Origin of the sequence: Salinibacter sp. (genome assembly GCF_042218895.1) — a bacterium.
Classification (GTDB): domain Bacteria; phylum Bacteroidota; class Rhodothermia; order Rhodothermales; family Salinibacteraceae; genus Salinibacter.
The window spans coordinates 1-44,921 of the sequence record NZ_JBDGQQ010000038.1 but is presented as its reverse complement, the minus strand read 5'-3'; the positions used below and the strand labels follow the sequence as shown (position 1 = coordinate 44,921).

Annotated in this window: 44 protein-coding genes; 20 read left to right on the top strand and 24 right to left on the bottom strand. The window is 64.2% G+C overall.

The window, feature by feature from the left end:
- The 10 genes from ABEL04_RS04285 to ABEL04_RS04240 all read right to left on the bottom strand — a co-directional run.
- Positions 1–872: S8 family serine peptidase (locus ABEL04_RS04285; protein WP_375801148.1), on the bottom strand; the 872-nt coding region annotated here is incomplete at its 3' end.
- A 158-nt stretch (positions 873–1,030) separates the two neighbouring features.
- On the bottom strand, positions 1,031–1,540 hold the full coding sequence (locus ABEL04_RS04280; protein ID WP_375801147.1) for an NUDIX domain-containing protein: 510 nt from the start codon (positions 1,538–1,540) through the stop codon (positions 1,031–1,033).
- A gap of 155 nt (positions 1,541–1,695) precedes the next feature.
- Positions 1,696–2,307 (bottom strand): class I SAM-dependent methyltransferase, encoded by a 612-nt coding sequence (locus tag ABEL04_RS04275; RefSeq protein ID WP_375801146.1) that lies wholly within the window; start codon positions 2,305–2,307, stop codon positions 1,696–1,698.
- Between the two features lie 43 nt (positions 2,308–2,350).
- On the bottom strand, positions 2,351–3,178 hold the full coding sequence (locus tag ABEL04_RS04270) for a sulfite exporter TauE/SafE family protein (protein ID WP_375801145.1): 828 nt from the start codon (positions 3,176–3,178) through the stop codon (positions 2,351–2,353).
- Positions 3,179–3,223: 45 nt separating this feature from the next.
- Positions 3,224–4,801, bottom strand: coding sequence for a S41 family peptidase (locus ABEL04_RS04265; protein WP_375801144.1), 1,578 nt, complete (start codon positions 4,799–4,801; stop codon positions 3,224–3,226).
- A 151-nt stretch (positions 4,802–4,952) separates the two neighbouring features.
- A complete protein-coding gene (gene tatC, locus ABEL04_RS04260; protein WP_375801143.1) occupies positions 4,953–5,813 on the bottom strand; it encodes a twin-arginine translocase subunit TatC in 861 nt (286 codons plus the stop codon).
- Between the two features lie 91 nt (positions 5,814–5,904).
- On the bottom strand, positions 5,905–6,513 hold the full coding sequence (locus ABEL04_RS04255) for an orotate phosphoribosyltransferase (RefSeq protein ID WP_375801142.1): 609 nt from the start codon (positions 6,511–6,513) through the stop codon (positions 5,905–5,907).
- A gap of 96 nt (positions 6,514–6,609) precedes the next feature.
- Positions 6,610–7,908, bottom strand: coding sequence for a serine hydroxymethyltransferase (glyA, locus tag ABEL04_RS04250; RefSeq protein ID WP_375801141.1), 1,299 nt, complete (start codon positions 7,906–7,908; stop codon positions 6,610–6,612).
- A 151-nt stretch (positions 7,909–8,059) separates the two neighbouring features.
- Positions 8,060–8,386 (bottom strand): DUF4359 domain-containing protein, encoded by a 327-nt coding sequence (locus ABEL04_RS04245; RefSeq protein ID WP_375801140.1) that lies wholly within the window; start codon positions 8,384–8,386, stop codon positions 8,060–8,062.
- 140 nt (positions 8,387–8,526) lie between these two features.
- Positions 8,527–9,207: a DUF4159 domain-containing protein gene (locus ABEL04_RS04240; protein WP_375801139.1), complete on the bottom strand. Its 681-nt coding sequence runs from the start codon at positions 9,205–9,207 to the stop codon at positions 8,527–8,529.
- 148 nt (positions 9,208–9,355) lie between these two features.
- On the opposite strand from ABEL04_RS04240, the gene ABEL04_RS04235 reads away from it, so the two are divergent.
- The 8 genes from ABEL04_RS04235 to ABEL04_RS04200 all read left to right on the top strand — a co-directional run bounded on the left by ABEL04_RS04235 (position 9,356) and on the right by ABEL04_RS04200 (position 15,176).
- On the top strand, positions 9,356–9,544 hold the full coding sequence (locus tag ABEL04_RS04235) for a hypothetical protein (protein ID WP_375801138.1): 189 nt from the start codon (positions 9,356–9,358) through the stop codon (positions 9,542–9,544).
- Between the two features lie 34 nt (positions 9,545–9,578).
- The gene (locus ABEL04_RS04230; protein ID WP_375801137.1) at positions 9,579–9,764 is read left to right on the top strand and encodes a zinc ribbon domain-containing protein; all 186 of its coding nucleotides are present in this window, start codon (positions 9,579–9,581) and stop codon (positions 9,762–9,764) included.
- Positions 9,765–9,916: 152 nt separating this feature from the next.
- Complete coding sequence (locus ABEL04_RS04225; protein WP_375801136.1) at positions 9,917–11,101, top strand: JmjC domain-containing protein; 1,185 nt, start codon at positions 9,917–9,919, stop codon at positions 11,099–11,101.
- A 30-nt stretch (positions 11,102–11,131) separates the two neighbouring features.
- Entirely contained in the window at positions 11,132–11,692 is a 561-nt protein-coding gene (locus ABEL04_RS04220) for a DinB family protein (RefSeq protein ID WP_375801135.1), read from the top strand.
- Positions 11,693–11,855: 163 nt separating this feature from the next.
- Positions 11,856–12,419, top strand: coding sequence for a TIGR00730 family Rossman fold protein (locus ABEL04_RS04215; protein WP_375801134.1), 564 nt, complete (start codon positions 11,856–11,858; stop codon positions 12,417–12,419).
- The gene (locus ABEL04_RS04210; RefSeq protein ID WP_375801133.1) at positions 12,419–13,114 is read left to right on the top strand and encodes an alpha/beta hydrolase; all 696 of its coding nucleotides are present in this window, start codon (positions 12,419–12,421) and stop codon (positions 13,112–13,114) included. The genes ABEL04_RS04215 and ABEL04_RS04210 overlap by 1 nt, the downstream gene beginning before the upstream one ends.
- A 144-nt stretch (positions 13,115–13,258) precedes the next feature.
- The gene (locus ABEL04_RS04205; RefSeq protein ID WP_375801132.1) at positions 13,259–14,641 is read left to right on the top strand and encodes an arylsulfotransferase family protein; all 1,383 of its coding nucleotides are present in this window, start codon (positions 13,259–13,261) and stop codon (positions 14,639–14,641) included.
- 151 nt (positions 14,642–14,792) lie between these two features.
- Complete coding sequence (locus tag ABEL04_RS04200; RefSeq protein WP_375801131.1) at positions 14,793–15,176, top strand: hypothetical protein; 384 nt, start codon at positions 14,793–14,795, stop codon at positions 15,174–15,176.
- Positions 15,177–15,258: 82 nt separating this feature from the next.
- Here ABEL04_RS04200 and ABEL04_RS04195 read toward each other — a convergent pair whose 3' ends face one another.
- The 4 genes from ABEL04_RS04195 to ABEL04_RS04180 all read right to left on the bottom strand — a co-directional run bounded on the left by ABEL04_RS04195 (position 15,259) and on the right by ABEL04_RS04180 (position 18,612).
- Positions 15,259–16,155, bottom strand: a complete 897-nt coding sequence (locus ABEL04_RS04195; protein ID WP_375801149.1) for an alpha/beta fold hydrolase — start codon at positions 16,153–16,155, stop codon at positions 15,259–15,261.
- Positions 16,156–16,219: 64 nt separating this feature from the next.
- Complete coding sequence (locus ABEL04_RS04190; protein WP_375801130.1) at positions 16,220–16,684, bottom strand: DUF4385 family protein; 465 nt, start codon at positions 16,682–16,684, stop codon at positions 16,220–16,222.
- 29 nt (positions 16,685–16,713) lie between these two features.
- Complete coding sequence (locus ABEL04_RS04185) at positions 16,714–17,718, bottom strand: hypothetical protein (RefSeq protein WP_375801129.1); 1,005 nt, start codon at positions 17,716–17,718, stop codon at positions 16,714–16,716.
- Between the two features lie 150 nt (positions 17,719–17,868).
- Positions 17,869–18,612 (bottom strand): DUF3047 domain-containing protein, encoded by a 744-nt coding sequence (locus ABEL04_RS04180; RefSeq protein WP_375801128.1) that lies wholly within the window; start codon positions 18,610–18,612, stop codon positions 17,869–17,871.
- A 362-nt stretch (positions 18,613–18,974) separates the two neighbouring features.
- Between ABEL04_RS04180 and ABEL04_RS04175 the strand changes: the two genes are divergently transcribed.
- The 3 genes from ABEL04_RS04175 to ABEL04_RS04165 all read left to right on the top strand — a co-directional run bounded on the left by ABEL04_RS04175 (position 18,975) and on the right by ABEL04_RS04165 (position 22,278).
- A complete protein-coding gene (locus ABEL04_RS04175; protein ID WP_375801127.1) occupies positions 18,975–20,120 on the top strand; it encodes a glycosyltransferase family 4 protein in 1,146 nt (381 codons plus the stop codon).
- 168 nt (positions 20,121–20,288) lie between these two features.
- A complete protein-coding gene (locus tag ABEL04_RS04170) occupies positions 20,289–21,272 on the top strand; it encodes a sulfotransferase (RefSeq protein ID WP_375801126.1) in 984 nt (327 codons plus the stop codon).
- A 13-nt stretch (positions 21,273–21,285) separates the two neighbouring features.
- Entirely contained in the window at positions 21,286–22,278 is a 993-nt protein-coding gene (locus tag ABEL04_RS04165; RefSeq protein ID WP_375801125.1) for a hypothetical protein, read from the top strand.
- Between the two features lie 382 nt (positions 22,279–22,660).
- Here the strand turns inward: ABEL04_RS04165 and ABEL04_RS04160 are convergent, their stop codons facing one another.
- Together ABEL04_RS04160 and ABEL04_RS04155 are read right to left on the bottom strand one after the other, a co-directional pair.
- Positions 22,661–23,299: a phospholipid-binding protein MlaC gene (locus ABEL04_RS04160; protein WP_375801124.1), complete on the bottom strand. Its 639-nt coding sequence runs from the start codon at positions 23,297–23,299 to the stop codon at positions 22,661–22,663.
- A gap of 60 nt (positions 23,300–23,359) precedes the next feature.
- A complete protein-coding gene (locus tag ABEL04_RS04155; RefSeq protein ID WP_375801123.1) occupies positions 23,360–24,838 on the bottom strand; it encodes a TolC family protein in 1,479 nt (492 codons plus the stop codon).
- A gap of 211 nt (positions 24,839–25,049) precedes the next feature.
- Here ABEL04_RS04155 and ABEL04_RS04150 point away from each other — a divergent pair, with 211 nt between their 5' ends.
- Entirely contained in the window at positions 25,050–25,343 is a 294-nt protein-coding gene (locus ABEL04_RS04150; RefSeq protein WP_375801122.1) for a DUF721 domain-containing protein, read from the top strand.
- Between the two features lie 137 nt (positions 25,344–25,480).
- Here ABEL04_RS04150 and fabF read toward each other — a convergent pair whose 3' ends face one another.
- Both fabF and ABEL04_RS04140 read right to left on the bottom strand, forming a co-directional pair.
- Positions 25,481–26,740, bottom strand: a complete 1,260-nt coding sequence (fabF, locus tag ABEL04_RS04145; protein WP_375801121.1) for a beta-ketoacyl-ACP synthase II — start codon at positions 26,738–26,740, stop codon at positions 25,481–25,483.
- Between the two features lie 148 nt (positions 26,741–26,888).
- The gene (locus ABEL04_RS04140; RefSeq protein WP_375801120.1) at positions 26,889–27,125 is read right to left on the bottom strand and encodes an acyl carrier protein; all 237 of its coding nucleotides are present in this window, start codon (positions 27,123–27,125) and stop codon (positions 26,889–26,891) included.
- A gap of 434 nt (positions 27,126–27,559) precedes the next feature.
- On the opposite strand from ABEL04_RS04140, the gene metK reads away from it, so the two are divergent.
- Both metK and ABEL04_RS04130 read left to right on the top strand, forming a co-directional pair.
- Positions 27,560–28,720, top strand: a complete 1,161-nt coding sequence (gene metK, locus ABEL04_RS04135; protein ID WP_375801119.1) for a methionine adenosyltransferase — start codon at positions 27,560–27,562, stop codon at positions 28,718–28,720.
- A gap of 967 nt (positions 28,721–29,687) precedes the next feature.
- The gene (locus tag ABEL04_RS04130; RefSeq protein ID WP_375801118.1) at positions 29,688–30,257 is read left to right on the top strand and encodes an RNA polymerase sigma factor; all 570 of its coding nucleotides are present in this window, start codon (positions 29,688–29,690) and stop codon (positions 30,255–30,257) included.
- Positions 30,258–30,578: 321 nt separating this feature from the next.
- Here the strand turns inward: ABEL04_RS04130 and ABEL04_RS04125 are convergent, their stop codons facing one another.
- Positions 30,579–31,538 carry an isoaspartyl peptidase/L-asparaginase family protein gene (locus tag ABEL04_RS04125; protein WP_375801117.1) on the bottom strand — a complete coding sequence of 320 codons (960 nt, stop codon included), beginning with the start codon at positions 31,536–31,538 and terminating at the stop codon, positions 30,579–30,581.
- Between the two features lie 440 nt (positions 31,539–31,978).
- Here ABEL04_RS04125 and ABEL04_RS04120 point away from each other — a divergent pair, with 440 nt between their 5' ends.
- Together ABEL04_RS04120 and ABEL04_RS04115 are read left to right on the top strand one after the other, a co-directional pair.
- On the top strand, positions 31,979–32,641 hold the full coding sequence (locus tag ABEL04_RS04120) for an RNA polymerase sigma factor (RefSeq protein ID WP_375801116.1): 663 nt from the start codon (positions 31,979–31,981) through the stop codon (positions 32,639–32,641).
- A gap of 130 nt (positions 32,642–32,771) precedes the next feature.
- Positions 32,772–33,104, top strand: a complete 333-nt coding sequence (locus ABEL04_RS04115; protein ID WP_375801115.1) for a gamma-butyrobetaine hydroxylase-like domain-containing protein — start codon at positions 32,772–32,774, stop codon at positions 33,102–33,104.
- A 130-nt stretch (positions 33,105–33,234) separates the two neighbouring features.
- On the opposite strand, the gene ABEL04_RS04110 is transcribed toward ABEL04_RS04115, so the two are convergent.
- Complete coding sequence (locus tag ABEL04_RS04110) at positions 33,235–35,547, bottom strand: DUF2339 domain-containing protein (protein ID WP_375801114.1); 2,313 nt, start codon at positions 35,545–35,547, stop codon at positions 33,235–33,237.
- A 425-nt stretch (positions 35,548–35,972) separates the two neighbouring features.
- On the opposite strand from ABEL04_RS04110, the gene ABEL04_RS04105 reads away from it, so the two are divergent.
- Together ABEL04_RS04105 and ABEL04_RS04100 are read left to right on the top strand one after the other, a co-directional pair.
- A complete protein-coding gene (locus tag ABEL04_RS04105; protein WP_375801113.1) occupies positions 35,973–37,448 on the top strand; it encodes an AGE family epimerase/isomerase in 1,476 nt (491 codons plus the stop codon).
- Positions 37,445–38,041, top strand: a complete 597-nt coding sequence (locus tag ABEL04_RS04100; RefSeq protein WP_375801112.1) for a hypothetical protein — start codon at positions 37,445–37,447, stop codon at positions 38,039–38,041. The genes ABEL04_RS04105 and ABEL04_RS04100 overlap by 4 nt, the downstream gene beginning before the upstream one ends.
- Before the next feature lie 114 nt (positions 38,042–38,155).
- Here the strand turns inward: ABEL04_RS04100 and ABEL04_RS04095 are convergent, their stop codons facing one another.
- Positions 38,156–40,579 carry a TonB-dependent receptor gene (locus ABEL04_RS04095; protein WP_375801111.1) on the bottom strand — a complete coding sequence of 808 codons (2,424 nt, stop codon included), beginning with the start codon at positions 40,577–40,579 and terminating at the stop codon, positions 38,156–38,158.
- A 214-nt stretch (positions 40,580–40,793) separates the two neighbouring features.
- Positions 40,794–41,177, bottom strand: coding sequence for a hypothetical protein (locus ABEL04_RS04090; RefSeq protein WP_375801110.1), 384 nt, complete (start codon positions 41,175–41,177; stop codon positions 40,794–40,796).
- 154 nt (positions 41,178–41,331) lie between these two features.
- Here ABEL04_RS04090 and ABEL04_RS04085 point away from each other — a divergent pair, with 154 nt between their 5' ends.
- Positions 41,332–41,793, top strand: coding sequence for an NUDIX pyrophosphatase (locus ABEL04_RS04085; protein WP_375801109.1), 462 nt, complete (start codon positions 41,332–41,334; stop codon positions 41,791–41,793).
- A 43-nt stretch (positions 41,794–41,836) separates the two neighbouring features.
- Positions 41,837–43,957, top strand: coding sequence for a M28 family peptidase (locus ABEL04_RS04080; protein ID WP_375801108.1), 2,121 nt, complete (start codon positions 41,837–41,839; stop codon positions 43,955–43,957).
- Between the two features lie 13 nt (positions 43,958–43,970).
- Here the strand turns inward: ABEL04_RS04080 and ABEL04_RS04075 are convergent, their stop codons facing one another.
- A complete protein-coding gene (locus ABEL04_RS04075) occupies positions 43,971–44,141 on the bottom strand; it encodes a hypothetical protein (protein WP_375801107.1) in 171 nt (56 codons plus the stop codon).
- A gap of 330 nt (positions 44,142–44,471) precedes the next feature.
- Positions 44,472–44,921: lysostaphin resistance A-like protein (locus ABEL04_RS04070; RefSeq protein ID WP_375801106.1), on the bottom strand; the 450-nt coding region annotated here is incomplete at its 5' end.

Sequence of the window (44,921 nt, the reverse complement as noted above, 5' to 3'; positions counted from 1 at the left end):
AGATGCTCGACCGGTTGGCTCGATGGAGCGTCATTTCGATCGTTGCCGGCAGCCTTGACGATGACGTGGCGGGGAGCATTGTAAGCAATCTGGTCCCAGGCCCGCGCGAAGGCGCCGTAGAATCCGAAGCGATAGTCCTCCGTTTCGCTGACGGACGGATCCCCGAACCATCGCCACATCCGCTCTTCCCGATCGTATCTCCATCCCTTGATGTACCCCCACGAGTGGTTTGACACCCGAAGTCCCTCAGCCGAGGCCGACGCCAGCTCACTCCCGACGTTTCCAGTATCGTACGAATGAACCGTCCCCTGGAAGGCCATGCCTTTGGCGACACTGTTGACCCCGGTCGCGGACATCGTGCCCGCCACGTGGGTGGCATGATTGGTCGGTTCCCCCTCGTCTCGGATGTCAACCCGTCCTCCAAACTCCTGGTGGGAGGCCCGAACCACCCCTCCGACCTCCCAAATCCCGAGAGTCTCGGTCTGCCCCGTGAGAGAGAGCTCCAAACTCCCCCCGGGCCACACGTCGTCTACCGAGGAGGTTTCTGCCCCACCGAGGTTGGTAGTGCTAACGTAGACCGGCTGCCCATCTTCGACGTCCCGAAGCACGGCGATGCGTCCCTCTCCCAGTTCTATGCGAAGAGGGGTTCCCGTGCGCTCCGCGAAGGCCTGCACCTTCGCGCTCCGGCGCTCCTCTTCGACCGCCATTTCCTGTGCCAGCTCCTGGAGGCGCGCCTGTCGGTCCTCGTCCTGCGCCTGTGCGTCAGCCGACCCCAAAACAAACATGCAGCCCAGGAGCACGGCGCCCCACCAACGCCAGCTACGCACTGTCCAGTCGTCTTCAATTTCGGTCCGGAAACGCTTAGGAGGCATGCTTCAAGCGGGGGACAAGTGGAGAAGTCAGTACAGCTTATATGGTGCTCGTCGACGTCTGTCAGGTTCCTGGAGGGTTCCCGGACAGGCGCACCCATTGCATACGGTGGAAGGCACTGCGTGTGCAGAGGGAACGCAGGCGAGTGTGTTCCCAACATCTAGCCGACGGAAGACCCTGGATTCTCTCTGGGCGTGTGACCACCTGCCTCCTTCTCTTTTCCGGAAGGATCCGGCGCCACTGTGGAGGCCCACCATGGGGCGTTCCGGTCGGGCCTCCCAGCCAGGAGCGTGCGCAGCGGGGTCGGCTGTAGGGACGCGGCATCGAGCTTCTCAACCGGGACCCATCGGAACGCCAGGTACTGCTCGCGGGCTGTGGGTGCTACGCCCGCCGACAAAGATGGCACCGTGGTCAGAAAGCAATGGTTTACCTCGTATTGCGGCTCGCCGGCTCGCGTCCACTGATGTTCAACGGCCCCGAGGTAGCGCCCCACGGTGGCCCGCACCCCAAGTTCCTCGTGTAGCTCGCGGCGGAGACATGCCTCCAGGCCCTCCCCGGACTCATGGTGCCCTCCCGGCAAAAACGTGTGCGGCTGCCCTTCCGACTGAACGACGAGCAGGTGTCCCTCGTCTCGGATGACGGCGCGGGCGAGCAGGTGGGTGGTCGGCATTCGGTCGGGGCGGCTGGCTGGGGGCAGACGTGCGATCAAGAACTCACGATGAGCCAATACTTCTGCCCCCAAATTGATCGTTCCCATCTCCTCGTTCTTCGTCCATCTCTTTCACATCTTCCCCCTCCTTCGTCCGGCGCTCCCCGCTTCTCTGCCTACGCTACCGCCATGCCCGAAATATGTGGCGATACCGGCGGAACCCCGGCGCGAAATCGTTCGAACTCTACCGACGAGAAGCCTGAAGTTTGCAAAATCGCGCCCGTTCTGCGGTGGGGGTGACAGCCGTCGGCCAGCGTCTTCCACACAGGCCGAATACCGTGCTGGAACCAGCAGAGCGGGGTGTGCTCGTCGGCCGCCACGTGCTCGACAAAGCGGAGCTGCCCGCCGGGCCGCAGGATGCGTCGCGCCTCGGCCAGCGTGTCCGTCACGTCGGGCACAGAGCAGAGCACGAGCGTGCTAATCACCGTGTCGACGCTGTCGTCCGGAAGGCCGGTGTCCTGCGCGGGGTCGGTGCGGAGGGATGCGTCGATCGCACGACCGTCGAGCCGGTCACGGATATAGCCGTGCATGTGTGGGTTCGGCTCCAGGCCGATCCAGCGGAGGGAATCGGGCAGGTATCGAAGGTTGACGCCCGTGCCCGGGCCGATTTCGACGACTGTGCCCGCTAGGTCCGAGAAGAGCTGCCGCTTGCGGTCGCCGTAGATTCGGTGCTGCGCGTCGTCCCCCCAGGCAAGGGTGCGCGCAAAAAGGCGCTGGGAAAGAGACATTGATCCAGGTCGAACAGGTCGGAAGGGAGAGACGAGCACTCAATCATCCGATGGCCCCCCACACCAGCCGCCCGGCTACGACGACGGCGAGGAGCGCGAAGCCCCACCGTAGCCACCGGGTGCTGAACCGGTGGGTCAGAGCTGCGCCCCCCTGAGCCCCGAGCACCGCCGGCCCGGCCAGCAGGAGTCCGGTGCCCACGTCCACGTAGCCGAGCGCAAACGCCGGTCGGCCCGCCACGCCGCTCCCAAGCAGGGCGTACGCGACGGCACTGAGGGTCGAGATCAGGACGATGGTGGCGCTGGACGTGCCGACGGCACGCCGCATGGGGAGGCGCAGTCCCCAATGGTAGGCCGGCACGAGGACCACGCCGCCGCCCACCCCAACGGCGGCTGCTACGGTGCCTGCCGCCGTGCCGGTGCCCAGCCACGCTCCCCACGGCGATGTCGACGGGTCCATCCTCGGAGTGGCGTCCCTGGTTCTCGGGCCTCCCATGCGGCCTACCACGACGAGCAGGGCCGCCGCGAAGAGCAGCTGGAAAAGGGTCGCGTCGTACCAGGGCTGCGTGACCACGAAGCCGGAGACGAGCCCCACCGCCGCTGAACTCGCTGCGCCCACGTACAAGGCCGTGCGCGAGGCGACTCCCCCGCGCCGGTAATGATGGAGCGCACTCGTGCCCGCCGCCAGGCCGGTGCAGAAGAGCCCCGTACCCACGGTTAGCGGCGTGCGCACCCCAGCCGGCACGTCCCATATTCCGTACACGGCAAACAGCATCGGCGTAAACACTACTCCGCCCCCCACGCCCACGAGGCCTGCGATTATGCCCGCCCCGAACCCCGCAATGCCCAGCAGAACGGCTTGAACCAGCGTCATCTGGCATTCTCGGATCCGTCGGCAGAGGCTTTCTCCATTCGTGCGCTAGTTTTCCTCCGAAGGCGACAGGAGATCGCGGTAGCGGTCGGTCTGTCCGAGCAGTACCGTAGCGGCCTCAACCTGCTTGTCTCCAGGGAGGAGGGCGGCCAACCGGCGATCAGCACTGACGTAGCGGGACAAAATCTCACGCTTCAGGTGTCGTTTCAGCGCCGATGCATGACGGCGAAATGCTTTTTTCTTGGTCTCCTGCAGCGCCCGATCCAGCGCGGCCGCCTCATCCTGCACGTCGTCGTACCCTGCTTTCCTGAGTCGTGCCCGCAGCGAATCGAGGGACTGTTCCGCCTGGATCGGGTATTGGGCCCCTTCCTGGTCGAGCCAGGTCCGAAAGGCCTCAAGTTCCGGGTCGGTCACCGAAAAGTTTGCGGTGAGTGTATCGTGGGTCGCGGCGTAGTGGTTGGCGTAGCGGAAGAAGGCGGCCCGCCGCGTTAGCGCCGACTCCAGGGGACTGGGGGACGGAGGCGAGACGCGCACGTCTGGCCGGATGCCGTCCCCGTCGCGCACCGTGCGGCCATGGACTGTCTCGTGGGGCTGGCCCCTCGACTCTGACACACTGGTATCGCGGGCCGCTGTATTCAGAGCCTGAATGGTGCGACCGCTCGGGGTGTAGTACTGTGCCGTCGTGAGCTTGAGGGAGGTATTGTGGGGCAGAGACTTCACCTTCTGCACGAGTCCCTTTCCGTAGGTCGTTGTGCCCAAGATCACTCCTCGGTCGCGGTCCTGAATCGCGCCCGCCACAATTTCGCTCGCCGAGGCGCTCTTGCCATTAACGAGGACGACGAGGGGCACGTCGGGCAGCAGTGGCGTCCGGCCGGTCGTGTACGTGTTTCCGGTCTTGTCCTGACGTCCACGGGTCGAGACGACCACCGAGTTTTGGGGCACGAACAGCGCCGTCACCCCCACTGCCGCCCGGAGCAATCCGCCCGGATTGCCGCGCAGGTCGAGGATGACGCCCTGAAGGGTCCCTTTCGCTTTCAACTCTTTGAGGGCCGACGCCATCGCCTTCGGTGCGTCCCGCGTGAAGCGTTCCAGCTTAACATACCCGATCTCGTTCGCCTCGCCGACCCGTCCGCGGTACGCGACGTCGGGAAGATCGACCTGCTCGCGGGTGAGGGTGAACGTGAGGGGGGCCGGCGTTCCTTCCCGCTCCACCACGATGCGGACCGTAGTCCCGGGCTCGCCGCGGAGGAGCGTTTCCACGTCATCGACCGATAGATCGGCCGTTGACTGACTGGCCACCTCGGTGATGACATCCCCGGTTCGCACTCCCTGTTTGTAGCCGCTGGCCCCCGCCACGGGAGCAACCACCGTGATTTTGCCGCCGCGGCGTCCCACCTCAAGGCCAACGCCTCCGTACCGTCCCTTGGTGATAATGTCGATCCGCGTGCTTTCCGACTCGTCGATAAACGTCGTGTAGGGGTCGAGCTCATCCAGCATCGCCTCGATCCCCACCTGCATCAGGTGACTCGGGTTCACCCGCTCCACGTACCCGGTCACGACCTTTTCGTAGACCGCGCCGAAGATGCGAAAGCCTTTCCGCAGTTCAAAGAGATCGTCGTCTGGCATCCAGAACCCCACAAGCACACCGATCCCCAGTGACGCCGCGAGTGCGATTCCCAGAAGTGACGTCCTTGCACGCGTGGTGTGCATAGGCTCTCGCTAAACGTAAGTGCATTCGTTCAACACGACTTCGGGGGGCTCCAGCAACGCGGAGGCGCTACTCGTCCAGCATGCCGAGCTCCTCTCGCCGACGCCGCGAGACCCACCGTGAGATGTAAATCGAGAGTTCGTATAGCCCGAGCAGCGGCAGGGCTACGATGATCTGCGAGATCGGATCCGGGGGGGTCAGAAAGGCTGCCACGGCAAGCACTGCGAGGAGCGCGTACTTGCGGTAGGTCCGCATCGCCTCGGGGGTCAAGATGCCTACCTTCGTCAAAAAGTAGACGACCACCGGTAGCTCGAAGAGCAATCCTGTCCCCAGCGTCCAGAACGACACCATCCTAAAGTAGGTCATGATGTCGAACATGTTGTTGATCTGCTGCGACAGCGTGTACTGCGCAAAGAACTGGAACGCCAGGGGGGTGAGGATGAGGTATCCGAACGCCGCTCCAAGCAGGAAGAAGAAGGTGGCAAACACCGCCGAGAATCGCATCCCCTTCTTCTCTCCCGGATAGAGGGCAGGCTCGATGAACCGCCACGCGTAGTACACCATGATCGGTGAACCGACAATGATGCCGACGACGATGATGGTGCCGAGGTCGGCAAAGAACTGGCCGGTGATGGTCCGGTTGAGCAGATCTACTTCGACGGGGGACATCCCCAGGAGCTCGTACATGAAGAAATCCGTGCGCGTCGGCCCCAGGAGGATGCGGTCGATGATCCAGTTGCTGAAGAACGCACACAGAATCGTCGTAAAAAGTACCCCGGCCCCGCCTTTGATCATCGTCCATCGCAGCTCCTCGAGGTGGTCGAGGAACGGCATGACGCCCCGCTCGTCGGGATGCATGTCCTCGCTCGGGGCCCCGTCGCCCTGCACCTCGGGAGGCGTTTCGGTCTGTGAGGGTGAGACCTCGGACATGCGACTACGACTGCGTTGCGACGGGAAAGGATCGACCCGCTCCATTCGGCATGGGCTCTAGTTTCCGGAGCCCACACTTCGATGTGTCTTCCTACGCGCTGTCCGAACCGCTGGTCCGTCCGTCGCGGAGGTTGAGGTCGAGCAGCGAATCAACCCACAGTCCTTCGGCCTCAATCCGGTCCTGCCCGCTGCTCCACGTGAAGTTAAACAGGGTGAGGAGCCCCTCTACCGTGAAGCCGGCGCGGCGTAGGAGAGTGAGGGCCTGCGAGGCGCTCCGGCCGCTGTTGATGATGTCGTCGAGCATCACGACGGGTTCTTCGGGCTCGACCGGCCCCTCAACGAGGCGACGGCGCCCGTGCTCCTTGCGCTCATCGCGGACGAGGCCTCCTTTGAACGTGTCTCCGTCCTCCGCCGACAGGACACTGCACACGAGTGGATGGGCCCCAAAGCCATACCCTACAACCTGCTGGGCCCCCCGTTGTCGTAGACGCTCGCTGAGCACTTCGCCCACCTCCCCGAACAGCTCACCGTCCAGCATGGGCACGCGCGTGTCCAGGAGCCACCCGATAGGTTGCCCCCGCGGATCGGTGATCAGCTCATCCTCGCGGCGCACGAGCGCACGCTCGTAGAGGCGGCGTCCGAGCTCCACGAGTTCGGCCCGGGTGGAGGAACTGAGCGTGCTTCGGTCCACGGACGGCATGGATCTGTGCAGGGTCGTAGGTGACGGGAGTGGAGCGAATCGGGCCTCATGTGAGACGATAAGCGTGAACCACCGGGCGCGCAGGCGCGTTCCGCCCTACGCCACAACGAAGTCGTAAAGCGGGAACTCCTCACACAGGGCCCTGACCTCTCGTTCGACGGCGTCCTGCACGCGTTCATTGTCCGGATCCTGAAGCACCCGGTCGATGAGCTCGGCCACGCGGGCAAACTCCTCCGTGCCGAAGCCGCGGGTGGTCATGGCCGGCGTCCCAAGGCGCAGTCCGCTCGTCACAAACGGGCTCTTGTCGTCGAAGGGCACCATGTTCTTATTGGCAGTGATGCCCGCTTCTTCGAGGGCGTGCTCGGCCTCTTTTCCGGTCAGCCCCTTGTTGCGAAGGTCGATCAGGACGAGGTGGTTGTCCGTGCCGTCGGACACGAGGTCGTACCCCCGCTCCCTGAGCGTCGCTCCCATCGCCCGGGCGTTGTCGACAATCTGCTCGGCGTACTCGGTAAACGAGGGCTGCAGCGCCTCCTTGAATGCCACGGCCTTCGCAGCGATCACGTGCATGAGTGGGCCGCCCTGCGTGCCCGGAAAGACGGCCGAGTCCAGGAGCTCGCTCATCATCTTGGTGCGCCCGCTCTTGCGTGCCGTCTTGCCGAAGGGGTTCTCGTAGTCCTCCCCAACCAGAATCATGCCCCCACGGGGCCCCCGGAGCGTCTTGTGGGTCGTGGTGGTGACGACGTGGGTGTGGGGCATCGGGTCGTTGAGCACGCCCCCGGCGATAAGGCCGGCCGTGTGGGCCATGTCCATCCAGAGGAGGGCGTCCACCTCGTCGGCAATGTCGCGGAACGCCGCGTAGTCGAAGTCGCGCGGATAGGCGCTGGCCCCGATTGAAATCATCTCTGGATCGACCTCCTTGGCCCGGTCGCGCACCCTGTTCATGTCGATGCGCCCGGTGTCCTCCTCGACACCATAGTACTCGGCGTTGTAGAGGATGCCGGAAAAGTTGACGGGCGATCCATGAGTGAGGTGCCCGCCGTGGGACAGATCAAGTCCCAGGAACGTGTCGCCCGGCTCCAAGAGGGTCAGGTAGACGGCTGCATTGGCCTGAGCCCCCGCGTGGGGCTGGACGTTCACCCAGTCGCAGTCGTAGAGTTCTTTGGCCCGGTCGCGGGCCAACTCCTCAGCCCGGTCCACGAACTCGCAACCGCCATAGTAGCGTTTGCCCGGTAGGCCCTCGGCGTACTTGTTGGTGAGGGCCGTGCCCATTGCCTCCAGGACCGCCCGGGAGGCGAAGTTCTCAGACGCGATGAGCTCCAGGCCTTCGTTCTGGCGCTGGACCTCCTTCTGGATAACGTCGTGGATCTCGGGGTCTTGCGTGCGGAGCTTGCTCATCGGGATGTACAAATTGGTTCGGCACTCCGGCCGGGGCAGCTTCCCGTCCGCCCGAAGCACAAACTGGACTTAGGATGGTAGAACATAACGCAAATGTCCGCGGCGGGATTCGACCCAGGCCTGCCCCCACGACGGCCTGCTCCGGAGCCAACTACTCTTTGATCCGAAACTCGTCGACCACGAAGAACTGCCCGGCGACCCCCAGAACTCGTCCATTCGGGGTCCCGTCTTGATCCAGATCGACGGCGTAGGTGCTGCCCACGAGATAAGAGCGTCGCTCCGTGAACTGCGAGATGTTGTCGGCGAGCAATTCGCTTCCGGCTCCGCCGATCAGGCCGGACAATGCCCCGCGGCCCAGTTCACGCTCGATGCGGTCTGCCGCGTGGATTCGCACGAACGTTCGGAAGGCCTCCATGCCAGGGTTGGTGACGGCCAGAAGTCCAATCACGACCACTCCGAGAATCAGGGCCTTCTTCATGACCGGCAGGTGGCTCGGTGAACTTTTGAGTAGGCCCTTCCAGGGCTTGCAGAACGGTTCTCGGCGGAGTCCGTCTCCGTCCGCCGAACGGGCGACCCGAGCCTCCAGGCTCACACGCAAACCGTGTGACCGGCACGGGGCTAGTGCGTCATCGCGTAGGTGAGAAGATTGGTGCCCATCCGCAGGGCCTTCCGGCGCTTCTCAGGGGGATTGTTGTGCACCGATGCTGGCTCCCATCCGTCGCCGAGGTCGCTCTCGACGGAGAAGAACACCATGAGCCGGCCCGAGTCGTCGAAAATGCCGTACCCCTTCGGCGCTTCCTCGGGGTCGTGCTTGTGGATTGCGGGAAGCCCGTTCGGGAAGTCGTACCGAATGTGGTAGATGGGATGGTCGAACGGGACCTCCACGAGCTTTTTCTCCGGAAAGACCTTCTTCAACTCAGGACGAATGTGCTTGGCGAGCCCGTAGTTGTCGTCGACGTGGAGGAATCCTCCTTGGAGTAGGTACCGACGCAGGCGGTCGGCCTCCGAGGCCGAGAGTGTGATGTTGCCGTGGCCGGTGAGGTACAGGTACGGGTAGGCAAACACCTTGTCGGTCTTCAGCTCGACGACGTCTTCCTTCCGAGGCACTCTGAGGAGCGTGTGCTGCCGCGCGAAGGCGAACAGCTCGGTCAGCGATTTCTCGTCACTGTACCAGTCGCCCCCGCCGTCGTACTTCACACGCGCGATCGGCACCGTCGGCTTCTTCTGCGCCCGGGCATCCGGGGCCCCCAATCCCAGTCCCAAGATCCCGATCAGTGCGGCCACCAGGAGGCGATACATTGTTTGTGTGCGTCGTGAAAGCGTTTTGATTGCAACGTCCAACGTGAACTTGCGCGCTCCGCTCAGGTTCGACGATTCGTGCGAACTCCGTTTGGCGCTCCTCGTTCGTCACCGCCCGTTGTTCTGTCGGACTCCTTCTCCTCGTCCCATGCATAAGGTTGTTAAGGCCTTCCTTCTTTCCGCCGCGGCCACAGGGGTTGCGGCCCTGCTCCTCAGTCAGCTCGACCTCGACGCGGCCCGTCCAGATCCGGATGCCGGATTCCCGGGACCGGATCCGGAGGACATTGACGCGGACGACGTGGAAACACTGCTGAACGAGCTGGCCGCTCAACTCTAACCATCTCCCGTCTGGCCCGCCCCCTCTTGCCCCCATGGCCTCGCATAGAGAGTGCCCCTCCTGTGCCCTCGAATTTGAGGACACGGGCGATGTCGAACAGTGTCCGTACTGCGGCTACGAGTTTCCGCAGCGGAGCTCAGGTGTGAAGTGGGTCGCCTGGCTCCTTGCATTGCTCCTGCTGTGGCCCGCCATCCAGGGCCTGATGTACCTCCTCGGGTAGTCGCTAGGTCGCGTGAGACGCGAGATGTGACCCACGGCTCCTTCTGCGCTACGCATCACTCCTCACGCATTCTCCTCACGCATTACGGGCCCGCTCCGACGCGCTCAACTTCAGCGCCTCTTTCTTTACGCAAGACCGCTTTTCCTCTTTCCATGCAATCCACTGCCTCCCCGACCGAGGTGCTCGGCGATCGCTCGCCCGCCGAGTTTCTCGACACGTACTGGCAGGAGCGCCCGCTCGTCATTCGGGATGCCCTGCCGGGCTTTCGATCACCCGTTTCCCCGGAGGAACTGGCCGGGCTCGCCTGCGAGGACGACGTCGAGAGTCGCCTGATTCTTGAAGAGGGCGGCGCGTACCCGTGGGAGTTGCGGCACGGCCCGTTCGATCAAGAAGAGTTCCTCAATCTACCCGAGACACACTGGACCCTCCTCGTGCAGGAGGTGGATCGTCTCCTTCCGGAGGTAGGGACCCTGTTGGACCATTTCCGGTTCCTGCCGGACTGGCGGCTGGACGACATCATGGTAAGTTATGCTCCCACGCACGGGAGCGTGGGCCCCCACATCGACAACTACGATGTCTTCCTCCTGCAGGGGCAGGGGCATCGGCACTGGGGCATCGGGACCGAGCCGGTGACGGACGAAGAGATCGTGCCGGATCTCGACGTGCGCATCCTCGCCGACTTTGAGCCCGATGAGGAGTTCGTCCTCGGCCCCGGCGACATGCTGTATCTGCCGCCGCGCGTGGCCCACCACGGCATTGCAACGGACGATGCGTGCATGACCTATTCGGTCGGCTTCCGGGCTCCGCGCCACCAGGATCTGGTGGCCAACTTTCTTCAGCACGCCATCGAGACCCTCGACTCGGACGCCCGGTACAGCGATCCGGACCTTGAGCCGGTCGACCATCCTGGGGCGCTCCACGAGGATGCCCGCCAGAAAGTGCGCGGACTGCTCCGGGGCCTCGTCCGCGACGACGCGTCGGTCGACCGGTGGTTCGGCCAGTTCCTGACCCGGCCCGACCGGGACCGGGAAGCGGTGCCGCCGGAGACGCCCGTTTCCGAATCGGCCCTCGTCGATGCCCTGCGGCAGGGGCAGAGTCTGCGGCGGGGCCCGGTGGCGCGCCTCGCCTTCATCGAGCACGACGATGGCACGGCCACCCTCTTTGCCAACGGAGAGGCGACCGAACTCGGGGCAGAACTCGCCTACGCGGCTCGGCTCGTGACGGGTCGCGAGCGGATTCCATCTGAGACGTTGACGCCTCACCTCGACGATGAGGCCTTTGTAGACCTGCTCACCTCGCTCGTCAACGAGGGCCTGCTGGAGTTGGACAGGGCGTAGCCTTCTCCCCCCCGCCTTCCGCTCGGCGTCATGCACTCGCAGCTCGAGGACTATCACTCCGGATTTGCCGACTTGAAGGACGAGGCAACTGCGCTCGTGGCTGGTGTGGATTCCGATACGATGCAGGCCCAGCCCAGTCCCGAGCGATGGTCCGCCGTCCAGTGCTTCGACCACCTGAACACCGCCGGTCGGCTGCTGCTGCGGTCGATGGAAAAGGAAATTCAGCGGGGTCGGGACGAAGGGCCGTTCGGGGATCCGCCCTTCGAGTATGGCTTCGTGAGCCGCTGGTTTGTCCGATCCATGATGCCTTCCTCGGGGTGGACCTTCAGTGCCCCCTCCGCCTACGGACCAAACGCCCCAACCGTCCTCTCCTCCGGCGGGACAGTGGACGAGTTTCTGGGCCTGCAGGACCGGTTCATGGAATGCGTGGAGGCCGCCGACGGACTTGATCTGCGACGCCTCCGGCTGCCGTCGCCCGCCGTTTCCCTGCTTCGCATCAGCCTGGGCGCCTGGTTCGAGGCCACCCTCGCCCACGAGCAGCGGCACCTGGAGCAGGCCCGGCGGGTGCCGGACACCGTTCGTTCGAGTTGACCCGAGGTCCCGTCGGCTTCTTCCACACTCATCGGGTCCTGTCGTCGCCAGGACCGTCTTCCCGATAGTTCGGGCGGCCGGCTTCCTCCGACGACGCGGGCATCGCAGCGCCCGACGCCGACGGGTCCTTCGTAGTGCTCTTTCCCAATGCCTCCCTTACCTTATGCCGTCCATCTGCGTCTACTGCTCGTCGAGCAATGCCATCGCCGACACCTACTCGCCCGTAGCTACAACACTGGGGCGCGCGCTGCCCGATCGGGGCCACGAGTTGGTGTATGGCGGGGCCACGGTGGGACTGATGGGCCTGGTGGCCGAGGCCACCCACGAAGCGGGGGGCACGGTGACGGGCGTGATTCCCAAAAGCCTGGAGGCCCGGGAAGGCATTGCGTACGACGCCGATGAGCTGATCGTAACCGATACCGTGCGCGAGCGCAAGCGCATTATGTACCGGCGGTCCGATGCGTTCGTGGTGTTGCCGGGGGGGTACGGCACCGTCGAGGAACTCATGGAGGTGCTCTCGCTCAAGGAACTTGGGGATCACGATCGCCCCATCGTCCTAGTCAACGTGGACGGTTTCTTCGACACCCTGCTGTCGTTCTTCGATGAGCTCTGGGAGGGCCGGTTCGCCCGGACCGTCGCGACCGATCTGGTTCACGTCGTCCCGTCCGCCGAGGCCGCGCTCGACCGGATCGAACGCGTGATCGTCCAGGACGGTCGTTCCTCCTGATGCACAGCTCGCTCGACCTCTCTTCCCCCTCTGCCTCCATGTCGGACCCGCCTGCGCTCCACTCCGTTCGGGTCGCTCGTACGGCCCGCTACGCCACACTTGGCTCGCCCAGCACAGCCGCATCGTGGTGGGTGGTGCTGCACGGCTACGGCCAGCTCGCCTCCGACTTTATCCAGGCGTTTGAGCCAGTCGTGACGCCGGATCGCTGCGTGGTGGCGCCGGAGGGGCTCTCGCGCTTCTACGTGGACGGCATGGACGAGCACGAGCAGGTGGGCGCCTCGTGGATGACCCACGAGGCGCGTGCCGACGAGATCCACGACTACGTCACTGCCCTCGACACCGTCGTTCAAGATCTCGCCGAGGACCGTCCGCCGTCCCTCCACGTCCTCGGTTTCTCACAGGGGGCCGCCACTGCAAGCCGATGGGCCCTGCTGGGCAGCACGGCCGTCGACCGCCTCACCCTGTGGGGCGGCCCTCTCGCCCACGATCTCGATCTAGCGGCCCACGCCGCCTCGCTCCGAGCCATGCCTTTGACATTCGTGTGGGGCACGAACGACCCGCACATGGCAACGGGGGACCACACAGCCGTGCGCCGTCGGCTCCAGGTCCACGACATTCCGGCCACGTTCCGCACCTTCGACGGCGGGCACCGGCTAGACGAGCCCCTGATCCGAGCCCTGACGGACGACGCGTAGAGGGCTGTCGCGGGTGCATCCCCCGCAGACCGAAGTTGCGCGGGTGCCCGGCTCTTTCATAGATTCGTGCGAGGAGAACGCCCGACAAGCAGGGCACTTCCGTCTGCGTGGTGCTCCCTTTTTCTCTCCCAGCGTTCATCGTCGATGCGGTCATTTTCGTTCGCAAAGGTGGGGTTCGCCTTTTCACTGATGGTGCTTGCGTTCGTGTACGGCTTCGCGGCCCGCTGGCACGGGTGGTTCCCGAATGATTTCCTTGAGCAAGCGTCTCAGCAGGCGACCCGATTGCGCAAGGCCTGGTCGCCCGGCCCCGCCGCCCTGGCCCCCCGTGTGTACGACCGCACCGGTGTCCGCGTCCCCCGGCCCGATTCCGTTCAGCCCGGAGTCACGCTCATCGTCTCCTCGTGGAAAGACGAGGACGGATGGAGGCCGGAGCTCCGGCTCATCGACCGTCAGGGACACGTTCTGCACAAGTGGCGCGTCGACCGGAAGGCCCTCTTTTCGGGCTCCTCCATTTCGCGAGGGGGGCTCCCAAGCGGACGCATCCTCCACGGATCGCACCTTTTTCCGAACGGAGACGTGCTTGTGAACCTCGCGTACATCGGCACAGCGCGCCTGGATGCCTGTGGAAACGTGCTCTGGCGGCTGCCGCAGGGAAGCCACCACTCCATCGAGCGGGCCGACGACGGGTCGTTCTGGATTTCCGGCACCAGCTTGGAGCCCCGCGCCAGGAGCGATCGCTTCCCCAACGGCTTTCCGGGCATCGACGAGCCAACGTGGCTCGACCAGATCCTGCACGTCTCCGCGGATGGTACCCTGCTCGACAAGATTGGCGTCCTTGACGTGCTGTACGCGAACGACCTGGAGCGCCACATTGTCCAGGAGTACCAGCCCGAAGCCGGCACGGGCGGTCTGCGGTCGAAAGACCTCACGCACATGAACGATGTGGAGCCGCTCTCTTCGTCGATGGCGGACGAGTACCCACTGTTTGAGGCTGGGGACTTGCTGGTTTCTCTCCGGGACATCCATCTGGTGTTTGTCGTCGATCCCCAGTCCAAGACCATCAAGTGGCACGCGTCAGCCCCGTTCATCCAGCAGCACGATCCGGACTTCATCGGAGACGGATGGATCGGCGTTTTTGACAACCGCGATGATTTCGTCGAGCGGGGAAAAATGCTTGGCGGAAGCCGCATCGTTGCCCTGCAGCCGCACACGGACTCGACGAGGGTTCTCTTCCCGACCCGTCACTCGGCCCCGTTCTACACGGATGTCCGGGGAAAATGGCAACAGCTGGAAAACGGCAATATGTTGCTCACAGAGTCCATGGCGGGCCGAGTCGTGGAGGTGGCCCCGGATGGAGGTACGGTCTGGGAGTGGGTGAAAGCGCCCTACACCGAATCGAAGGTGCCTGCGGTGCTGGAGGGCACGCGCTACGACCTCTCGCCAGACGAGATTCGCTCCTGGCCCTGCTCTCCGGCGCCCCCTTCCCAGGATTCGTCGAGGAGCGCAAGCGGCGGCCAAGCGTCCTGAATGCCCGTTCTCCCCTGATCCTCCTCTCAGCCGGTTCCGTGCCCCCCTCGGGTGCGGGCCCGAGCCCACGCGGCGGACCAGCAACCGTGTCCGGCGACGAGGCGCCGTGCGGCGTTCTCCTCCACCTCCTCCAGCAGCTGCCCCCTAGCGGATGAATGTGTTACTCGCGACGTTCGTCGTAGTCGGCTTTGCCGTCACGCTCGAGTATCTCCACCTCCCGGCGCGAGCTCGCGAGGTGGGGCAGTGCAGCACCGAGTGCCTCGATGTGCTGCGGGACGACTCGCTGAGTGACCGGGAGAAAGAAGAGGCCCTGCAGCAGCGGGCTCGGCGTCTCTTTAAGCTCCTGGGCATCCTTCTCGGGGGAAGCGCACTCGCGCTGGGGATTCCCCTGCTCGGGGTCTGGCTCGTCGGACAACTCGGGATCGGTTCCTACGGGAGAACCCTGGCGGTGCTGCAACGAATCGACTTTCTCGCGGGAGTGACCGTCGCGGGCGTGCTCGGGTATCTCGTTGTCCGGCGGGTTCGCGCGTCCTGACTGGCACCGGCGGTCGAGGAACCCTCACTTCTTCACGGTCCGCGGTCACCAGGGGCTCGACAGACGAGCGCAGGCCCCGGCGCTACCCCTCAGCCGCCAGGTGGTCGAGCAGATGGCGGTTGACGAGCTCGGGGGCGTCGTGCTGCACCCAGTGCGTGGCTGTGTCGATAGTCTCCAACCGCCCATCGACGCACATCGCGGCGCTGGGGACGGCCATTTGGCGGCCAAGGGCCACATCCTGCGCGCCCCACAATACGAGCGTCGGCACCTCAACCGGTGCCGATGGTGGGGCGACCCGCAGTGCCCGGCGGCCCGCAGCCCGGTACCAGTTCAGCATGCCCCGAAGCCGGCCCGGCCGCCGCCATACCTGCCGGTAGATCGCGAGGTCTGTGTCGTCGAACGTGCCGGGACGACCGCTCCCCCGCAGAAGCGCGGCGAGCAACCGTCCGTCGTTGTATCCGAGCAGCCATTCCGGAAGGACCGGGAGCTGGAAGAACAGGGCGTATGTGCTCCGCAGCAGCTGCGCGGGGCTTGACCGGAGCGTGTCGCGAAAGACGCGGGGATGGGGCACGTTGAGCACCGCGAGTCGGCGTAGGCGCCCCGGATGGGCGTGGGCGAGGTGCCAGCCCACCATCGCCCCCCAGTCGTGCCCCACGATGGAGGCGCGCTTGCGACCAGCAGCGTCGATCAGCGCGCACACGTCATCGGCGAGGAGATCGAGGTCGTAGGCGGCCACGGCCCGCGGCGCCCCGCTCCGGTTGTAGCCGCGCTGGTCGGGGACCACTACGCGGTAGCCGGCATCGACGAGGGCTGGGATCTGACGGCGCCAGCCGTACCAGAATTCGGGGAAGCCGTGGAGGAGCACCACGAGCGGCCCGTCGTCGGGCCCCGCCGCCCGCACGTGCAGCTTTACCCCCACACCGTCGACCCGGTACCGCTCAAGAGAAACTGGAATTCGACCCGCCGGGTCGCTCGCCATCGCCGTTTCGTGCTTCCTCACAGTCGGTTGTCGATGCCCCCCCAATTTTCGAACCTTCCCATCTTCAATCTGACATGGGACTCGCGTCCGGCTCGTACACCTCCTCCTGGTGGCGCTCCTTCAGGCGCTGATACGTGGGGTCGTCCGTGAGGGCCTGCCACGCGTCGCGGAAGACGACCGCCGCCGCCCGTTTTTCGGGATCGGCCCACTGCTGCGGGGCCCGCTCGGTGCCGTCCTCGTTGTACTTCTGCCCGCCCGGATACTTTGCGTACCGCATGGCCCGGGTGAAGCCCATCTGCAGGTATTTGCGCACCATATCCGCCCCCACGAAGTCGCCTTGCGCCCGGTAGGACCGGTACGCTTCCCGGAGCGCCTCCACCGACGCCTCCGCGGCCGCCTCATTCTTGAACTGCCAGTCGGGGAGGAGCTCATCCTTGTAGGGCTGCACCTTGAACACGCCCTGCTCGCCCGACTGGTACCGGTAGCACTCCGGCCGCTCTCGGAAGTTTACCTCGTACTCACCTGCCATTGCACAGACTGGGGCGATGACGCAGGACGTTATCCGCTCGACACCGGACCATCCTCCTTCGACTCCACCCGCCGGGGTTTCGCGCGCTCGGTAGAGAGACGCGACCACGTTCGCTCGGCGAAGTCGCGGAAGGGCTCTTTCTGATGCAGCCAGCCAAAGTGGAGGACGTATGGCGTCAGTTCCATGTACTCTCCCATTCTCGGAAGGTACTCCGCGGCCCCCAGCAGAGCGTCCCGCACCCGGGCATTCGGGAGGCCCCGGAGGCTGTAGACGAAAGAATTCGTGTAGAGGCGGTACGACACCTCACGGAAGTCCGGATCGTGGTCGGTCAGCGAGTCGATATAGTCGAGCTGAGGGCTATTTCGCCCTTGCAACCACGGAAACACGTGCAGGTTGAGGTCGCTCATCGCCAGGGCAAGGCTCCACTCGCACGTTTCCTCGCTCCGCCCCTCGTTGAGACGGCTTCGGAAGTGGGTCTCGTCCGCCCGGTCGAGGTAGTCCGCGGCGACCTGCCCGACCTCGCGGGTGCGGGCCTCCTCCTGCGCGTAGATCATTCCGGCCTGCACACGGGGAAGCTGCGTGAGGCCCAGCCGTCGGAGCGTGCGCGGGCGCCGTCCCAGCAACACGTCCATGACGACCCCAATCCCCTTCGGGCCCCCAAAGAAATGATCAGCATTCTGCAGTCCCGTGGCCGTGAACGGAAACGCGGCGAACTGCTGCCAGAGCGGATCCGGCGCGCGGCACCACACCATGTCTGCGTCTACGAACAGCGATCGGTCGAACACCTTAAACCGGTGCAGGTGGTGCTTAAAGCCGGTGATTGACTGGTGCTCGGGGGGCAGGTCGCCGAGCACGTCGAAGTGGTCCTCCAGTCCCCGGCGCTCCAGTAGGCTGCGATGATGCTCCGGGCAGAAGAGCGCCACGGGACGCTCCGTGTCGTGCCGCCGGAGCGTGTGGACCGACGCCACGGCGTGCTTCACGTACCGGTCGGGCCCGTAGCTATGCAGAACGTAGCCTTCGCGGGGCGTGGCCATGCCGAACAGGAGCAGCGAGAATAGCCTCGGACGTCTCCTCACGGAAGAAACCCTCGGATTGGTCCGTCCGAGTTTCTGGTGTCTTCCGTCTTCCCTGCGCCCCCGACGATGACCGCACCCGGAGGCGCCTTTCCGAATGAAGAACGGTTCCTAGCGGGCGGGCAGCAGTTTAATGTCGTCGATGTCGACCTTTGCCACGCCGCCAGTGGTGTCGGAATCGCTCCAGACGGTGATCGAGACGGGACGATTGGGAGGGTCTCCCCCGAACACCTGTCGGTAGTCGTTGATCACGTTGCGCTGAATGACTTTCCACGTTCCCTGCCGAGGTTCTGCGGCCGAACTGACGACAATCACCTTCAGCACCCCAAAGGAGACGACTGTACCCACAGAGAGCGACGAGCTGTAGGTGTATTTGATGCTTTTGGGACGTCCCAGCCAGTCCGTTCCGAACGTCACGTATACGGCCCCGCCGGTATCGTTCTTGCCCTTCTCGCTCGCGCCCTCTGGGAGCCGCTGGGCCCGCCAGCGCCACTTGAGCCGAGGATGCGTCTTTATGCTCCACTCAAACTCCTTGCCGTTCCGTTGGCTGTAGCGGAGCACTTCGCCCTTCGTAATGAGGCGGAGGAATTTGTTTTTCTCTTCCTCCTTCACGACGACTTTCTCTCCCGGATCGCGTGTCTCCTCGTACGTTCGGATGTTTTTCGATTCGGTCACGTAGACCCACTCGTCTGGGAAGGTGCCTACGCTGTCGTCTTCAAAGTCGTCAACAACGATTGGCTTTTCGCGGGTTTGCGCATCCGCCGTACTGTGCAGGCCCACCGGGAGAAACATGGCTAGTGCGAGCGCGAAGCGGCACCAGGAGTCTGTGGACGGGCGGATGAGATTGCAGCTCATAGACTAGGGAATGCAAACTGGAGTAATCGGCGGTGATGGCGGAGTTCTGGGACATCGCGTGTGGGAGCGTTTCACTGGCGGATCCTGCCAGGGTCTTCTCCGGTCGACTGGGGTCCCGATTTATGCTCTTGGTCTGCAGAGACGAAGAGGGAAGATGGTTCCAGTTGGCCGCTTGCCGCTCTGTAGAGGTAACATCAGGATCTCTCCCCATGGTCAAGGAGTTACTCAGCGTGGTTGTGACCCACCCTGGCACCCGTACACTCAAATGGAAGCGTGCGGAACATCGACACAGGCCGCTCTTAGCGCACAGATGATTCACGGCGGTCGTTCTCACTCCTCGGCGTCTCTCGGGATTCCATCTCATGCGCCTCCTGTTCATCACTCAGGACTTTCCGCCCGACGTCGGGGGGATTCAGACGTACTCGTGGGAGGTGGCTCGTCGCCTTGCCCGCCGCGTGCAGGCCCTTGAGGTGGTGGTTCCCCAGCGTCCGGAGGCCCACACGGTTGATCACGATGCCCCGTTTCCCATCACCCGGCTCCCGGGACGCCCCGATTTCCTTCCCTTGTCCTCTCTCCCCATTCTCCCCGTTCGCGCACAGCAGACGCAGGCCCACGTGGCTTTCCATGCCCAGTGGCAGACGGTGGGGGCGTCGGCCCTCAGCCGAGCCTTGGTCGGATGGCCTCGCCGCATCGTATGTGCCGCACACGGCCGTGAACTCTTGTTCAACCCGGCTCCCACGTCGGCCCTGCGCCCGGCGTACGACCGCCTGCGGCGCTTCCTCCTGCGGCAGGTCGATACGTTCGCTCCGGTGAGCCACTACACGGCCGGCCTGCTGCACAATCACGGCGTTCCGACCCACCGTACACACGTTGTCCCGAACGGGACGGACCCGGAGCGCTTCTATCCCCGTGACGGGGCTTCCCTGCGGCGGCGCCTCGGCCTTTCCGGCCGGTCCTTGCTGCTAACGGTGGCCCGCCTCGTTTCCCGAAAGGGCATCGACACCGTCCTTCATGCCCTCCCGACCATCGCACAGGCCGTTCCCGACGTGACATATGTAGTTGCGGGGACAGGGCCGGACCGGGCGCGCCTAGAGCGGCTCGCCGACGACCTTGACGTGCAGTCGCACGTTCAGTTCGTCGGTCACGTCGACTACGAAACGCTCCCGTCCTACTACAGCGCCGCCGACCTGTTCGTTATGCCTGCTCGGGAGGACCCGCCGGACGTCGAGGGGTTCGGAATCGTGTTCCTGGAGGCAAACGCGTGTGGGACCCCCGTCGTTGGGGCCCGGACCGGAGGCATTCCGGACGCCATCCAGCACGGCGAGACTGGACTGATCGTACCGCCCGGTGCCCCAGAGGCGCTTGCCGAGGCGGCCACCCGGATTCTCACGGATTCCGACTTTGCCTCGACGCTTGGCCAGCAAGGGCGCCGTTGGGCCGTCCGTGAAATGAGCTGGTCCCGCGTCGCCGACCGCGTGTACGCTCTCCTGGCTCGTGACGGGACGTGACCCAACCTCCCCCTCAGATTTTGCAGAGGATGCTACCGCCCACCGAATCTTTCTCCATGTCGGCGCCTTGACGCAGAAGCACGAGTACTGCCTCTTTCCGCCTCGCCCCCCCTGGCCCTCGCACTGAGGGCAGATCTCGCTGCTGTCCTCCCCCGTCCCGCGCTCCTCATGCTCCTTCTTCAGGGTGTTTTCCGATCAGGCACGACGGCCCTCTTCCGGGCACTGCGCCGGGACGGGACGCTTCGTAGCTTTTACGAGCCCCTCCACCCCAACCTGCTCAATCACATCCAGGAGTCGAGGACCGCACACCCCGATCATCCGAAGTCATCACTCTACGCCGAATACGCTCCTCTCTGTGGGCAACTGAGGGCACATCTCGGTCCGGAGGGCCCTCCCCAGTACCGGGCCCTCGGGGAGGAGGACGAGGCCTGCGCACTGAGACGCTATCTGCACCTCCTGGCCGACACGGCGGAGGAGACCCTGTTTCAGTTTAACCGCGCGTTCTGGATGGTGTCTTGGCTCGCCCGGGCCTTTCCCGACAGCTCGTTCGTGCATCTCGTCCGCGACCCCCGGTCGGTCGTCTGGTCCCAACTGACCACCGCGTCGGGCGAGCGGGTACGGATGGACTGGCCTGTGTTGGGTCGTCTCATTCCTTTCTCGTCCGGGACCCTACGCCGGGTGTTTTCCAAGCACGCCTACTTCGGGGCGTACCACCTCGATGAATACTTCGAGGCCGGCCGGCGTCTGCTTCACGACGCTCCCCCCGGCGGTTCCACGACACAGGCACTCCGCCGCCTGGAGGCTGTGCGCGGAGCCGTGCCGTACGTGAAGGCGCTGGCGCTGTGGGGGGCACAGGTAGAGCTCTGTCACTGCCACGCCCGGTCTGCATTCGGGGACCAGTATCACCTCCTCCGGTACGAAGCGTTCTGCGAGGCCCCCTGCGAGCATCTTCGGTCGGTGTACGCCCTGCAGGACCGCTCTCTCCCCGACCCGGTTCGCGAGTATGCACGGTCCTCCATCGATGCCGACCGTCTTCGGCGCTGGACGGACATCACCGGCGCCGAGCAGCGGTTTCGGGAGGGAATCCACTGTGCGCAGATCGCGGATCTCATGCGCGACCTCGGCTATGATCCCTCCGGCGAGTCTCGGTAGTTCCCTCTCCCCCATGCAGCAGTGGTTTTCCGATCTTTTTGAGGCGATCCGAGTCCGATGGGCCCAGTTTCGGGACAGCTCGGTAGGCGGGCGCATCCTCACCAGTCTTCGCTGGCTCTTCGTGCTCGGGGTCGTTTCGTACCTCGCGTACCAGCTCACCCACATTGGCTGGGCACGCGTCTGGGGCGAACTCCCTACGACTCCGTGGTTCTACATTCTCCTTTTCCTGATGTACGCCACGCTGCCCCTCACGGAGGTCGTGCTGTACGGAAAGGCCTGGGATGCCGACTCCTGGGCACTCCTGCCCGTTCTGCTCCGCAAGCGGGTGCTGAACAACGACGTGCTCGGCTATTCGGGGGAGGCGTACTTCTATCTCTGGACTCAGCGCAACACGAACCTCGAACACCAGCAGGTCCTCGGGACGATTAAGGACAACACGATCATTTCCTCGGTCGCCTCCACCAGTGTCGCGTTCCTGCTGCTGGCCCTCTTTTTTCTCACCGGGCAGATCGAACTCCTCCAAAAGCACCTTCCGGACCAGACGTCGACCCTCGCGGCCGGCGTAGCGATCGTCATCTTGGTCGTGAGCGTAGGCATCAATTTCCGTCAGGCCATTTTCACGCTCCCCACGTCGCTCCTTCTGCTGATAGGTGCCGGCCACCTGACCCGCTTCGTGTTGAACAATGGATTCCAGGTCACGCAGTGGGCAGTGGTGATTCCTGACGTTTCGGTCGGGAGCTGGATCACGATGCTCGCGCTCCACATCATCATCAACCAGGTGCCCCTGGTGCCCTCGCGAGGCCTCGTCTTCCTGAGTGCCGGTGTGGAGCTCTCAGGAGCCCTGCAAATTCCCGAGGCGGCCCTTGCGGGCATGCTGCTCACCCAAACCTTAATCGACCGCCTCCTCAACTTCTCGATCTACGTGGGGACGACCGCTCTTGAGGTCGCGACCGTTGAGGGAGCCAGAGACCTCGAGGACCTCTCCCTGCCGGAGGAGGTGGCGTAGAAGCCCCCCGCTCGACGTTGAGTAGCAGGAATGCCTCCACCGCCGCACGGTCTGAACTGCCCAGCCCAGCCGGCGTCCCCAGCATACCTCCTCCGGCGCTGTGCCGCTGTGGTCGCGGCCGCAGCCCAGGGCGGAGCCGTGCAAACGAGCAGCGTCCGCGGTTCACCCATCCAGCCCCACGGTTCCGCCAGGGTCGAAGGTCGTTTCGGGTCGCAGCCGGAACCTGCCCCGTGAACAGCCCGATCCGCGATTCCACGCAGCCGCAGTCTTCGACACAGGCGTGGTTCGCGAAAGCTGGATGGGAGGCCTCCATCTTCCCCAAACGAGGTGGGGGACCGCATCGGAGCCGCGGCCTGAGGGATCGACATCGGGGCTTCGGGCCTCATCCGTCGGACTTACCGTTTGAGGTCGCTTCGGCCCGCTTCTTCCTCAGGCTTTCCATGAGCGTCTGGAAGTCGCGCTTACGGATGATGTTTTGGAAGGACCGCGCGTACCCCTCGGCTGTGCTCACGCCGTCGATGATGATATCTTCGGCCCGCCACTTCCCGCCGCGTCGCTCCAGGACATACTCAACGGGGGTCGTTCGTCCTTCGTACTTGGTTGTAGTGCGGACGAAGGCACTGTCCCCCTGTACCTGGATCTGGCCATAGGTGACTTCTGAGTTGTACACCCCGAGGTCACTCATGGACTGCGCCCGAACCACGTCGCGGAACACATCGATAAACTCCGCCCGCTGCTCCGTACTGAGATCGTCCCAGTACGGCCCGAGTGCCCGCTTGCCCATGATTCGGAAGTCGATCACCCCATTGATCAACCCCTTCAGTCGCTCACGCTGCTTGGCCGTGTAGTCCCCGTCCTCCCCCTTGAGGATCGTCTTGATCTGCTGGTCCCGCTCCTCAAGCATCTGGCGAATCTTGGCCTCCGTGGCGGACGGGCCCTGCGCCCACCCCCCCCGAACACCGCCTCCGAGCATCAGGGCGAGGACGAAAAAGGCTACAACAGAAAAACGGTACGTTGGCATGCCTTGAAAAGGTGGGTCGGTTCGAGGGAAGCTCAAGTGACGGGAACGTGCCCCGCTGCCTCACCCCCCGCTTGTGGAAGACGTGTCAAGAAGCGTGCCACGTCGGGCCCGCTTGGTCAGCGTTCCGGTGGCGCGTAGGAGCCGAAGGACGGCGAGATTGTAGCGCTTGATGGCTTCGAGGTAGCGGGCGCGAGCCTTAAGATCGGCCCGGACGGCTTTCACAAGGTTCTCGGTGTCCCCAAAGCCCAAGTCAAAGTTCACCTGCTCGGTTCGCAACCACTCGCCAGCAATGGTCGTGGACCGGTCTCGGGACTTGAGGCTCGTCTCCGCGATGAGGAATTTACGATAGGTCTCCTCCACCTCAAAACGCACGAGTTGCCGGGCGGCAGTCTGTTGATTCTGAACCTCATTGAGCTTCGCCTTGGCCTGATCTACCCGGGCTTCTATCTGTCCAAAGTTGAGATTCTGCGTGATCCCGATGCCGGTGCGCGTCCCGGTGCCCATGAAGGCGTCCCCCACGAAGGGATTTTCGGGATTGGGACGCTCTGGCAGGGTGATGCTCTGGGACAGACTGGCCTGCACGCCAATCTTCGGGTAGTAGTCCGATTGTGCGACGTCTACGAGGGCCTTCCGGGCCTTCACACCGGCCTGGGCTTGTTCAACTTCCGGACGGTTCTGCAGGGCGAGCTGGATGTAGTGGTCGAGCGAGTCTGGATGCAGGGAGAACGGGAGTGGTTGGAGCTCGTCGGCGGCCGGGGCAATCGTCGTCCCGTCGGGCAGGAAGAGCTGGCGTCGTAGGGCCGACCGTGCCGTTGCTTGGTTCTGGTCAATCTCTACAATGCGACGCTTGGTTTCCTCCTCCGTCAGACGCGTCTGGAAGAGATCGGCCTGGCTCACGCTCTCATCTCCCTCGTCCAGCAGACGATTGATTTCTCGCTTGGCCCGATCGATGACCTCTTGGGTCCGATCGGCGAGCCGCTCGAGCTCTTTGGTCAGAAGCAGGTTGTAGTAGGTTTTTCCCGCGCGGGCGGCCACCTCCAGGGCCTTCTGGTCCACCCGAGCCGCCTCGACGTCTACTCCGTGTCGGGCGGCCCGAATATTGCCTGACAGCTCGCCCCAGGTCCAGATGGGCTGTCGCACCGAAATCTCGAACCGGCTGAAGGGACGGAGTGCCCCGAGGGACCAGTCGTTGTTAAGGTCGGGCTCGAGGTAGAGCCGATCTTCCGACACCCCGGATGGGACATCCTCCAATCCCGGAGCAAACGAATGGGCCGTGTTCAGGGACACGTCCGTGAGGTACCGATTTGCCTGCGCCTCCTCCCTCCGAGCCGCAGCGAATTGGCGACTCGCCTGGCGGCGCTCAACCTCGGGGCTGGCGTCCAGCGCCCGGATGATCGCCTCCGTGAGCGTGACCCGTATCGTATCGGGAGGCGCAGCCTTATTGTTCACCTCGGCGGTAGGGGACGAGAGGCCCGACAGAGGACCGACAGCCAAAACCGCTGCGAGTACGAGCGAGGGCACAGAAGCAAGATGCGTCATTCCAACGACTGAAAAAGCGATACCAAAACTTGACCGATTGAATGCTCCCACCGTGGTGCTTCTAGCGTCCCAGGCTGCCTACGAGGGGAAGAGCCGCCTTCCGGCGGATGAAGGTAACACCCGCCTTGACCGGATTCCGGCACACGTCTCGTTGTCTGGCGTAGAGGACTGTCCCTTTGCTGATTTTCTTATCGCCGCCCCCCGCCGATCCATGTCTGCACACGACGACCCCCGGCCGCTAGGCGAGGTTCTCGAGGAGGTCATCGACGAGCTCGGAGTTCAGGCAGAGATCGACGAAGCTCGCGTCGTCGAAACCTGGGCCGCAGTGGCCGGCCCCAAAATCAACAGCGTCACCGAGTCGGCCTGGATGAAGGAGACGACGCTATACGTAAAAATCACCTCGGCCGCCTGGCGTCAGGAGCTGCACATGAACCGACGCAAGTGGCGCGAGCGTCTTAACGGGGCCCTTGAGTCGGATCTCATAGACGAGATCGTGTTTCGCTAGACAGGGATCTGGTGCAGATCTGAGGTTCTACTTCGTTTCTGGACAGTCCCTGAGAGGGGAACGAGACGCAGTGGGCCGTCACAGGTTCTTCATGATGTAGACAGCTTCCCGCCTGCCCCCTCTTCCCCCGCGACGCCTCACTCGTCGTACGCGCGGAGAGCAAGAGACGTATTGTGCCCGCCGAACCCAAAGGCGTTGGTCAAGGCCACGTTCACCGGGCGCTCCGCAGGCTCGTTGAACGTGTAGTTGAGATCACACTCCGGATCTTCTTCTTCAAAGTTGATCGTTGGCGGCACCACGTCGTGGCGGAGGGCCTGAATGGTGGCGATGGCCTCAATTGCTCCGGCCGCGCCGAGCAGATGCCCCGTCATGCTCTTCGTGGAGGACACGTTGAGATCATAGGCATGGTCGCCAAAGACCTTCTTCAGGGCCCTCGTTTCGGCCTTGTCCCCGAGGGGGGTAGAGGTGCCGTGGGCGTTGATGTGATCGATCGCCGTCGGCTCAACCCCGGCATTTTCGAGGACCCCGTTGAGGGCAAGGCACACGCCGCCCCCCTCTGGATCGGGAGCGGTCAGGTGATGCGCGTCGGCCGACATGCCAATCCCGAGGATTTCTGCGTAGATGTCGGCGTCGCGGGCCTTCGCCCGCTCCAGATCTTCAATGAAGAGCGCCCCGGCCCCCTCTCCCATCACAAAACCGTCGCGGTGGGCATCGAAGGGACGAGAGGCATGGGCGGGATCGTCGTTTCGTGTGGAGAGGGCCCGCATGCTGGCGAACCCGGCGATCCCGAGACGGGTGACGCACGCGTCGCTTCCCCCACACAGGGCAGCGTCCATGTCCCCCTGCTGAATCATGCGGTAGGCGTCTCCGATGTTGTGGTTGCCGGTGGCGCAGGCCGACACCATGGCGTGATTGGGCCCGCGAAAGCCATGTTGCATCGCAATCTGGCCGGCCGCAATGTCGGGGATGAGTTTCGGGATGAAGAAGGGCGACGTCCGCTTTTCCCCTCCCTCTAGAAACTCTTCGGCCTGATTCCGGAACGTTAGGATTCCTCCAATGCCGGTGCCGTACACCACCCCGATGCGGTCCTTTTGGTCCTGCGGCATGGCGTCCGGCTCAAGCCCAGCGTCCTGCACGGCCTGATTGGCCGTAATGAGGCCATACTGGGTAAAGGGGTCCATCCGGCGCACCTGCTTGGAATCGAGATGGTCTTTCGCCTCGAAGCCGTCAAGTTCGCAGGCAAAGGTCACGCGGAGCCCGTCCGGGTCGAACGATTCGATGGTCGCCGCACCGCTGCGGCCCGCTACGAGCCCATCCCAGTACTCGTCCACTGAGAGCCCGAGAGGGGTGAGCGCCCCCATGCCCGTAACGACAACCCTACGTGACGTATCAGCCATACCGCGTCAAAGAAAATAAGCGTGCTCGAACGTGCGCTGCGCGTCTCGTGCCCCGACTCGACTCTGGACGGACGCCTGGGAGCGCGAGCACACGGCGAGCTCCACAAGATCGATGGTAGACCCCGCCGGGCAAGAGACGGTACTCCCCTCACACCTTCTCCTCAAGATATCCGATCGCATCGCCGACTGTGGCGATTTCTTCGGCCTCCTCGTCCGGGATCGTGAGATCAAACTCCTTCTCGAACTCCATGATGAGCTCGACGGTGTCAAGGGAGTCAGCCCCGAGGTCATTCGTAAACGAGGCCTCCTGCGTGACGTCCGACTCGTCGACGCCCAGCTTTTCCACGATGATCGACTTTACCGTGCCTTCGATGTCGCTAGCCATTGTTTGGCAGTGTCGTTGATGATGGGTGCTAAACAGACGATGGAAGCACCTGCATCGGGCCGCGTCCCCGTGGTGGCGTACCGCTCAGTGCGGGACGACCAATGTGGCGATGTGGGGCTGCGGGTCCCAGGATCAGGTGCTAGGGTCCGCGAGGACCAGACAGAGTTCAGTCACGCAAAACTACAACCAGTGCTGTGGAGAAGCAACGTCCCCCCTCCGTTTGACGCAAGCTTTGCACTGGCTGGCTCTTCTCCGGACCGCCCCGTGCGTCTGCTCTCTCCATTCTTTACAAACGAACGTTGGCAATCACAGGCCCGCTCCTTATGTTGTCGCCCCTTTGCGTGAAACTGTCGGGGGCGCTACTCTTATCCTGGGAGTGATTGCCCGCTTTTCTGGAACGGACTACTCTCTATCACACGCACCGGTCTCTGTTCATGGCCTACCTCTTTACCTCCGAATCGGTCTCCGAAGGTCATCCCGATAAGATTGCCGACCAAATCTCGGACGCCATTCTGGACGCTCACCTCGCGGAAGATCCGCAATGTCGGGTTGCGGTCGAAACGCTCGTCACCTCGGGGCTCGTTGTGCTTAGCGGAGAGATTACCTCGCAGGCGCACGTTGAGGCCCGTGAAATTGCGCGCGACGTCATCCGGGACATTGGATACACGGATCCCCGCCTTCGGTTCGACGCCGACTCGTGTGGGGTCATCAGCAGCCTCCACGAACAGAGCGGGGATATCAGTCGGGGAGTCGACGGTGGGGAGGAGCAGGGCGCCGGCGACCAGGGCCTCATGTTCGGGTATGCCTGCCGGGAAACATCGGAGCTCATGCCGATGGCCATTACGTTTGCTCACCGGCTCGTGCAGGAACTCGCTTATCTCCGGAAAGAGACGGAGAAGATGCCCTATCTGCGGCCCGACTCGAAGAGCCAGGTGACAATCGAGTACGAAAACGACCGCATGACGCCCCGGCGTGTGCACACCGTCGTCGTCTCCACGCAGCACGACGACGGTGTTCCGCAGGAGCAAATCAAGGAAGACGTGCGCGATGTCCTTCTGCCCCGTGCCCTGCCGGAGAACCTTCTGGACGACGAGGTCATCCTCCACGTAAACCCGACCGGGCGCTTCGTCACGGGTGGGCCGCACGGGGACACGGGCCTTACGGGCCGGAAGATCATCGTGGATACCTACGGCGGAAAAGGAGCCCACGGCGGGGGCGCGTTCAGTGGCAAGGATCCGTCGAAGGTAGACCGGAGCGCCACCTACGCTGCCCGGCACGTCGCCAAAAATCTGGTTGCCGCCGAGCTCTGCGACGAGGCCATCGTACAGCTTGCCTACGCTATCGGCGTGGCCGATCCGGTTTCGATCGATGTCTCGACGAACGGCACGGGGGTCCTCCCTGACACTGAGCTGTGCGACATGGTACGGAAACACTTTGACTTGTCTCCCGCGGCCCTCATCGAGCGGTTCAACCTCCTGAAGCCCCGGTACCAGGAGACCGCCGCGTATGGGCACTTCGGCCGGCCCAATTTCCCCTGGGAGGAACTGAGCCATGTCGGGGCCCTCAAGCGAGACGCTGCAGAGATGGCTTCGTAGGCGATCGCTTTCCGTTCGAGTTGTCGGGATTATCAGAGCCCTCGTCACCGTCCGGCGACGGGGGCTTTTTCTCTGTGCCTCTAAGAGGCCGGCGCGCTCCCCTCTCCACCTCTCCCCCAACGCAGCCAGTTCTCTCAGGTCGGCGGCTTTCCCGAACAGCAGCGGCTGGGGCACCGATCGGGAAGACGTCTCCGGCAGCGGTGCCCCGCACCGCCCAAAACCAGCCGGGGCCTCAACGGTGCGGCGCTCGGAACCTGGCTCCGTGAGTGGATGCGGCGCCGAGACATAGCGGAAAACGTGCACGGACGGCGCCTAAGCGAGTCCTGTAGCGGGGTGCCCGACACTTCATCAAGGCCGGAGGAACACCTCGGAGAATGCAGAAGACGCTCGAAGATCGGCCAGTGTCCCCAAGAAGACTGGTTTGCATCGGGACTCCCTCCCGGAAGGGTCTGTCCAAAATCGGTGTCCCCTGCGCAAAGGCGCTAGGCCTTGTAACCCCTTCTCCCCTGCTTCGTCCACTGGCCCTCCCCGGATCGCAGGGTCTAACCTGACATGTGGGCCTGCAGGCGGCGGCCGCGCCTGCTCATCGGGGGCGCCGCCACGGCCCACCTCCTGGCGGAAGGGATACGGGACTCGTTCCCCAATCGGCGCTCTACGCGCCAGAAGCGAAGCCTCCAGGGGACAACTCAACTCTAGGAAGCTCAAGTGGGACTCGCGATGTCGGGGAATTCCCTCTTTTTCGGCCCTGTGTCCGCTCCTCAAGGTTTCCTCAGCCAATCATTGGAGAATCCCCACCTCATGGTAAGAAACTCTCCACCCCGCGGAAGTAAGGGGCTGGCACCAGACTGGGCGCCCCAGCGCCATGCTGAGCGCGCTCTCAAGTCCGGTGCTCCTCACGTGTGGGACGATCGACGACCAAGTTCGATCGTTCCTCCTCGTTTTTCTTTCGAGCCCCTACCTGTCTCCAATGTCCCGAAACGACCCCGACGGCACATGTGCCCGCCGCGTGCAAGATGGCGACCGGGACGCCTTCCGGGTCCTCATCGAGCGGTACGAAGGCATGGTGTTCGATCTCACGCACCAGTATGCCGATCAGCAGGAAGACGCCGAGGACCTGGCCCAGGACGTGTTCTTGAAGGCGTACTGTCGAATCGACGACCTTCAGAACCCAGACCGGTTCGCGTCGTGGCTCTACGGCATTGCCCTCAATTGCTGTCGCGACTACGCCAAGAACGTACGTCGCGACACATACCCCTTCGCCCACACCGAACGGGAGGACGGAAACGTCGTGGCCAACGGCACGAAGAAGCAGGACGATCAGCTCGTCGCAGAGGAGCGCGGGGACCAGTTGTGGGCTGCCCTGGAACAACTTTCGGCGACGTACGCGACCCCGCTGCTGCTCAAGTACCGGGACGGGCTCACCTACAAGGCCATGTCGAAGCGACTAGACGTGTCGGTGAGTGCCCTGAAGGTGCGTGTGCACCGTGCTCGCAAAAAACTTCGACGGCTCCTGGAGCCCTACCATGAGATGCTCTGATCCTGACGCGGCCGTACGAAAGCTCCTCGATGGGGACTTGGCCGACGATGAGATGCGCGCAGCTCTGCACTGTATCGCCGACGATGCAGAGGCACGGTCACTGCTTCAATTCGAAGTGCGACTCATGCAGGATCTTGCTGCTTCCCGGTCGAACTCTCCGTCCTCCGAATTTGTGGTGCGTACTATGAGCCGACTGGCGTAGACTGAGGGGCTCCCATCGCGTGAAAGTCGTCCCCGTCTTGTTGGCCAATGAGGCTCCCAGAACTCAGCTTCTGGCGGGCGGGTCCGAGTGTCCGGTGCATTCCGGCGTAAGGCACAATTTCACTCGCCACTGTCCTGCGCAAAAATGCGGATGCGGGTCCGCCCCTCCGTGTCGACACAAGCCCGAAACATGCCACTGGTGCTGAACGGCATGGCGATGTTGCCGTCACGATCGAGCGCAATGACCCCGCCGACACCCCCGAGTGCCTCGATCTCACCGATTGTTGAGCGGACTGCCTCCTCGAGGGCGACACCCCCGAAGCGCATGCGGGCAGCGATGTCGTGGGCCGCCACTCCCCGGACGAAGAATTCTCCTTGCCCCGTGGCCGAGACAGCGCACGCCGCATTGTGGGCGTACGTGCCCGCTCCGATGAGCGGCGAGTCGCCGACGCGGCCCAGATGCTTACCCGACGTTCCCCCCGTCGAGCTTCCCGCGGCCAGATTGCCGTCTTCGTCGAGGGCAACGGCGCCGACCGTACCAGAGGCCTCGAACTCGGCGCCCGAAGTTTCGGAGGAGGACTCGCCCTCTTCGGGACTTGAGCGACGGGACGCCGTGATGAAGTGGTCGTTCTCAACCGTCTCGAGTCCCTGCTCCCGCACAAAGGCCTCAGCCCCATCCTGAGCCAGCATCACGTGAGAAGACACGTCCATGATGGTTCGGGCCGCACGGATCGGATGCCTCACGGTTTTTCCTCCCGTCAGTGCTCCGGCGCGACGGGTTGCTCCATCCATGATCGCGGCCTCCAACTCAACGGTGCCTTCACTCGTCAGGACGGCTCCTCGGGCCGCATTGAAAAGTGGGATGCTCTCCATCGTCGTGACGGCTGCTTCCACAGCATCCAGGGCACTGCCCCCGCTTCGGAGTACGGTATTTCCGTCCCGGAGGGCGGCGCGGAGAGCGTCGCGACACGCACTCTGCTTTTCCTCACTCATCTCGTCGGAACGCATCGATCCCGCCCCTCCGTGGATCACGATCGATGTCTCGGTGGACGAGGACTGGTTCTTCTCCGTAACAGACATTGCGCAGGATCAACGAAGAGAATGAGTGCAATCGACAACTCGTCGACCCAGGTCGTGCACGATCATGGACAACGTGTCACTCCAGGTGATCATCAGAGAGGCTAGTCTCCGAGAGCGCCTACAACATCGAGACATGCTTTCCGCATCGCCAGACAAAACGTCGGCCCTCACCATGAGTTCTGCTCATTCGTTTCTGTAGTTATGGCAGATCTTGCACTCCCTTCACAAAATATTGGGGAGCCCTTTTCAATAGCCCCCCTCCTGGATCGCATTTTGCTCTACAATAATAGTGCGTGATTGCACGTTGGGAACACGTAGCTACATGCCTAATTTGTTGCACTTTCCGCTTGCGATTTAGCGGAGTGTTTTGCAAATTCTGGCCTGTTACGCTACAGCCCTTAACGTTCGGCACTTTCACTCGGAACGACCACAGTCCATATATGGCGAAGGACAAAGCGGAAGTCGTCACCACAAAGACCACCTCGAAGGACAAGAGTGCCTTCGATCAGCAAGAGGCCCTGCAGGAGATGAGCGATGAGGATCTCATGTCCCAGTTCCAGGCTGGAACGGTGGAGGCGTTCAACATCCTGGTGGATCGGTACTCCGACCGCCTGATGCAGTATCTCTACCGCTTCCTGGGGGACAAGAAGCGGTGTGAAGACCTTCTGCAGGAAACGTTCCTGCGCGTCCACCGGAATCGGCACTCCTACCGCCGCATCGCAAAGTTCTCGACGTGGCTCTACACCATTGCCGGAAACTTGGCGCGGTCTGAGTATCGGAAGCGGAAGCGACGGCGGATGCAGTCGATTCAGTCCGTGAACCGCGACAATGAGGAGTACGAGATGGAGATTCCGGACGAGTCGTTCTCGCCGGACAAGCACGCGGAAAGCACCATCCAGGACCACTACATCCAGGAGGCGATGAACGAGATTCCGCCGGCCTTCCGCGAGGTCGTGGTTCTGCGCGACATTCAGCAGCTTGCCTACGACGAGATTGCGGAAATCACGGGCCTTCCGATGGGTACTGTCAAGAGCCGCATCAACCGCGGACGGACGAAGCTTCAGGCCCTCCTTCAAGACGTGTATCCGTTCCAGGAGGAGTAACGTCGCCAACATTGTCCTGGCGGGCCCCTTGGAACTGTATCGATGCGCGCCGGATCCCAGCAGGGGTCCGGCGTTTCTTGTCTGACTGCGCTCGCGAGCGCTGGTTCACCTTGTCTCTCCGTTCGCCGCTATGGAGAACACGCCCAACCCTACCCGTATCCGGATTGACACGGACGCTCAGACCCTCACGGTAGAATGGGCCGACGGGTTTTGCTCGGTATTCCCTCTCCAGCGGCTCCGTGAGGCGTGCACGTGCGCCAATTGCCGGGGGCACACGGTCGACCATATCGACCCACCAGACGAGACGAGTTCCGATCCGGAGAAGCAATGGACAGACCTGCAGGTCGAGCCTGCCGGCAGCGTTGGCATCCGTATCACGTGGGACGACGGGCACAACGCTGGGATCTACCGCTGGGACCGCCTTCGAAGCCTGCAACAGCCAGCCCCGGAGACGGAGGGCTAGAACCGAACGGGCTTGGATGCGGGCTAGCACCGGGCAGCGACCGTCCCCTCTGCCTGCACGTCAAATCCATTCTGAGGAAAGTCGCACTATCCTCCATCCGACGCAGGCATCCAACCAGGGCCGGAGACGATCAGGACTTGGAGACCTCCCCGCCCGATGCACCAGCACCTTTCGGCTGGCCGACCATGAACCCGGGGAGCAAATAGCTAATCGCGAGAAACGCGATCCCGGAGCCCAAGAACAGCGCGATCCGCCAGAGGGCCGGCAGGGAGGCAAGGTCGACGAGGAAGAGCTTGGCGACGAAGAGGCCGAGCGTGGCGAGCCCGCTGAACTGAACGGAACGGGCGTTCGCCCAGGCCCCCCCAACGAGCAAAGCCGCCGCGGTCGCGCCCCAGACCGCCGAGGCATAAGCCTGTCCGTTGGCGAGGGGAGCGAGTTCACTGACCCACCACGCCAGCCACCCCGCCAGTACGACGTTCTGGTAAACCGTTCGCAGCGCCGCGAACTGCATGTACCGGACGGACGCCAGCGCAAGCCCCAGCACGATTAGTCTGCCGAGGGCCGGCACGGAGACGAGGGCTAAATCCGCGGCGTCCGCACGTACAAATTGTGCGGCCAGTAGCCCGGCAATAACTGCGAAGATCAGGTGCGTGGCTCCCCGAAGAAATCTGCCATCCTCGAGGCGGGGGGCCAGCGCGGCAAGACCCGCCGCGGTTGTGGCCCACACGACAAGGGCGTACGAGATTCCGTCCGTCACCGGGATCAGTTCGCCCGCCCACCACGCCAGCCATCCCACCAGGGCAACACTCCGGTAGGTCCAGTACAGCAGGCGTCGTCGTGTGCGAAAGGAGGCCGCCAATGCGAGCCCAAGTACGACCAACTCGCTCAGTACTGCCGGTCGCAGGAGACGAGGGGCAGCATTGGGACTGGTGCTGGCCAGGCGCCCTGCGAGCCCGACAGTCAGCACTGCGAAGAGCAGGTGTCCGGCAACCCGAAGGCGTCCTTCGTCCAGGCGGCGGGCGAGTACCAGCAGCAGGAGTCCTTCCACCCCCCAGGCCACGAGCAGCGGGCTGCCGTCGAGGGCTTCGCTGAGCCCGTAGGCCGCCAGCACAGCAGCTACGAGCCCATGCACTGGAGCATAGCGGGGAAGGGAAGCCCGTCTCAGTCCGCCGTACGCTCCCGCGTAGAGCACGGCTCCTCCGCCAGCGACGAGGGCCCAGGTGTTAGGGCCAGCGTCCCAAAGGAGGCGCGAACCGAGCAGGGCCAGAAGTGGCGACGCCATGACCAGTCCGTACGCGGGGCAGTCCGTTCCTACCAGCTGACTAGCCCAGCTGGGAAGCGATGAGACCGGCCACCGGTGGGGATGTCGCGCCCGGAGCAAGGCACGCAGGACCGGCGTTCCCGCCAGTAGCCCCCACGATACTCCGATGCCGGCCTGCAACGCCCAGGCGTCGGAGGGCCGCGGGCCCACCACGCCGGCCCGGAAGGCGGCCACCAGAAGCACTCCCCATCCCCCGAAAACCGTTGTGTAGAGCAACGATCGCCATCCGCGCGCTAGGAAGATTGCACAGGCCCCGCCCAACACTGTGCAGATGTACGCGGAAAACCCACTTACTCCTCCAACCTGGCTGGGGAGGAAGAAGGGGGTCCCAAGCCCTCCGATCGTGCCGATGATGGCAAGGCTGGGCTCGTCCTGCTGAACGGCTAGAGCGATGGTTGCGACAGTGACGGTCCCCATGCTTGCAAACGCGACGGGGTAGGAAACCAGGCCGTACAGCTGGTAGGCAGCGAACACCGTCGTGTAGAACGTTGCGCTGCTGCCCCCCAGAAGCACCTGCCGGAGCCGCCGACGCGTGCTGTAAACGCGCAGTCCCGCTACCAGGAGAGTGATGCCCAATGCCCCCCCAAACCCGACGCGGACCTTTGGCACCAGCCAGCCCTGCTCCACGGAGTATTTGAACAGGAAGGCAACGCCAAAGAGCAGCAGGCCGATGCCCACGTAGTTCAGCCAGTCCTCACTGCTAAGGCTCGCTCGAGTGGCGAGACGATCCAGGAGGGACGGCGACGGCTCCTCCGTCTCACTCTCCGACGCCCGGTCCGCTGTAGGCTCCTCGTCGGCCCGTGCCGAGGGCGACGGGGCAGGGGCAGCGGACCCCGATGGTTCGTCGGCCCGTTCCTGCACAGAGGGTTCCTCTCCTGCCGACGCTGTTCGCTCATCTCGCTCGGTTGCTCCGTCTTCTGACGTGGCTAATTCTGTCCCTGCCTGCTCCGAATCGGGAGCCTCCTCGACGGCTGTTTCGTGCACGACCGACCGGAGCCGCTGCACTTCTGCCCGCAGGTCATCAAGCGCCTGTTTCTGGTCGGCGACGGTGCGCTCCAGGGACTCGACACGCGACTGCAGGTCCGACGGATTGCTCTGTTCATTCGGGGGCGAAGGGGCCATCGGCGGAAAGGCGCTGGGGTCTGTGCGGTGTGTCGGAAAGACAGCTTCGGGAAGGAACGTCCTCTCTGCTACTTGGGCAAGTTAAAGACAAGAAAAGCATGTGTCGTCGTCAACCGTGTGGGCACCACGTCCCGCAAGCCGGTTCGCCCGCAGATCCAGTTCCGAGCCACAAGATCGGCGTCTCGGTACTGGACTCCCTTTTCGTAGAGCCCTGCCCTCGACTGGGCCCTGCGTAGCCGTTAGCGGTCGGACGAGCGGGAGCCTCGCCCGCTTCCTGCCGGCCCGGGTGAATTTCGGATCCCTACCACATCTTGTCACGCGCTTGTCTTGCAGGAAAATTGGATTCCGGTACGCGCGCTTCCTTATCCTGATGTTTCTGCACTGTCCTCATAGATCCCGCCGTTCCGTAAATCTCTCGCCTCCCCATGTTTCCTCGTCGCCTCGTTGCTCTGTGCTTCGGCGTCGCCATCCTGCTTGGCAGTGCCCCCTCGGCCCTCCGCGCACAGCCTACGGATTCACTCTTGGAAGGGCCCATTTGGAAGGCGCAGGGCGTCACGAACATCCTCCCCGCCTGGACCGAGCACGCCCGAAATCATGCAATGGGCGGCTTCTACTCTGGACTGGACCGCAACTGGACCCCCACCGACACTACGCATCAGTATCCAGGGATGCTCGCGCGGCACCTCTACAGCTACTCTGCCGGGTACCTGATGAGCGGCCGGAAGACGTTCCTCCAACAGGCCCGGAAGACGTTTGACTTCATGGTTGAGCACGGATGGGATGAGCGCTTCGGGGGCTGGTACAATGCCATCCATCCATCCGGTGCTGTGGCCGACTCGAGCAAAGATCTGTTCATGCAAATCTACGCAACGACAGGCCTCGCTCTCTACTACATCGTTACTCGCGACTCCACGGCCCGGAAGTACCTCGTCCGCTCACGCCGCTTCATGCAGGAGCATGCTTGGGACGAACAGTACGGCGGGTACGTCGACGTGCTCACCCGTGATGGCTCCGTCAAGAACGCCGTCAAGGACTTCTCGCCCCAACTGGCCCCGCTGTCCGGCTACCTGCTTTACCTTTACCCCGCCACCCGCGACTCTACCTACCTCCGAAAGGCTGAGCGCATCATGGATCTGACCCTCACTCGCATGCAGGGCGACCGCGGATGGATTCGAGAGCGCTTCGCACGGGACTGGACATTCCTCCCAGAGGACTCGAAGAATAGCCACCTCAACGTAGGGCACAACCTGGAGGTAGCCTGGTTGCTGCTTCGCCTCCACGCCCTGACGGGCAGCAAAAAATATCGTCGCACCGGCCTTGCACTTACCGATAAGCTCCTAAAGCACGCCTTCCACGAAGAGACCGGTGCGTGGCTGCACAAGCTTAAGCGCACCGATCTGTCCCAGCACCCGGACACGGCCGTGTGGTGGGTGCAGGCCTACGGCAACATGCTACAGCTGTACGCCTACCGAACAACGGGCAAGGAGCGCTACCTCGATGCGTTTCGGTCTGGGGCACGCTTCTGGAATAAGGCCTTCGTAGACGAAACGCGCGGCGGGACGGTGCTCCGCACGACGCTCGACGGCAACGTCGTGGACGGGGCGAAGGCCGTACGGACGAAAACGTCCTACCACGCCATGGAGCACGCCCTCCTCAACTTCCTGTACCTCACCCTCTGGGTGAACCAGGAGTCCGCCACGCTCCACTACCGATTCGACGGGCCCTTCGAAGGACGGTTCTTTCCCCTCCCTGTGGAGACAGACCCGGCCGTGCAGCAGATTACCGTCGACGGCCGGGCTCAGACGCCGCCGGAGGCCGAGGGCGTACGCCTCCAAGTGCATGGGCAGGGGCCCGCCCGTATCACTGTGACGCTCACTGATTCGACCCACACCTCGCCATGACACTCCGTCGCGTCCTTCTTCTCGGGGGAGTCCTGCTCGCCGTTCTCGGGGCCGTCTCGTGGGCCCCGGCACAGCCGGACCCCCCGGTCGAGCGCTTCGACCTGGTCCTGTTTGGTTCCAACCTTGGCCCGGCGTCCCACCGCGTTGCCCTCAGGACGAACCCGTGGCGGGGTGGAGAGTGGGCTACGGTCGCCCCCGCCGACCGTCCGGCGCAGTGTACCGCACAGCCGGGCCTGCGGGCCGTCCCCAACCTGTCGGCCGCCCGGTACCTGGGACAGGACATCCGTGAGAACTACATTGCTCTCCGTGTCACAGTGACGCGCGCGGCGGCTCCCGGAACGCTTCGGGCCGCCTATGCCGTGCCGTCCGCCGACACGCTCGACGCAGGGGCGTGCGAGCGCCTCGCCACTTTGATCGCGGAGGATCCTGCCATGGTGCGCCGGCACAGCATCGCCACGTATGTGCGCCCCCGTCCTGTCCAACTGTCCGCCGAGGCCCCCTTCATCGAGCACCTCGAGGCGCCGGTCCGGCACCGTAAGCCCGGCGTAATGGAGGTGGAGTGGTTGGAGATTCTCTTCGCGGAGGAGGAATGACCGCCGTCTCGGAAGAAATGCGTCCGGGCGGAAGGGGGCACCGGGCGGGAAACTACAACCTTCCGTCCTCCTCGTCGGGCCTCCGTGCGCTCCCGGCGACGGAAGGTCCCACGCTCAAAACGGTACTGTGAGCGACACACGCACGTCCCGCCCCGGCGACAGGGCATAGCCCTTGTAGGTGTCCAAAAAGTCGCGGTACGTGGTGTCGAACACATTGTGCACCGCCACACGCAGGGAAGGCTTTCCCCCGAAGCCGAGGGCAAACCGGCCTTCGGCGGACGCGTCAACCGTCGTGTAGGCCTTCGTGGACGCCGTTCCGAATGGCGGGCCAAATCCCTCGTCGAACTGTGAGAACGGCTCAAACCGCCCCGCCGCGTCTTCGTCGAAGGCGCGCTTCAGGTCCACCTCAATCCGTGGACTGCGGAGCAGCCCTTGGTCGCTGGGCGTGAGGTGAATGAAGCCCTGTACATTGTTGGCCGGGAGCAGCGGCAGGTCCCCGTCGGTCCCGTTGTTGCCAAGGCCGTTGCCGGTGCCCCCAAGGACGGTCGCCTGCCCGCCCACGTGCAGCCAGGGCTGCAGCTGGGCCTCCACCTTGGCCTCGACGCCCGGAATCACGGCGTCGGTCTGGCTCGCTTCGTATATCGGGGGACCATTTCCTTCCGGTCCACGATTGTCGCCCGTATTCTCCAGGAAGATGTAGTTGTTGATGGCGTTGACGTATCCGGTGAGCTCGGCGGTGAGGCGGTCGCGCCGCACCCGCACCGACACGTCGGCGCTGTAGGCCCGCTCCGGATCGAGGTCTGGATTGCCCACCTGGAAGGCGGCCACGCCCCCATGGACCCCGTTGGCGTAAAGCTCAAAGACGCTCGGTGCGCGGAAGCCACTGCTCAGGTTGGACGCCAGGGCCACCCCCTCGGCTACGACCACGTTGGCACCGAGCGCCCCAGAGAGGGTGAGGTAGTCGTTTTCCAAGTCGGTGTTTTCGGCAACCGCCGGATCTGTCAGTGTCTTCGGGGTCTCTTCAGCCTTTATTGTCCGGAAGTCGCCTCGGATTCCTGCATTGAAAGTCCACGGCTCCAGATCGATTTCCTCGAACACAAAAAGCCCCACATTCCAGGTGCCTGCCGAGGGCTGGAGCCCTCCGGACCGCGTCTGGGCATCCTGCAGTTGTACCACTGCGCCGAGCGTACCGCTCACGGCCCCGACCCTCGGGTGCGTCACCTCGAGGCGCCCGGTGTAGATGTCGGTCTTTAGGTCGAGCGGATAATCAAAGTCACCGAAGCCACCGTTGTCGTCAATGTAGCCGAGCGTCTGCTCTCCGCCTGAGTTGCCGGACTGCCGAATGGAGGTTTGGAGGCTCAGGCGAGGCCGCACCACGAAACCGTCGGCCACGAGGTTGGCCTTCGCCACGAGGTTTCCGTGCTCCAGGTTCTGGCCGAGGCCGTCCGCGTTCTCCGCTCCCGGCCCTCCCGTGGGGAGCAGAAAGTTGTGCCGGTTGATCCAGTAGTCCCCGTACACCTGCACGGTGCCGAAGTCGCCCTGCGTCCCAACCTGAGCGTATACGCTCCACTGCTCGAAGTTGGTAAAGGGTACCTCGCCCGTGTACTTGGGGTCGCCAAAGGTGCCGCCGTTGCCCGTGGCAAAAAAGGTCGGTTCGTTGGGCGCGGTGTAGTTGTCGGCAACGCGGCGCTCGAACCCAGCCCGGATGCCCACCTGGCCGCGTGCGCCCTCCAGATCGAGACTCACGGCCCGCTCGTTGTTGTTCGTGAAATACTGGGAGCGGAACGTGCCGCCCAGCCGGGTCTCGTCCACGTCGGCGATGGGGGCATCCTTGGTAATAACGTTGATCGCGCCCCCAAGGGCATCGGAGCCGTACTGAATGCTGCTGGGCCCACGCACGACTTCGATGCGCTCGGCCTCATTCGAGGAGGTGGTGGGAAAGTGGCGCACCCCGAACTGGTAGTATTCTTGGGCGATGCCATCCTTGAGCACACGGATGCGGTTGCCCGAGAGGCCGCGCAGGACCGGCTTGCCTGCCTGCGCGCCGGTCTGAATAGAGGAAACCCCGGCGACATTTTCCGAGAGCTGCGCTCCGAGGGCCGCTCCGCCCCCACTGTCGAGGTCGTCGGCGCCCAGCACGTCGACGCTCTGGGGTGTGGTGAGCGTGCTGCGGGCTCGGGCCGTGCCGGTGACCGTCACGCCGTCCGTCTCCAGCACCTGAGTCTCGAGCGACACGTCGAGTTGGCGGGTCTCTCCAGCCGCAAGGGTCACGGTGCGCACGGCGGTCTGGTAGCCGACAAATCGGATTTCAAGGGTGTGATCGCCGTCCGGAAGGCCATCAAGGGTATACCGGCCATCGGGCCCGGCGGTGGTGCCACGCTGGAGAGCCACGTCAACAATTTGGGCGCCCGGCAACGGCGCGCCGTCCTCGTCGGTGACCGTACCGGTGACGGTGGCGCGGGAAGATTGGGCGTGTGTGGCGAGCGGGTTGAGCAGCACACAGAAAAGGAATCCTGCGAGAGACGTACGGACGGTCATAGAGACATAGAGATCGGTGCAACGGAGCGAGGAGGATTGCTCCTCTATGCCAGAGGAGCACGGGAAGGCAAAGACACGTCCCGTCCGTCCCCGCCATGTGCACCTCTTTCTTCCAGAACGCCCAGTGAGGAGACGGGTCCCGGACGAACCCGCATCGAGACACTGAGCGATGGAGTCCCAGGGCGACGCAGGGCGTCGGTCCGAGTGGAGCTGGCTACGCGGCGGCCGGACGGGCCTCAAGGAGAGATGGAGGCCCGCGAACAAACCAATCGTTGAAGACCGTCGCCGAGGCGACGTGCGAGCGATGCTCAACCTCTGTCGTGCTCCCCTGCTGGGGAGCCATAAACGGCGCAGGGGCCGGGGTCACGACCGAAAGCCGCCGAGCACACAGGTCGCAGTCCAGTGTAGAGAGATCGGGGGCCTCGTCGGTCCACACTGTTCCCTCTGTCGTGTGGACGTCCACGCTGTGGTCGGACCGGTCGGTCGGGGCGGCCCGCTCGGAGGCGTGGTGGACCTGGTGGAGGAAGGGCCCCCCGATGCCCCCCGCGGCGAACACCACAAGCAGCAGCCACGCCGAAATGGAGCGAAGTCGCTGCATGGGTCTATTCGAGCGTCAGGACAAAGTCAAAGGTCTAATTGACGCCCATATCGCGCAGTTCCCTGGTTGAAAACAACCATGCATGCACATTTCTTCAGGGAGGCCCGGCCCTAGTTCCTCTTCGGTGACCGCCTTCTACTGCTCCTCGTTGCTCATGCCCCGCTCCTCCATCCGCGTCGTTGACGTATACCCGTACCGCGAGCAGTCCATCAACCCCGAGTTCCTGCTCCTCCGCCGGGCCCCCGGCACCGAGCACACCGGTCAGTGGCGCATGGTGGGCGGCAAGATCGAGGACGACGAGGCGGCGTGGAAGACGGCGCGCCGCGAGCTGCGGGAAGAGACCGGGCACGCCCCGACTCAGTTCTGGACGATTCCGTCCATGAACGCGTTCTATGAGTGGCACGCCGACCGCATCAACCTGATCCCCGCTTTTGCCGCCGCCCTTCCTGCAGATCCCGTGCTTGACGATGAGCACGACGCCTTCGCGTGGCTCCCCGCACAAGAGGCCGTCGACCGGCTTGCCTGGCCCGAGCAGCAGCGCCTCCTCCGCCTCACCGACCGGCTGCTTCGGGACGGCATCCCGCCGAGCTTGATTGTGGAGCCGGAATTCGAGTGATTGACGATCCGCCCACTCCCTATTCTCGTTTCCACTGCCCCTCATGCGATATTGCGCATTCGCCTGTTTGACCCTCCTTGTTGTCGTCCTTCCTGCTCGTGCCCAGGACACGCTGCCCGGGTTCACACCGTCCCACGCCGAGCAGCAACGGGCCTGCGAAGCGCAACTTGCCGACCAGCCCCAGTCGGCCCCCTTCCGACGGCACCTGAAAGAACTCACGGACGAGCCGCACCCCGCCGGCACGCCCGCCAACGATCGCGTCCGAGCCTACATCGACTCGGTGATGGGGGCCGCCGGGCTCTCGACGACCGAGTACCCGTACGACGTTTACATGCCCGCCCCCGAGTCGGCGTACGACACGGAGGTGGCCCTCGTGACGCCGGTCCGCAAGCCGCTCAACCGCCAGGAATTCATCCACGATGAGGACCGCTTCTCGGCCCATCCCGACCTGCGTCCCGCCTGGAACGCGTACTCCGGCTCCGGGGACATCACCCGCGAGGTTGTTTACGCCAACTACGGACGGAAAAAAGACTTCGAGCGGCTCGACTCGATGGGGGTCAACCTCGATGGAAAGATCGTGATTGCCCGGTACGGCGGCAACTTTCGGGGCTACAAAGCCAAGTACGCCGAAGAGTACGGCGCCGCCGGCCTTCTCATGTACACGGATCCGGCCGACGGTGGGTACACGGACGGCATTCCCTATCCGGAGGGCCGGTACCTCTCCGAGAGCATGATCCAGCGCGGCTCGATCCTGACGCCCCTTGGCGGCGATCCGCTCACGCCCAATGGCCCGTCGCTCCCGGTGGGCGCGAAGGCCGACGTGGACCGGCTTGACCCGAGCGAGGCCGATCTGCCGGAGATTCCCGTCACGCCCCTTCCCCACGGCTCGGCCACGGAGATTCTGGAGCGCATGGCGGGGGAGGCGGTCCCCAACGGCTGGCAGGGCGGCCTGCCATTCGCCTACCGGGTCACGGGCGGCCCCGACCTCACGGTTCGCCTCAAGGTGGACCAGCCGAAGCAACTCACCCGCGCCACCAATGTCGTGGGGACCGTCCGCGGCACCGAGCATCCCAACGAGTGGATCATCCTCGGCTCGCACTTCGACGCTTGGACCTTCGGGGCCACGGATCCGAACAGCGGCACGGCCATGCTGCTGACGCTGGCTGAGGCCCTGGGCTCCCTCGCGGACAACGGCTGTCGCCCCGACCGGTCAATCCTGATTGCGCACTGGGACGCGGAGGAGTACGGCATCCTCGGCTCTACCGAGTGGGTTGAACAGCTGGAGGACTCTCTCCAGGCCGGGGCGGTCGCCTATCTCAACGCCGATGGGGCCGTGTCCGGGGCGAACTTCGGCGGGGCCGCAGCCCCCTCCCTGAAAGGCCCGTTGCTCAACGCCGCCCGATCGGTGTCGTATCCGGGGGCCGACGACGACACGACCTCCGTATATGACCACCTCGCGAACCGGACCGACGATGGAGACTTGCTCGGCAACCTCGGCGGAGGCTCCGATCACGTGGGGTTCTACACGTACGCCGGCGTGCCGTCGGGCAGCGTCGGCTTTTCGGGGAATACGCCCGTCTACCACTCCGCGTACGACAACTTCGCGTGGTACAAGCGCTTCGCCGACACGAGCTTCGTCTACGGCCCGGCGCTCGCGCGGGTGGACGGCACGTTGGCCCTCCGCCTCGCCAACGCCGACGTGCTGCCGTACGACGTGCCGCGCTACGCGGAGGACCTGCGGAGCCACGTCAAGTCGCTGGCGGAGACGGCCCAGGCGCACGGCATGGACCCGTCGTTTGCCCCGCTGATGAAGGCCATTGACACGCTGGACCAGGCCGCGGCGACGTTCGTCGAGGCTCGCGACGCACGCCTGGCCGACGGCCCTCTCCCCGATGCCGCCGCGGTCAACGAGACGCTGCTCTCGCTCGAACAGGCCTTCCAGTACGCCGAGGGGATGCCCTTCGGCGATCAGTACCGCTCGCTCTACGCCTCGCCCAACCCGTTCAACGGCTACGCCTCGTGGATGCTGCCGGGCCTCCGCTACCCGATTGAGACGGACGCCCCGGCGGCCACGATCGAGCGGTGGACGGCGGTATACCGCGACGCGATTGAGACGCTTACCGAGCGGGTCCGAACGGCCACCGCCCAGGTGCAAGGTCGGTAGCAGCAAGGCCGGATCACCCCGCAGCCCTCTCCGCCGCTTCGTCTCGGAGCCGCTCTCGAAACTGCTCCAACTCCTCCTTGGTGCCGGCCACGATGAGGGCCGACGCTGTCTCGATGCCCGCCGCCTGGATGAGCCCCCCGCTTCGGGCACCAGCGACATCTCCGAGGAGCTCGATCTCATGCACGATCGGGAGCGGATCTGGAACAGCTGGACCGACCTGCCAAGCGCAGCCGTGTTTACGCCGTCGACAACGCCGAGACGCCGCTGTTCACTGCCGACGGCGAGGAAGACACCTGCGTGCCCCCGAGCCAGCCGCTGGAGACGTGTCGTCCTCTGAGGGTGCGCATGCCCAACCTCCTGTGGGGGAGACGGAGGCGGCTGTGCCGGCACGTCGGTAGGCACGTCTCTGTACGTCGAGGGGACAGGGAGTGCCCGCACCCACCTACTGCTGCGAAGAGGGTGTGCAGATTCGAAGTGACAACACTGGGCCTAAGAGAAATATCGGGATTGCGCGCTAATCATCGCTGTCCCTGGCCTGGTCCCCGGACGGCAGGGCGAGCCAGCCGTCCCGCAGCGCCAGGAAGCCCAGCAGGTTGTTGACGGCGTGGGCAAGTGCGGGCACCCACAGCGACCCCGTCACCACGAGGAGCCCGCCCAGCATCCCTCCCATGGCCGCCGCGTACAGGCCGTACGGCCATGCCGCACGGTCCCACACGTGGGCGGCCCCAAACAGCAGGCTGGCCGCCACGAGGCCCACCTCGGCCTGCAGCCAGCCCCGAAAGAGCACCTCCTCCCCGATCCCCGACGCGAGCGCCAGGAGCACGAGGCTCGTCGTCTGGACGCCCTGGAGGCGAGGGCGAAGCATGCGAACGAGGGGGCGGACGATGGCGCGGTACAGCGGATTCTGGGCCCTCCCTGGAAGCAACAGCACCAGGTGCAGCCCCACGAGGACGAGCCCGCCCGT

What these genes read in the sequence shown, in the direction of transcription:
- ABEL04_RS04100 (WP_375801112.1), top strand. Translation starts at nt 37,445, where the DNA reads ATGACACTCCGTCGCGTCCTTCTTCTCGGGGGAGTCCTGCTCGCCGTT.
- ABEL04_RS04105 (WP_375801113.1), top strand. Translation starts at nt 35,973, where the DNA reads ATGTTTCCTCGTCGCCTCGTTGCTCTGTGCTTCGGCGTCGCCATCCTG.
- glyA (WP_375801141.1), bottom strand. Translation starts at nt 7,908, where the DNA reads ATGAGCAAGCTCCGCACGCAAGACCCCGAGATCCACGACGTTATCCAG.
- ABEL04_RS04120 (WP_375801116.1), top strand. Translation starts at nt 31,979, where the DNA reads ATGGCGAAGGACAAAGCGGAAGTCGTCACCACAAAGACCACCTCGAAG.
- ABEL04_RS04140 (WP_375801120.1), bottom strand. Translation starts at nt 27,125, where the DNA reads ATGGCTAGCGACATCGAAGGCACGGTAAAGTCGATCATCGTGGAAAAG.
- ABEL04_RS04225 (WP_375801136.1), top strand. Translation starts at nt 9,917, where the DNA reads ATGCAATCCACTGCCTCCCCGACCGAGGTGCTCGGCGATCGCTCGCCC.
- ABEL04_RS04170 (WP_375801126.1), top strand. Translation starts at nt 20,289, where the DNA reads ATGCTCCTTCTTCAGGGTGTTTTCCGATCAGGCACGACGGCCCTCTTC.
- ABEL04_RS04265 (WP_375801144.1), bottom strand. Translation starts at nt 4,801, where the DNA reads ATGCCAGACGACGATCTCTTTGAACTGCGGAAAGGCTTTCGCATCTTC.
- ABEL04_RS04205 (WP_375801132.1), top strand. Translation starts at nt 13,259, where the DNA reads ATGCGGTCATTTTCGTTCGCAAAGGTGGGGTTCGCCTTTTCACTGATG.
- ABEL04_RS04255 (WP_375801142.1), bottom strand. Translation starts at nt 6,513, where the DNA reads ATGCCGTCCGTGGACCGAAGCACGCTCAGTTCCTCCACCCGGGCCGAA.
- ABEL04_RS04130 (WP_375801118.1), top strand. Translation starts at nt 29,688, where the DNA reads ATGTCCCGAAACGACCCCGACGGCACATGTGCCCGCCGCGTGCAAGAT.
- ABEL04_RS04115 (WP_375801115.1), top strand. Translation starts at nt 32,772, where the DNA reads ATGGAGAACACGCCCAACCCTACCCGTATCCGGATTGACACGGACGCT.
- ABEL04_RS04185 (WP_375801129.1), bottom strand. Translation starts at nt 17,718, where the DNA reads ATGGCCACGCCCCGCGAAGGCTACGTTCTGCATAGCTACGGGCCCGAC.
- ABEL04_RS04085 (WP_375801109.1), top strand. Translation starts at nt 41,332, where the DNA reads ATGCCCCGCTCCTCCATCCGCGTCGTTGACGTATACCCGTACCGCGAG.
- ABEL04_RS04150 (WP_375801122.1), top strand. Translation starts at nt 25,050, where the DNA reads ATGTCTGCACACGACGACCCCCGGCCGCTAGGCGAGGTTCTCGAGGAG.
- ABEL04_RS04095 (WP_375801111.1), bottom strand. Translation starts at nt 40,579, where the DNA reads ATGACCGTCCGTACGTCTCTCGCAGGATTCCTTTTCTGTGTGCTGCTC.
- ABEL04_RS04160 (WP_375801124.1), bottom strand. Translation starts at nt 23,299, where the DNA reads ATGCCAACGTACCGTTTTTCTGTTGTAGCCTTTTTCGTCCTCGCCCTG.
- ABEL04_RS04155 (WP_375801123.1), bottom strand. Translation starts at nt 24,838, where the DNA reads ATGACGCATCTTGCTTCTGTGCCCTCGCTCGTACTCGCAGCGGTTTTG.
- ABEL04_RS04235 (WP_375801138.1), top strand. Translation starts at nt 9,356, where the DNA reads ATGCATAAGGTTGTTAAGGCCTTCCTTCTTTCCGCCGCGGCCACAGGG.
- ABEL04_RS04275 (WP_375801146.1), bottom strand. Translation starts at nt 2,307, where the DNA reads ATGTCTCTTTCCCAGCGCCTTTTTGCGCGCACCCTTGCCTGGGGGGAC.
- ABEL04_RS04270 (WP_375801145.1), bottom strand. Translation starts at nt 3,178, where the DNA reads ATGACGCTGGTTCAAGCCGTTCTGCTGGGCATTGCGGGGTTCGGGGCG.
- ABEL04_RS04190 (WP_375801130.1), bottom strand. Translation starts at nt 16,684, where the DNA reads ATGGCAGGTGAGTACGAGGTAAACTTCCGAGAGCGGCCGGAGTGCTAC.
- ABEL04_RS04280 (WP_375801147.1), bottom strand. Translation starts at nt 1,540, where the DNA reads ATGCCGACCACCCACCTGCTCGCCCGCGCCGTCATCCGAGACGAGGGA.
- metK (WP_375801119.1), top strand. Translation starts at nt 27,560, where the DNA reads ATGGCCTACCTCTTTACCTCCGAATCGGTCTCCGAAGGTCATCCCGAT.
- ABEL04_RS04240 (WP_375801139.1), bottom strand. Translation starts at nt 9,207, where the DNA reads ATGTATCGCCTCCTGGTGGCCGCACTGATCGGGATCTTGGGACTGGGA.
- ABEL04_RS04125 (WP_375801117.1), bottom strand. Translation starts at nt 31,538, where the DNA reads ATGTCTGTTACGGAGAAGAACCAGTCCTCGTCCACCGAGACATCGATC.
- ABEL04_RS04200 (WP_375801131.1), top strand. Translation starts at nt 14,793, where the DNA reads ATGAATGTGTTACTCGCGACGTTCGTCGTAGTCGGCTTTGCCGTCACG.
- ABEL04_RS04090 (WP_375801110.1), bottom strand. Translation starts at nt 41,177, where the DNA reads ATGCAGCGACTTCGCTCCATTTCGGCGTGGCTGCTGCTTGTGGTGTTC.
- ABEL04_RS04210 (WP_375801133.1), top strand. Translation starts at nt 12,419, where the DNA reads ATGCACAGCTCGCTCGACCTCTCTTCCCCCTCTGCCTCCATGTCGGAC.
- ABEL04_RS04195 (WP_375801149.1), bottom strand. Translation starts at nt 16,155, where the DNA reads ATGGCGAGCGACCCGGCGGGTCGAATTCCAGTTTCTCTTGAGCGGTAC.
- ABEL04_RS04165 (WP_375801125.1), top strand. Translation starts at nt 21,286, where the DNA reads ATGCAGCAGTGGTTTTCCGATCTTTTTGAGGCGATCCGAGTCCGATGG.
- ABEL04_RS04215 (WP_375801134.1), top strand. Translation starts at nt 11,856, where the DNA reads ATGCCGTCCATCTGCGTCTACTGCTCGTCGAGCAATGCCATCGCCGAC.
- ABEL04_RS04230 (WP_375801137.1), top strand. Translation starts at nt 9,579, where the DNA reads ATGGCCTCGCATAGAGAGTGCCCCTCCTGTGCCCTCGAATTTGAGGAC.
- ABEL04_RS04245 (WP_375801140.1), bottom strand. Translation starts at nt 8,386, where the DNA reads ATGAAGAAGGCCCTGATTCTCGGAGTGGTCGTGATTGGACTTCTGGCC.
- ABEL04_RS04180 (WP_375801128.1), bottom strand. Translation starts at nt 18,612, where the DNA reads ATGAGCTGCAATCTCATCCGCCCGTCCACAGACTCCTGGTGCCGCTTC.
- ABEL04_RS04110 (WP_375801114.1), bottom strand. Translation starts at nt 35,547, where the DNA reads ATGGCCCCTTCGCCCCCGAATGAACAGAGCAATCCGTCGGACCTGCAG.
- tatC (WP_375801143.1), bottom strand. Translation starts at nt 5,813, where the DNA reads ATGTCCGAGGTCTCACCCTCACAGACCGAAACGCCTCCCGAGGTGCAG.
- fabF (WP_375801121.1), bottom strand. Translation starts at nt 26,740, where the DNA reads ATGGCTGATACGTCACGTAGGGTTGTCGTTACGGGCATGGGGGCGCTC.
- ABEL04_RS04220 (WP_375801135.1), top strand. Translation starts at nt 11,132, where the DNA reads ATGCACTCGCAGCTCGAGGACTATCACTCCGGATTTGCCGACTTGAAG.
- ABEL04_RS04175 (WP_375801127.1), top strand. Translation starts at nt 18,975, where the DNA reads ATGCGCCTCCTGTTCATCACTCAGGACTTTCCGCCCGACGTCGGGGGG.
- ABEL04_RS04080 (WP_375801108.1), top strand. Translation starts at nt 41,837, where the DNA reads ATGCGATATTGCGCATTCGCCTGTTTGACCCTCCTTGTTGTCGTCCTT.